Here is a 57065-nt window from a genome sequence, read left to right as displayed (position 1 = left end):
CGATGAGTTCGGCCGCAAGCGGCTCGCAACCGGCACGTCGGAGGCGCGGCGCGTCTATGAGGTGTCCAATGACGGCCATACCTCCACCGGTGGTATCGTGCGGGTGCGCAGCATCGATCCGCTGCTGGGCATCACCTCGCTGTCGCGCCAGCAGCGCGAAGCCGGTCTGCGCTACCGCGAGGATTTCCGCGCCAGCCAGCAGGCTGATATCAAGCCGATGCGCTGGAGCGAACGCGTCGACGGCGACAGGACAAGCGGCGGCATCACCGACAGCGTGCTCAATGCCGGACGGTCGCACGCCGCCGCGACCCGCGCTCTCGGCCATTGGGAGGTGGTCGACGTGGTCCGGAAGATCGTGTGCCTGGAGCAGTCGGTCAGAGGCGTGGCGGGAGAGATGAGCGAGGGCAGGGACGTGGCGGCAAAGCTGTTGAGAATCGGGCTCGATCTGCTGGCGATGCACTACGGGATGATGATGCGACGATAGGGTTGGGCCCCGAGGAGTTGCGGCGCGCACGACAAGTGCTCCGCTCCAGGGCATGGCGCTGTGCATGACATCCGGCCGGCGCGATGCCGGCCGGATTGGTTGTCAGGTCAACGCCTGCAGACGCGGACTCTCTCGATGACCCGATGGTGATGACGCCAGTGCTTGATCACCTCGGTGTGGCAGCGACGATGACCGTAGTAACGCGGACGGTAGCTCTCGTCATACATGCTGTAGCGGCGATAGTAGCCGTCATCGTCGGAATAATCGCGATAATGGTGACGATATCTGGGAACATAGTAATCGTCGTCATAGCCGTTGCCGATGCCAAGCGTGATGCTGGCGGCATTTGCCGGGGCAATCACGGCCACCGCCGAAGCGACGGCAATCACGGATGCGAGCAAGAGTTTCTTCATGGCAACCTCCTCTTTAAGGCTCATCTAATAAACGCTGCCCTCGCGGCCCTGTTCCCATAAAGCCGGTAAACCAATGTTTCGTGCCCGCGCGCGCTGTGAGGGGGCGGCGTCTTGGCAGCGCGCCTTTGAAGAAGGGACGCTAACCCCTTCTAAAACAGCGCTTTCTCCAGCGGCTTCTCCAGCGTCTCGGCGAAAGCGGTCGCCAGATGGTGGCGGTCGCGGAAGGCGATCTTGCCGCCGATGAAGACATGGCAGGTGGTCTGGTTGCAGAACTGGTCGGTCATATCGACATAGCGGGCGTTCGGAATGCTGCGCACGACGTCGCGCTCCACCGCGGCCATGGCGTCGTTGGCGGCATAGGCGCGCGTCTGATCACAGAGCGAGGGCGTGTCGCCGCGCCACAGCGCACGCGCCACGCAGGTGTCGACCTGCTCGTCGTTGAAGGGCACGTCGCGGATGAAGGCGACTTTCAGCCCGGCCTTGCTGAACGTCTCCAGTGTCGAACGCAGGCCAGCCTTCCACTCCGCGTCCTGACTGTCGGGCTCATCCTTGCCGGCGGCCATCTTGCGCGAACTGGTCAGGGCGATTTCCGAGATCACCACCAGGGCCGGCCTCAGCGCCAGGATCTCCTTGATCGACTGCTCGCGCCACTGGTCGCATTCGGCGTAGTCGCGCTTCAGCTTGCTCGACCATGTCGACAGCCGGGACGCCCGGCACGAGGATTTGAGCCAGGTAACCACCCGGTAATCGCGCTTTTCGGCCGCCTCGATCAGCGGCGTCGACCAGTGGTCGGCATGTGAATCGCCGAACAGCGCGATCGTGCCTTTCGCATCCTTGGCGCCAAACACGCAGGGCTTCGGAGTGACGGTCTCGTAGTCGAGCACGCAGCCGCCCCTGGCACGCGCGGTGGACGGACGCGCCGCACTTTGGGCGATGACGCGCTGCTCCGGATCGAGTTCGTGAACGGCAAACTTGGCATTGGCGTAGGCCGCGACCACGCCGGCGCCGGTCAGCAGCGCCGCGGGCACGAGCGCGCGGGCGGCGCTTGCCATCAGCCAGCCGTTGCGGCGCACGGGGTTTTCGATGACGTGATAGGTGAAGATGGAGAGCATCAGCGTCAGTGCCAGGCAGGCAAACCTGTCCAGCCCGGAAAGCTCCGCGGTGACCATTCCCGCATAGACGATGACCGGCCAGTGCCAGAGATAGAGCGAATAGGAGAGCCTGCCAATCGATTGCATGGGCGGCAGCGACAGGACAGCCGTGGGGCCGCCGGCCAGCTTGCCACCCGCTTGGCGCTCGCCTGCCCCGCTGACCAGCAGCAGCACCGTGCCGACGACCGGCAGCAGCGCCAGCAGGCCGGGGAAGGGCAGCGCCTCGTCCAGCAGCAGATAGGCGGGCACGATCAGCGCCAGGCCGAGCCAGCCTTGCGCGGCGCGCAGCCGCGGGTGGTACTGGAGGAAATTCGCCGGCACCATCGTAGCAAGCCCGCCGGCGGCGAACTCCCAGGCCCTCAGCGGCGAGAAATAGAAAGCCCAGGGCGGCGAAACGCTGGTCAGCCAGGCGCAGGCCACGAACGAAACCAGGCCGGTGACGCCGATGACCACGATAGCCGCGCGCCGTCCCGGCCGCAGCCATGCGGCGAGAACAAGCAGCGCCGGCCATGCGAGGTAGAACTGCTCCTCCACCGACAGCGACCAGAAATGGATGAACGGGTTGTTGGCGGCATCGGAGGCGAAATAGTCGAACGACCAGCGGATCAGCCACAGATTGATCATATAGGCCGAGGCAAACATCGCGCCCTTCGAATAGAGCGCCTGTTCCTCCGGCGACAGGATGAAGGCGCCGGCCAGCAGCGTGGCGAGGATGACGAACAGCGAGGCCGGCAGCAACCGCCGGGCGCGGCGGGCATAGAAGCGCCACAGGTTCAGCCGGCCGCTCTCGCCGATCTCCTGCAAAAGGTGTCTTGTGATGAGATAACCGGAGAGAACGAAGAAGATGTCGACCCCGGCAAAGCCGCCGGGCAGGGCGGCGAGGCCGAAATGATAGGCGACGACGCCTGCTACCGCCAGTGCGCGCATTCCCTCGATATCGGGTCGGAACGATGCTGCCACGACAAATCCTTCGTGCAAGCCCAACCCGCGACCATTGTTAGTCGGGGCGGATCGTATCGCAATGCAACAAATCTTTCGCAACGCAACATGGCAGGAAAAAGGACAGCGGCAGAAACGGAGATGACGGTGACGCGAGGCATGGATGACGCCTGCCGCCGGACGCCTCACATCTTATGTTTCCGGTAAATGGTGCCCGCCCTATTTACGACTAACATGTTAGCGTGATATCACTACCTGCGAACTGCTCTTTTGGAGGCTCGCTGGTGACATCGCGTTTTGGTCTTTCGGTTGCTCTGGCCACGCCTTTCGATGCGTCGGGGCAAATCCTCATTCCACCCATGGTGACGTGGGCCCGAAGCTGCCTGGCGCAGGGCTGCACCAGTGTGACGCTTTTCGGCACCACCGGGGAGGGCGCTTCGGTCGGCACCGAGGAGCGGCGGGCTGTCACCGAGGCGATGCTGGCGGCCGGCATCGCGCCGCATCAGCTTGTCGCAGGCGTGCTGGTCGATGCGGCCGAGGATGCAGCCGAGCAGGCTCGGCATGCCTTGCAGCGCGGCGCCCGCAACATCCTCCTTGCCCCTCCCAGCTATTTCAAGAATATCGGCGACGATGGCCTTTTCGGCTGGTTTTCCGCTGTCTTTGCCGCTCTCGGTCCGCTGGCCCGCGGCGTGCTGCTCTACAACATTCCCTCGGTCACCACGGTGCAGCTTTCGCTGGGGCTGATCGGCCGGCTGCGCCAGGCGTTTCCGGACGTGGTCGCCGGCGTCAAGGATTCCGGCGGCGACTGGACCTATAGCGAGGCGCTGCTCGGCGCCCATGGCGATCTGGTGATCCTGATCGGTGACGAGCGGCATCTGGCGCGGGCGGTCAGGATCGGTGGCCAGGGCGCGATTTCGGGCATGGCCAATTTCGCCGCCGGCGAGGTCCTCGCCATGGCGCAGATGGGGCAGGACGATGCGCGGGTCGAGCGTTTCGTGCTCGAGCTGCTCAAGCACCCGGTCATTCCGGCGGTCAAGGTGATGGTGGCGCGCAAAACCGGCGACGAGCGCTGGCTGGCGGTGCGGCCGCCGCTCGAGCCGATCGCGGCGCCGGGGCGCCAGCAGCTTGGCGCTGCCTACGACACTCTTTTCGCGGCCGCGGCGGCCTGACGGGAAGGGAAGCGCTGAAATGGCCAATGGCGGCGACCAGACAAATCTGCGGGAGCAGGCCTATGCCAGCTTCACGCGGCATTTGCTGGCACGCGACCTCAAGCCGGGCCAGTTCGTGTCGCAGCGCGAACTCGTCGCCTTCACCGGCCTGCCGCTTGGCGCCATCCGCGAGATCGTGCCGCGCCTGGAAGCCGAGGGGCTGCTGACGACGATCCCGCAGCGCGGCATGCAGATTGCGCATATCGACATCAGCCTGATCCGCGAGGCCTTCCAGTTCCGCCTGTTCATGGAGCGCGAGGCGGTGGCGCTGTTCACCGTCAGCGCCTCCGACGACGAACTCGCGCGCTTGCGCCGCGAGCATGAGGACATGCTTGCGCAGGCGCTGGCGCAGACCCCGACGCCGGAGATGGAGGCCAGGGCTCAGACCATCGACTGGGCCATGCACGATACTTTCATCGATGCGCTCGGCAACGAGATCATTGCCAAGGCCTATCTGGTCAATTCGGTGAAGATCCGCCTGATCCACCAGGAACGGTTCCGCATCGACGGGCGCGTGGTGCCGGTGATGCGCGAGCATCTGAGCGTGATCGAAGCCCTCGAAAGCCGCAATCCACAAAAGGCGGTAGAGGCGATCAGCCAGCATATCGACAATGCGCGCCGGCTGGCGCTCCATATCTGAGGAAGCAGGCCGCGCCGTGCCTGTCGCGGCGCAATCGACAACGACAGCAACCGGGAGGAAGAAATGCCGTCCAATCCATTCAACCCAACCAGAAGGCAGCTCCTTGCGGGCGCCGCCATGCTCGCCGGCGCCGGCCTTGCCGGTATCCGCCCGAGCCTTGCCGCCGGCGTCGACTGGAAGCGCTTCGCGGGCACGACGCTCGACGTCAATCTGGTGAAAAGCCCGCGCAGCGACACGCTGATCAAATATCTCGCCGAGTTCGAGGATCTGACGGGCATCAAGGTCAATGCCGAGGCGACGCCCGAGCAGCAGCAGCGCCAGAAGACGGTGATCGAGCTCAGCTCCGGCAAACCCAGCTTCGACGTCGTGCATCTGAGCTACCATGTGCAGAAGCGGCAGTTCGAGAAGGGCGGCTGGCTGGCCGACATATCGGGCTACCTTGCCGACCCGACGCTGACCGATCCGAGCCTGGTCGAAAAGGACTTTGCCGATGCCGGCATGCTGTTCGCCAAGGACGGCCAGGGCGTGCTGCGCTCGCTGCCGTTCTCGGTCGACTACTGGATAATCTACTGGAACAAGGAGCTGTTCGAGGCCAAGGGCCTCAAATACCCCGAAACCTTCGATCAGCTCGTTTCAGCCGCGGAGGCTCTGACCGACCCGTCGACCAACACCTACGGTTTCGTCGCGCGCGGCCTCAAGAACGCCAACACGCCGGTCTGGACCTCGCTGATGCTCGGCTACGACATGACGCCGCTCGACGACAAGGGCAAGCTGCGCACCACCGCGCCCGAGGCGGTGGAGGCGGCCGCCCTCTACCAGCGGCTGATGACCAAATCCGCGCCGCCCGGCGTCACCGGATTCAACTGGGCCGAAGCGCAATCCGCCTTCCTGCAAGGCAAGATCGGCATGTGGTTCGACGGCGTCGGTTTCGCGCCGCCGATGGAAAATCCGGAGAAGTCGAGGGTGGTCGGCAAGGTCGGCTACGGCGTCATGCCCAAGGGCCCCAAGGCGCATGCCTCGGGTACGTTCGGCGACGGGCTCGGCGTGACAACGGCCAGCGAGAAGAAGGAAGCCGCCTATCTCTTCTGCCAATGGGCGGTGTCGGCCGGCATGGGCGCGCGGCTGCTGCAGGCAGGTGCCGGCGTGCCGTTCCGCAAATCGGTGCTGGAAGACCCCAAGGTGCGCGAAGGCGTGACCATGCCGGCGAGTTGGCTCGATGCCGTGGTCGGCTCCGGCAATGTCAGCCGGCTGGCGCTGCCGGTCATCATCCCGGTCACCGAATTCCGCGACATCTACGGCGTGGCGCTCAGCAACCTGCTCGCCGGGGCCGACCCGGCGGAGGAACTGAAGAAGGCGACGGAACAGTTCCAGCCGGTCCTCGACAGGAGCGAGCAAGGCTGATGTCCGCAACTGCCCCAGAGCGCGCCGAGGCGACGACGAGTCGCGCCGGGGCGACGACGGATCGCGCCGGGGCGACGACCGATCGTACCGGGGTGACGAAACAGGCAAGCGAGGGGGGCCGGCCCGTCAAGCTGGCTCCCAGCTACTGGCCCTTCGTCGTCCCCGCGCTGGTCGTCGTCGGCGCCGTCATCGTCTTTCCCTGGGCCTTCACGCTGTGGATGAGCGTCAACCGCTGGACGCTTGGCCAGTCGCGAAGCTTCGCGGGGATGGAGAACTATCTGCGACTGGTCGGCGATGGGCGGTTCTGGGAATCGCTCGCGCACACTTTGTCCTACACTTTCCTTTCGGTGGCCGCGCCGATGCTGCTCGGCACGGTCGCGGCGCTGATCTTCGATGCCCGGTTCCCGCTGCGCGGCGTGCTGCGCGGTATTTTCGTGATGCCGATGATGGCCACGCCCGTCGCCGTGGCGCTGGTCTGGACGATGATGTTCCATCCGCAACTCGGCGTGCTCAACTACCTTCTGTCGCTGGTCGGCATTCCGGCGCAGGAATGGATATTCAACGCCAGGACGGTCATCCCCTCGCTGGTCGCTGTCGAGACCTGGCAGTGGACGCCGCTGGTGATGCTGATCGTGCTGGGCGGGCTGGCCTCGGTGCCGCGCGAACCCTTCGAGAGCGCCGAGATCGACGGCGCCAATGCTTGGCAGCAGTTCCGGTACCTGACCTTGCCGATGATCGCGCCGTTCCTGATGATCGCGGTGATCATCCGCACGATCGACGCGCTGAAGAGCTTCGACATCATCTATGCGATGACCCAGGGTGGACCGGGCACGGCCTCCGAGACCATCAACATCTATCTCTACAACATCGCCTTCTCCTATTACGACGTCGGCTACGGCTCGGCCATGGCGGTGGTGTTCTTCGTTCTTATCGTAGCGCTGTCCTTCGTCCTGCTGATGCTGCGCCAGCGCAGCCGCTGGACCGACGCGGAGGGCAAATAGATGCGTTCGCGACTGCTCAACCGGATCGGCCTGTTCTTCGCCGCCCTGGTCTTCGTCTCGCCGGCGATCCTGTTCTTCCTCTGGATGATCTCGCTGTCCCTGAAATTCGAGATCGACAACGGCGCCTCGCCGCCGGTCTTCATCCCCGAGCACGTGGCCTGGTCGAACTATGCCAAGGTGTTCGAGGAGAACAATTTCCTGCTCTACTTCTGGAACTCGGTGCTGGTGACCGGCACGGCGACGCTCTTGGCGCTGCTGATCGGCGTGCCTGCCGGCTACGGCATAGCGCGGCTCAAGGCCGAACGGTCGGCGGTCGTCATCATGATCGCGCGCATGACGCCGGGGCTGTCCTATCTCATCCCGCTGTTCCTGCTGTTCCAGTGGGCGGGCATATTGGGCACGCTGTGGCCGCAGATCATCATCCATCTCGTGGTCACGGTGCCGATCGTGGTCTGGGTGATGATCGGCTATTTCGAAACCACGCCGATGGAGCTGGAGGAGGCCGCCAGCATGGACGGCGCCTCCTCATGGCAGGTGTTCCGGCTGGTCGCGTTGCCCATCGCCCGGCCAGGCATCGTGGTGGCCTTCATCCTGTCCATCATCTTCTCCTGGAACAATTTCGTCTTTGGCGTGGTGCTGGCCAGCCGCGAGACGCGGACCTTGCCGGTCGCGGTCTACAACATGCTCTCCTACGAGCAGGTGAGCTGGGGGCCGTTGGCCGCCGCCGCACTGGTGGTGACGCTGCCGGTGCTGGTGCTGACCATGTTCGCGCAAAGGCAGATCGTCGCCGGGCTGACCGCCGGCGCGGTCAAGGGCGGCTGAAGCCGACGACACTCTTTCCAGGTGAGGACATGAAATGGCAGCGGTGACCATCAACAATGTGCAGAAGGCATTCGGAGCGACCAGGATCATTCACGACGTCAGCGTCGACATCGCCGATGGCGAGTTCGTGATCCTGGTCGGACCTTCGGGCTGCGGAAAGTCGACGCTGCTGCGCATGATCGCGGGGCTGGAGACGATCTCGGCCGGCAGGATCGCCATCGGCGAGCGGGTCGTCAACGATCTCAGGGCGCGAGACCGCAACATCGCCATGGTGTTCCAGAACTACGCGCTCTACCCGCATATGACGGTGGCCGACAATATGGGTTTCGCGCTCAAGATCAAGAAAGCCGATCCGGCCGATACCGCCGGCCGCGTCAACAGGGCGGCGAGTATCCTCGGCCTGGAAAAGCTGCTCGACCGCTTCCCGCGCCAGCTTTCGGGCGGCCAGCGCCAGCGTGTCGCCATGGGGCGCGCCATCGTGCGCGACCCGCAAGTCTTCCTGTTCGACGAACCGCTCTCCAACTTGGACGCCAAGCTGCGCGTGCAGATGCGAGGCGAGATCAAGGCGCTGCACCAGCGGCTGGGCACCACCACCATCTATGTCACGCATGACCAGATCGAGGCCATGACCATGGCCGACAAGATCGTGGTGCTGCATGACGGCCTGGTCGAGCAGGTCGGCGCGCCGCTCGACCTCTACGACCAGCCGGCCAATCTCTTCGTCGCCGGCTTCATCGGTTCGCCCGCCATGAATTTCATTCGCGGCCGCATCGAGGAAGGCGTCTTCCGCAGCGCAGGCGGGCTGACCTTGCCGCTGCCGGCGCCGCTTCATCCGGCACAGGTCCCGGGCGGAGAGCTGGTCTACGGCATCCGCCCCGAACACATCCGCGCCAGCAGCCAAGGCATACCCGGCAGCGTCACGCTGCTGGAAGCCACCGGTTCGGAGATCTTCGCCAAGGTCGACTGCGGCGGCGAGGAGATAGACTGCCTTTTCCGCGAGCGGCTGGCGCTCAAGCAGGGCCAGCTGGTGCGCATCGAGGTCGACCGCGCCTGCGCGCATCTGTTCGACGCCGAAACCGGCCGGCGCGTCGGCGCATGACAACAGCCCCGCGGGACGGGGCTGTCTTCAGGGTGCGGGCTATAAAAGCCTGCTCTTTGCCGGTCTATTTGCTGCCACCATTCGCCTTGACGCTGCTGCAGAACTCCGGATGGCTGTTGGCGGCGTTGGCGTCCTTGGCCTCGTCGTCGCAGGCCGTCATCATCATCTTCTGGTCTTCCGGAGTGAGCGCTTTCCATGCCTTCGTGAACTCGTCGCTGCTGCGCATCTTCTTCATGCTGGAGTCGGTGTAGAAGGGCTGCATCTTGGCCGGGTCGTCGAGTGCCGACGTGCCCTTGTTAGCGGCGGCGAGGGCCGAGCCCGCGAGCATCGAAAGCGTCATCGCGCCGACGCAGATCATCTTGATGTTCATGATAGGATCCTTCCCTGTTGCTCTTCGACCGTCGAAGCAACGATCTTCAAAGAAACGGAAGGTTTGGAGGAAAGTTCCGGTTCGCCATGCCAGCTGAGGCCCGGTCTGAACAAATATATTGTTCAACGGCGGCGAAACTTTCCGCTTTTTTCTTCGTTTGGCTGCATCGTTAGATTTGCAGCGGGGGCACATCGCACGGGATAGCGCCTTCCTCTTCACCCTAGCGCGGCTGGACCAGAGTCCGCGCCGCCTCCGCTCCCGCCGTCAGCATGCGATCGGACAATTCGGTTCCCTCCACCGCGCGGGACAGTTGAAGGGCGCCGATGAGCGCCGCGAAAACGCCCAATGCAACGCCCTCCGGATCAGGGATTCCAGGCGGCAACTGCGCCGATAGCTGGCGCACCAGAGTCATTAATCGTTCGGTGTAGAGCGCGCGGGTCTCGGATGGCTGACGCGCGATTTCGGGCAACAGCGCCGCCGAAGCACAGCCGGTCTCCGGATGATCCCGGTGCTCGGGCGACAAATACATGGCGAGGGCCAGATCCAGCCCTCCCGAGGCCAACGCCTCCTGCAATTGCTGCGACTGAGCCTCCAGTGCCGCGACCATGCTCTCGCGGACGAGTTCGGCCTTGGATTGAAAGTGTGGATAGAAGGCGCCGTTCGTCATGCCGGCGTCGCTCATGATGCTTGCCAGTCCGGACGCGGCGATGCCGTCACCGCGAAACCGTTCGGCGGCGACCTCCATTATCCGGCTGCGTGATGCGTCCTTCCGGCCTTTTTCGTAGCGCATGGCGCTCCTTCCGCTTCCCTATTGCATTACACCCGTAATGTGATATTACGATCATAATTCAATCATCGCCGAGAGGCAAGACCTCTCGAGTTCGGAGGCACCAGATGAACCGGAATTCAGGAAAGACGGCGATCGTGACCGGCGCCTCCTCCGGCATCGGCCGCGCCAGCGCGGAGGCTTTGGCGCGGGCGGGTTTCACCGTCTTCGGCACCAGCCGCAAAATATCAGGCCAGGGCTCGGACGGGATATCGATGCTGGTTTGTGACGTGACCGATGACGCGTCGGTCGCAGCTCTGGTTTCAGATGTCCTCGCCAGGACCGGCCGGATAGACCTTCTGGTCAACAATGCCGGCGTCGGGCTGCTGGGAGGCGCGGAGGAATCCTCGGTTTCCCAGTCCAAGGCCCTGTTCGATGTCAATCTGTTCGGCGTCATGCGGATGATCAACGCGGTGCTGCCGTCGATGCGGCGGCGCGGCGAGGGGCGCATCGTCAATATCGGCTCGATCCTGGGATTGGTCCCCGCGCCGTACTCGGCCCACTATTCCGCCGTCAAGCACGCGCTCGAAGGCTATTCGGAATCGCTCGACCACGAGGTTCGCGCTTTCAACATCCGGGTTTCGGTCATCGAACCTGCCTTCGTGCGCACCGTGTTCGACCAGAACGGGCTCGAGCCCGATTCCGTCATGAAGGAATACGATCAGGCCCGCGCCGGTATCGACGCATTGCTTCGCGACGTGATGCCGAAAGCAGACCCTCCGGAAGCGGTGGCGAATGTGGTACTCAGGGCCGCCACCGAGAAGCGTCAGCGCCGACGCTACACCGCCGGCAAGACAGCCCGCCTGGTCAGCACGCTGCGGCGGTTCGCGCCCGCCGCGACGTTCGACAAGACCTTGCGCAAGCAGTTCCGCCTGCCTGCCTGAACGGAACGTGCCAAGTCGGTGCCCGCACAAGCAGTTTCGCTGCGCCGAAAGCCCAGCCTGTCCGATATCGGGATTCATTTCAAGAAAGCGAATATGATGAAAGCCTTTGTCGTCGACAGATATCAGAAGAAGGGCGCCCTGCGGCTTGCAGAGATGCCTGAGCCGGAACCGCGCGACAACGATGTCCTGATCGAGGTCCACGCCGCTGGCGTAAACCTTCTCGATTCCAAGCTCCGGGATGGCGAGTTCAAACTCATATTGCCTTACCGCCCGCCATTCATCCTTGGCCATGACGTGGCTGGCATCGTCATTCGCGTCGGGTCGAAAGTACGCAAATTCAAGACCGGCGACGAAGTCTATGCGCGGGCGCGCGACGGCCGGATCGGGACTTTCGCCGAGTTCATCGCCGTCGAAGAAGCCGACGTGGCCCTGAAGCCCGACAGTCTCAGCATGGAGGAGGCGGCCTCCATTCCGCTGGTCGGCCTGACGGCCTGGCAAGTGCTCGTCGACAGGGCAGGGCTGAAGAAAGGGCAGAAGGTGTTCATCCAGGCCGGCTCCGGCGGTGTGGGGACATTCGCCATCCAACTGGCAAAACATCTCGGCGCCACCGTTGCGACGACGGCCAGCGCCGCGAGCGCCGATCTGGTGAGACGTCTCGGAGCCGATGTCGTCGTCGACTACAGGAAGGAGGACTTCGAGAAGGTCCTGCACGGCTACGACGTCGTCCTGAACAGCCAGGACCCCAAGACGCTCGAGAAATCCCTGCATGTGCTGAAGCCGGGCGGAAAGCTCATCTCCATCTCCGGTCCACCGGATCCCGAATTTGCCAGGGACAAAGGCCTCAACATTGTCCTGAAACTGGTCCTGCGCCTGCTGAGCCACGGCATACGCCGCAAGGCCAGACGCGCCGGGGTCGGATATTCGTTCCTGTTCATGTGGGCGCAGGGCGATCAACTGAGCAGGATCACGTCGCTCATCCAATCCGGCGTCATACGCCCTGTCATGGATCAGGTATTCCCATTCGAAAAGACCAACGAGGCGCTGGCCTATGTCGAGACAGGGCGCGCCAAGGGCAAGGTGGTCGTGAAGGTGAGATAGAAGGCGCCGGCGCCGCTCGGCCTGTTGTCAGTCTTGCGCCTTTTAGCCAGGGCGGTCTCAGCCGCTCTCGATCTCCTGGAGATAGAACGCCTTGCTGGGCTGCAAATGGTCGACGCAGAGCTGCGCCAGCACCCAATTGTCCCGGCGCTTCAGCGCCTCGATCATCATCGCGTGGTGCTGGCGGGAGATGTCGAGCTTTTCCCTGTCGGCCAGCGAATTGGCCCGCACCGGCAGGCTGAGGCGCATGTAATGCTCGATCGAGGCCACCAGATAGGCATTGCCGCAGGCCGAGAACATGGTGAGATGGAAACGGTCATTGGCCTCGTGGATGCCGCGCAGGTAGCCGCTCTCGACGTGGCCGTTATAGTTGCGGAGGATCTGCGTCAGCTCTTCGATCAGCGCGTCGCTCGCCGGCAGGCGGATCATCAGCGCCGCCTGGCGCTGCAGCATTTCGCGCACCTCGTAGATCTGCCGCACCTCGTCGGGCGACAGCCGCCGCACCATGGCGCCCTTGTTGCGCTCGCGCGTGACGACGCCTAGCCTTTCGAGCTGATAGAGCGCCTGTCGAATGGTATGGCGCGACACCGGGAAGCGGGCGAGCAGCACGTCCTCGACCAGGCGCGCGCCGGGCGCCAGTCTGCCGAAGATGATGTCTTCCTCCAGCGCGTGGACGACATCGGCTTCCTTGCCGCCATAATCGATCGTGTTGAGCATCGCGCTCCGTCGCGTTTTCAACAGCCTCATGGCGAGGGCCGCTCTTGCCGCCTTGCCATGGCGAAAAAAGAGAACCGGACCGCTTGGCCGGCCGGACCGATTGGCCTTGAGCCCGCCAGCTGCGCCATTACCGCCGACGGTCCCTGCCGCTTGCCGAGCCCCCAGATGGGCCGGGCGAGGGTCGTCGCTGGCCATGCTTTTGTCAAGCGACGCGAGGGACGTCGCCGCCCTGTCAGTTCCTGTCCACCGGCTTTGAGCGCATGCGCGAGACCGTTTCGCGCTCGGCGCGCTTGGAGCGCAGCGGCGGCAGGCCGCGGTCGATCAGGTCCATGTCCTCCAGCACCATGTCGCCCATGCGCTTGAAGGCGATGTCGAGCGCGCCGGCGCGGTGGGCCGAGCGCAGGAAGCCAGGCAAGGCGCGCACCGGGTGGTCCCGCGCCAGCGGCTCCTCGGGGAAGACGTCGCTGGCGGCGAGGATGTGGCCGCCCTTCACCGCCGCCATCAAAGCGGGGAAGTCGACCACGCCGGCGCGGCTGAGCAGGATGAAGGCCGCGCCTTTGCGCATCCTGGCGAAGGCGTCGGCGCCGAGGAAGCCCTGGTTCTCGCTGGTCACCGAGGCGACGACGAAGACGAAGTCGCTGGCGGACAGCACCTCGTCCATCGAGGCCGGCTCGACGCCATTGTCGATCAGGATCGACGGCGGCAGCCAGGGATCGAAGACTTTTGTCCTGGTGCGGAAACCCGACAGCAGCCGGTTCAGCGCGCGGCCGAGATCGCCGAAGCCGATGATGCCGACATCGGCGCCTGACAACAGCCGCGCCGTCCGGTTGCCGTCGCCGCCCCACAATTCCTCGCCCTTGCGGAAGGCGAGGTCGGCATCGACGATCCCGCGGGCGAGGTTGAGCGCCATGGCAAGGCCGAGCTCGGCCACCGGCTCGGCGAAGACCAGACCCGTTGTGACGACATGAATGCCGCGCGCGAACAGCGTTTCATAGGGCATGTTGTCGATGAGGTTGCTCTCGACATTGAAGACGCAGCGCAGCGCCTTCATCTTTCCCAGCGTTTCGGCCGCGATCGGCGGCTGGCCGACGATGTAGCGGGCCTCGGCCAACACATCGGCCGGCAGGTTCGCCACGCCGTCCGGCGTCGTCTCGACGATGCGGTATTTCGCCTTAAAGCGCGCCAGCTGCGGCGGCGTGAAGATGAGGTCGAGCGTGCGTGGTTCGGGCGCGCTGATGACCAGCGGCAAGGCGCTGTCGGACATGGCGAATTCCTCCCGGCGCGATCGTCTGGCGCCCTTCTGCACGCAATCTATCCCGGATTAAACGACTTACAACTGCATACAGAGGAGGAAAATTTCGCGACAAGAAAGGCGGGATTGCGGCTGGGGCGAGGGGCCGTTCTTGCACAAGGGCCCAAAAAAGGGAAAGGGAATGCGCTTCTGGCGCCGCAACCAACCACCGCTCCATACGTTGATCCATGCCGGACCGATTCCGGCTTACTCCAGAGCCTCACCCCGCCGGCCATGACTGGCGGGGGCTTTTTGCCGGAGGGCAGCAATCGACGTCATGCGCTGGCCGTCGATGAGCGCCTGCCGTTCCTTTGCTTCCAGCGCGGTGCAATCGCGGAACCGTCGATGAATTCAAGGCCGCCCGCCTCGTTGAGCGTGTGCAGCTTGCGTCCGCTCCATAGCGCGCCAGGGGTCAAGATGATCTCGACAACCTGGCTCATGCCGTCCAAATCGAGGTGAACAATGCGTGCGATGCCGAGCGCCGCGCCATAACTCCTGCGGCAGTCCTGCACGGGGCGCAGCAGGTCGTTGCCGCGTTTGACCATGCGGCCCGCCGGCCGCGCCGAGGCGATGTCGATCAGCACGGGGTTTTTGGGGTGCGGTGTCCACGGCCCGCGAAAGTCCGGCGCCGACCACAGATGCAGCGCGTCGGAAAAGGCGCCGCCGCCGTCCCTGACGGTGGCGAACAGCCACCATCGTCCGCCATGCTCGACCAAGGTGGCATCGCTGGCGACGATGTCTGACAGCAGCGTCGCTTCCTTGACCCAGCCGCCAGGGAAGGCGGTGGCGCGGTAGAGGTCGACCGTGCGGTTGGCGCAGCTCTCCGGCACCATCCAGACTTCGCCGTCGCGCTCGAAGACGAACGGATAGGACAGGTGATAGGGCAGGTCGAGCACCGGTTCCGGGCGGCCGATCGGCCCCGACGGGCCGAACGGCACGGCGGAGATGATGGCCCGGCCCAAACGGTGGATATAGTCCTCGACGAACAGGGTCACCTTGCCCTGATGCAGGATCGGGAACGGGTCGGCGTAGAAGCGGCTGCCGTCGTCGGGAAGCACCTGCCAGCCCGTTGCCGGATGCGCCCGCAGGTCGAGCAGGTCCTGCCCCTGCGTTTGCCGCCAGCCGACCTTCCAGTGCGGGGCGTTGTAGCAGAGATGGTAGATCTTCTGGACGACGCGCCGCGCCAGCGCCTTGCCGGCCCTGACGCCAAGCTTGGCGGCGGACGGCATGGCGGGCGCGGCATTGCCGTGCGCCGGCTCCGGCAGGACGGGGAGAGCGTGCCGCGCGGCGCCGGTCATCGCCGCCAGGATCAGGCTCGCGGTGCGCGCCAGCATATCCTGGAACGAGGCAAGCGCGATGCCGCCATATTCGGTGCCCAAGCGGCCTTCGGCGAGGTACGTACCGTTTTCCTCTATACGGCCAATCGGCGTTCGCCCATCGAGGATCAGCGCCAGCAGGGCTGCTTCGCCCGCGGCGCCATCATAGGTCACGCGCCAGACGCGGGTTCCTTCGCGCTGCACGTCGCCGCAGAGGTCGATCACCAGATCGGGCGCTGCCGGCGGCCGCGCTTGATAGGGCGCCAGCGCCGAAAGCGGCAGGCGTTTCGCCAGTCCGTTCGCGGACAGGCCATGGATGGCCGTTTCCAGCTGAAACAGCGCCGCGGCGCTGGGTGGTATGCCGCCCTCGGCCGGCCTGAGATCGACAGAGACCTCGACATGCGCCAGCGCCGCCAGGCGCTCCAGCAGCGTCAGGTGAAAGGCACGCGGGCATTCGCTGTCCAGGCGCAGGCTCACCTGCATGTCGCATCCTCATCGTTGTGATGTTCGGTATTGGGCCGGTGTTTGGACGCGGGAAACGGCCGGACGGATGAAGCTTTGCCCCATTCGATGTCGTTTCCCCGTTGCCCGCGCCGTTCCAACACCCGTGCCTCTCTAGGCAAACTCCGTGCCAAAAATCACAAGAGCTCTCAATATAATTAACAGTGTTTTAACAGTTGGAAGCATAGCTAAGACAAAGCCGCAATTTTATCTTTGCAGGCGCATGGAGTGTTGTCGGAGCGACCCTTGCAATCATCCCTGCTCTCGTTGCCGCAACAATACGCTCCGGAGGCGATGCAATACGCGCCCGGAGCGGTGCCGTCGGCGCCCTCCTACCCGGCCTCGACCGTCGAGCTGGGCGACGTGAAGCGCATACTGGTGCGCCGCCGTTTCCTCATCTTTGCCATCACCGCGCTGCTGACCCTCGGCGCATTGCTCTATGGGCTTATGACGCCGGCGCTCTACAGCTCGGCGGCGGAAATCATCATCGACCCGCAAGACCTGCAGGTGGTCAGCAACGACGTCAATCCGAGCCAGGTGCCGCCCGACGGCGGCATAACCCGTGTGGAAAGCCAGGTCAGCGTCGTCCAGTCGACGGGGGTGCTGCTCAGGGCCATCAAGGCGACCAACCTGACCGAGGATCCTGAATTCAACGGGCAGGGCATGCTGGGACGTTTACTCGGCGGATTGCTGGGTTCGGGGTCAGGCGAAGCCGACAAGACGGCCAAGACGCTCGATGCGTTGCGCGCACGCCTGGCGGTGCGGCGAGCGGACAAGGTGCTGGTCATCGAGGTGATCATCACCACGAAGAATGCCGAGAAGTCGGCGATGCTGGCCAATGCGATCGCGCAGGCCTATCTGGCGGATCAGGCGAGCTCACGCGCGCGGATGGCCAAGGACGCTTCGGACGCCATCGCCGCGCGGCTGGATGAGCAACGCAAGCGCGTCCAGCAGGCCGAGAATGCCGTCGAGGCCTACAGGTCCGCCAACAACATGGTGATGGCGGCGGGCAATCTGGTCAGCGACCAGGAACTGACCGAGCTGAATACGCAGCTTTCGGCGGCGCAAAGCCGCACTGCGGCGCTGAAGGCGCAGGTCGACCAGTTGCGCAGGTCGGGCGGGGCGCCGGACGCGACCTCGGAAGCGATGCGCTCCTCGGTGATTTCGAGCCTCAGGGCGCAGGAGGCGACGCTTGTCGACAAGGTATCGCAGTTCGGCACGGAACTTGGGCCACGCCATCCCTCGATGATCGCGGCGCAGCAGCAGCTGCGCGACACGCGTGCGCTGATCGGGCGCGAGCTCGGCCGCATCGGGGCGGCTGCCGAGACCGACTACGAGCGAGCGCTGGCCAACCAGCAGGCGCTGGAGGCCAAGGTCGCCGGCATGAAGACCAAGTCGCTCGATACGGACCAGGCTTCGGTCAAGCTGCGCGAGTTGCAGCGCGATCTCGAGGCCGTTCGCTCCGTCTATGCCAACTATCTGCAGCGTGTGCAGGAGACGCGCGAGCAGATCAACGTCGACAGCACCAATGCGCGGATCATCTCCAGCGCCATGCCGGCCCTGAAGAAGAGCTGGCCGCCGCTGTCGCTGCTTGTCCTGGGCGCGCTCTTCGGCGGCCTGGGGCTCGGCACCGGCCTGGCGCTGATCGCGGAATATTCCTCGCCCACGGTGCTTTCCAGCGCGCAGATGCAATCGGCCATCGACGCGCCGGTGCTTGGCGTGGTGCCGGCAAAATCGGGCAACACCCGTCGCTGGTGGCCTTTCGGCGGCACGGCCGCCGCGGCGAGCCAGAAGACGGACGCGGTTGTGGGGCTGGCGCTGAGGCGCATGTTCTCGTCGGGCCGGCGCCCGCCGGACTGGCCGCTGGTGCCGTCCATACTGGTGACGTCGCCGCCCGAGGACGCCGCGCATCGCGGCAGGGTGGCGCGCTTGCTGGCCAATGCCGCGGCCGCCCGGGGCGGCCGTATCCTGTTCATCGATACCAATGCCGGCGGCGGCCAGAAAGATCAGCAGCCGGGCGTGCTCGACGTGCTTCGCGGTCAGTACGGCATCGAGGCGTTGAGCCAGTATACGCCCGGCAGCAATGTCGCGCTTTTGGGGAGGGGCCGGTCAAAGGCCGTATTCCAGGAAGCGCAGGGCGTCTATTTTGCCCAGCAGATGTTGGCCCAGGCGGGCCGCAACTTCGAACTCGTCGTCATCGATGGCGGCGCGCTGGCCGACAACCTCAATGCCTCGCCGCTGGTAGCGATGGCCGACGAAATCCTGCTCGTCGCCACGCTGAACTCGACGCCGATGCGCGATGTCGCGGCGGCCTCGCAGGCCATTTCCGTCATGGGGCGGTTGCCGACCGGCGCCTTGCTGGTCGACGAGGCGGCCTGACATGGCCGCCGTCCGGCCCGCCAGCCCGGCAGCCGGCTGGGCCGCGCCGGGCCAAGCCGCCGCCGCATCCCCCACCGGCAGTTCCGTCGACTGGGTGACCCGCTTCGGCCTGGTCGTCACGGTGGCGGTGCTGTTCGCCGTTTCCGGCGGCATGCTATGGCTGGTGGGCTACAATTACGACGGCCTGCTCGGCAGTCCGGCCACCAAAATCCATCCGTCGACCTATCTCCTGGTGCTGGTGTTTGCCTGGCGTTCATGCACGTTCGGCAATCCGGTCGGCTATATGGCTGCCGTTGCCGACCGGCGGCCGGCCAGCGCGCTGATGGCGGTCATCTCGGTCGTGCTCCTGGTGGTGGTCGTCATCAGGCATCGCCCGGGCATGGCGGGCATGGTCGATACGTTCGTGACGGCGGCGCTGCTGGTGCTGATGCTGGCCGAGGACGACGAACGGACCTTCGCGCGGCTGCAGACGGTCGTTCACGCGGTGATGTCGGCGAATGCGCTGCTGGCGCTGTTCGAGTTCGCGACCAAGACGCTGGTGTTTCCCTATCGGCTCGACGGCGAGGTGTTCACCGACCTGCGCTCGACCGCGCTTCAGGGCCATCCGCTGGCCAATGCCACGATCACCGCGGTCTATGTGCTGGCGCTGCTCTCCGGCTCACGGTCGCTGTCGATGCCGCTGCGGCTTTCGCTGATCGGCCTGCAAACCGCGGCGCTGGTCGCGTTCGGCGGTCGTTCGGCGATGGTGATCACGCTCGCGCTCGGCGGCATCTATCTGCTTTTCAGGGGCGTGGCCTATCTGCGGCATGGACGCGTCAGCCTGCTGGGCGCGGCCCTTGCGGTCCTGCTCGCCACGCTGCTGCCGGTGGCGGTCGCCCTTCTCTTTTCCTATGGCTTCTTCGACGCGCTGCTGGAACGCTTCGTGTCCGACAGCGGCAGCGCCAATGCCCGCGTCGAAATGTTCGACCTCTTCAAGAATCTAGGGCTGGGCGACCTGATCGTGGGGCCTGATATCGATCTGATCGAAAGCATGCGCCGCATCAACGGCTTGGAACAAGGCATCGAGAACCCGATCATACGCATGGTGCTCTATCAGGGCGCCTTCTTTACCCTGCTGATGCTGTTCGGCTTCGTGCTGTTCATGCATGAGGTGGCACGCCGCTGCCATCCCGGCATCTGGCTGCCCATGCTGGGCTGGCTGATCCTGCTCAACACCTCCGAGACCCTCGCCTCCAAGACGACGCTGTTGACCAAATTCGTGGTGCTGGCGCTGGTGCTGTACCGGCCGGCGCGGGCCGTGGCGCGGCAAGAGGCGCAAGCAGTGCGCGCAATTGGAGACGACCGGCGAAGAGCGCAGCCTCTCCGCCGTTAGCGGCTGATCCCCTGTGTTTCGCAAAGACGGATCGCATGTGACATGGGGCTCAGCCATGACGCCGGGAAAGCGCTTCTTAGGACTTTCCACGCCCGAAAGCGGGCACGGTCGTCACCTGCCAATATAGGCAGCCAGTTCGTCGGGCGTCCCGTTTGGGAAGGCCTGTTTTAGAAAGTCCATGAACGCCGACACTCGCGCGCTGAGCAGCCGTCGAGAGGGGTAGAGCGTCCATAGAGCGATCTCGGGGCCGTCGATCTCCCCCCAACTTACCAGTGTGCCGTCAGCCAGGTCGTGGCTCACCAACGAAATGGGAAGACGTGCCGCACCGACGCCGGCCCGCACCGCGTCCCGGACCATGATGAGCGTCGACAAAGCGACGACCGGCTCGATCCTGATCGTTGACCGGCCGCCTTGTGTCTTCACGTGCAATGTCTGCAGATCGCCTGCCCCGCGCGCAACGCCAGGAGCGGCGAGTCCACCGGTCGGGCGAGGAAGGTCGGGGCGAGCCACCACGACCAGACGATCGCGCAGAAACGCCCGTCCGACCAGGCTTTCGTCGGGATCCGGATTGACCCGGATCACCAGGTCATAGCCTTCCTCGATCATGTCCACGGCCCGGTCCTCGGTCGTGACCTCCAGCCTCACCTCCGGATATTTGAGGGCAAACCCCGCGGCGATCCTTCCCATTGCGGTCTGAGAAAAATGCAAAGGCGCGCTGATCCGCAGCCTCCCCTTGGGTCTCTGACCGCCCGAGGCAATCGCCGAAGCGGTCTCGTCGAGTTCGGCGAGCAACGCTCCCGTCCGCTCGAAGAGCGCCCGTCCTTCTTCGGTGAGCTTGAGGTTACGCGCACCCCGTTCAAACAGGCGCAGATCAAGACTGCTTTCCAGTTCGCCAACGCGCCGGGACAGGGTTGCCTTGGGCCGGCCGGTGGCCCTTGCCGCTTTGCCGAAGCCGCCATGACGGGCAACGAGATTGAAATCGGCGAGGGCAAGGAGGTCCATGTGTGTTCCACCAGTGAGACGACGTGTCTAAAATTTCCGCCTGTTGGGCTGTTAGTGAGCCACACATATTGGAGCTGTCAAGCAATCCAACAGGAGAAATTTCATGACCATTCTCGTTACCGGCGCCACGGGCAATATTGGCCGCCAAGTCGTCGAACATCTCGTCAAGCGCGACGCAGATGTGCGTGCTCTCGTCCGCGATCCGTCGAAAGCCAACTTCCCGGCAGGCGTCTCCGTCGTGCAAGGCGACTTTCTCGATGTCGATTCGCTGCGGAAAGCCATGTCCGGAGTCTCTACTCTGTTCCTCTTGAACGCCGTGGTACCGGACGAATTCACCCAAGCTTTGGTCGCGCTCAACGTCGCCCGATCTGCCGGCATCGAGCGGATCGTCTATCTGTCGGTGGTCCACGCTGACGTCTATGTGAACGTACCCCATTTCGCGGGCAAGTTCGGCGTCGAGCGCATGATCGAGGAGATGGACTTCAAGGCTACGATCTTGCGCCCGGCCTACTTCATCCAGAACGATCTGATGATCGAAGACGTCATCACCGGCCACGGCACCTACCCAATGCCGATCGGCGCCAAGGGGCTCGCCATGATCGACGTGCGTGATATCGCCGAGATCGCCGCCCTCGAGTTGCTGCGCCGCGAACAGTCTTCCGAGCCGCTTGCGCTCCACCGAATCAACCTCGTCGGCCCGGAGACACTGACCGGGACGGATATCGCCGCAATCTGGTCAGAGGTGCTTGGCCGCCCGATCAACTACGGCGGCGACAATACCGAAGGCTTCGAGCAAAATCTCAAGCAGCTCTTGCCCGCCTGGATGGCCTACGACATGCGCCTGATGGGCGAGCGGTTCTTGACCAACGGGATGCTGCCTGAGGCCGGCGACGTCGAGCGCCTGACCGCCTTGCTCGGACGCCCACTGCGCCCATATCGCGACTTCGCCTCGGCGATCGCTGCCTCCGCTTGACGGAAGCAAGGACAAGCAACGGGGATAGGCCGTCTAGCCCGGCATCTCCAGCCCAAGCGCCTCGATCATCGCCGGGTCCAGGGCGCGCGTGGTGTCGTCCATCATGCCCATGCCGTCGAAGAGGGCCCAGAAGGCCCAGGCAAAGCCGAACGACTCTGCGCTTTGCCTGACGTCGGCGATGTAGCGGGCGCGGTCGGGATCGGGCGCGGCGACGTAGCGGGCGTCGGTGCGCAGCGCGCCGAACTCGCCCATGATGATGCGTTCGGGCGCGATGTCATGGCTATCCGCCCAATCGCGCGCCTGGCTAAGGTATCTGTCGATGAACCAGCGGCCGGGCTGGGCGTCAAAATAGACCTTCAGCACGCGCTCGGTTTCCGCGTAGGCGGCTTTCTTGTCCGCTTCGGAGGTTTCGGCGTCCTCGGCCATGCGCGCCCGCACCGAAGCTAGCGTCGCCTCGAGCGAACCGGCCGAGGCGGGCCACGGCACGTTGTTGAGCGAACGGTAGACGGGTTCGCTCATCCACGGCGCGCCCTGGTGGCTGAACAGGTAGGGCTCATAGAAGTGGAAGGTGAACAGGATCGGTTCGAAGCGCGAGAGCGGCGCCGGATCGAGCGCGGTCAGCCCGCTCACCATGGAGCCGCAGCCACCGGTCACGACCAGCGGCAGGGTAACGGACGATGCCCTGGCTTCGGTCAGGAGCGCGAACTGGACCTGCGACCAGACGTTGGACTCGCAGGATTGCTGCGGCTCGTTGACCGGCTCCAGCGCGACCTTGCCCGATGGAAACCGCGCCAGCCGGCCGGCAAGCTCGCCGATCAGCGTCCGATAGAGATCGAAGGCGGGCGCGGCAGTGCTGGAGACCATGCGGTCCGGATTCCAATAGTGGGTCGCGCTATTGGCCTGCACGTTGACGATGATGCCGAGGTCGGCGTCGAGGGCGGCGGTGACCGCCCGATCGAGCATCGCCAGCAAACGGCCGCGCGTGCCGGCATCGCCGGCCAGGAACGGGCCAGGATCGACCGGCAGGCGGATGAAATCGAGACCTGTCGCGCGCAGCCTGCGCAGATCGGCCGCCGTCGGCACCGGCCGCTGCTGGAATGGAGGCCAGTCGTAGTCGGTACGGGGTGCGGGGAATTCGCGCGTCAGCGAAAACCAGGGGAAGGCGTTGACGCCGCGCCGGAAGCGCCATTCGCCGGTGGCGGCCAGGCTGGACGACACGGGAGAAAGCGGCGCGAACAACGCGGCCGTGGACAGCGCCGCTCCGAGAACCCGCCGGCGCGACCACGTCGTCATGCGTGCGAGGGATGGTCGACCGGAACGGCCTCGCCGGCGACGACGCCGAGCAGCCGGAAGGCTTCATTCTCATAGGCCAGCAGCACGTCTTCCCAGCGGAAGGCTTCGCGGGCGCGCGCCCTGGCGCCCTCACCGCAACTCTCGACCAGGGCGTCGTCTTCGATGGCCCGATCGATCCGGCCGGCGCAAGTGCCGGTATCGGTGAAATAGAGGGCGGCGGCGCCCGCGGTCCACCTGTTGTAGGGATTGTCGTGGGCGATCACCATGTTGCCGGCCGCCAGCGCCTCGACCAATGACGGGTTGGTGCCGCCGACCGTGTGGCCATGCATATAGGCGCGCGCGTGGTACCGCAGCGCCTTCACGGTCGCCTGGTCATAGATGGCCCCGGGCAGAACCACCGAGCCGTTCGCGGCCTTGCGGATGGCGGCGTGATAGGGGATTTCATCCGAGAGCGTTCCAAGCACCACCAGCTTCATGTCGCGCTTTTTGCTGCAAAAGGCTTCGACGATCGGCAGGATGTTGTTGTCGGGCTCGATGCGCGCGATCGAGATCAGGTACTTTCCAGGTTCGAGCCCGAGCGCCCTGACCGGTGCCTCCGGCGCCGTCGTCACCGGATCGCCGCCATAGGGGATGGTGACGATCGCGCTGCGCGGCCGGCGTGTCGCCAGATGATCGGCGATGACAGGATGATCGGCGACGAGGCGATGCGAGGTCCAGGCGCCGATCCATTCGTTGAGCCAGAACCAGCTTCGCGCCGCCAGGCCCCATTTGGGGCGGCGCCATTCGATGCCGTCCATGTTGATCATGATCTTGCGCCGCATCAGCCTGAGCCAGGTCAGGAAAAGCGCGCCATTGTAACCCAGCACGAGGCACACGCCGGGCCGCCGCACGGCATCGCGCACGCATTGCCAGTCGAATTCCAGCGTCGCGCGCGGACCTTTCGAGGCGACCTGGATGTGGATGAGTTCGATGCCGCGCCAGGTTTCGCTGCGCGCCCTGTGCTCGACACGCTCGACTTCGTCCTGGCAGTAAACGCCGACCCTCCAGCCGCGTCCGGCGAGGAAAAGCGCCAGCTTCTCGGCGAAGGTTTCAAAACCGCCATGGGCCGCGGGTATGCCGCGCGTTCCCAGGATCAGGATGGAGGGCTTTGATGTCATGGCCGACGGGACTTTCCGGAATGTTCATTGCACCAGAACCCACCCTGCGACTTCCAGCCGGGCAAGAGTGGGAGCAACTGTCGCAGAACGTCGTAAAAAATTCTTACCAAACGCCGGAGTTGTTTCATTATCGGTCAACTTTCCGGGCGTATCTGTATCGAAACGAGGCGTTGCCGGGGTTCCTCGGCCTAACCGCCGGGGAAAGCGGACCGGGCATGATCCTTGCTCCTGGACTTCGGCAGCCATCCGCCTCGCGCGATGCTGGATGGGGTATGAACCTGGCGGGATATTAAGATGCGGATTGCCTGCGTTCATCAGGGCTACGAACTCTATGGCTCCGACCGAAGCTTCGCGGAAAGCGTCGCAGCCCTGCGCGCCGCGTTTCCGTCCGCCGACATCGAAGTCGTGCTGCCGCGCAGCGGGCCGATCGTGCAGATCCTCGAACCGCATGCCAGCCGGATCGTCTTCGAGCCGCTCTGGGTGTTGCGGCGCCAAGCCATCCTGCGCCTCGCGACCGTCGAGATGGCGCGCCTGCCGCTGGCCCTATGGCGGGCATGGCGACGTCTGAGGCAATGCGATCTGGTCTATGTCAACACCTCGATCGTGGCCGACTATGCGCTGGCCGCCCGCCTGCTGCCTCACAAGGCTGTCCTGCATATCCACGAGATCCCCGAAGGTTTCATGCGCACGATCCTGGTCGCCTTGATGCGCTGGAGCCATGCCGACCTGATCTTCAATTCACGCGCCACGCGCGCCGCTTTCGGCATTGCCGGACGTTCACGCACGCATGTGGTCTATAATGGCGTTGCGGGCCCGCCGGCGGCCGAGCCGATGCGCTATGACGGCAGCCGGCCGTTGCGGGTACTGCTGCTCGGCCGCATCAACAGGATCAAGGGCCAGGAAGTGCTGCTCGAGGCGGTCGCCTCGATGCCGCCGGAATTGCGCTCGCGCATCGAAGTGCGGCTGGTGGGCGGCGCTTTCGAAAGCACCGAGCGCGAACTGGCCTTGGCCGAGCTGGTGAACACCATGGGATTGGCCGATCGCGTCAGCGTGCTGCCGTTCATACCGGACCCCTCGCAACACTACCGCTGGGCCGACATCGTCACCGTTCCGTCGCGGCGCCCGGAATCGCTGGGCCGCGTCGCCATCGAGGCGATGGCCTATGGTCGGCCGCCACTGGTATCGGCGATCGGCGGGCTGGTCGAGGTGGTCAGCGACGGGGAGACCGGCTGGCATGTTCCGCCGAACAACGCCGCCGCCCTTGCCGCGAAATTGCAGGCGATCATCCTGCGGCCCGAGGCCTGGCGCGGTTTTATTGCCGCCGGCCGTGCGCGCTACGAGACAGTCTTCAGCGAACCGGTCGCAGCGGCCGCGATCGCGGCGATCGCCGCCGACAAGCTGAAAGTGACGATGGCGAGGCCGGGCAGGCCGGCAACCGCCCGCCAGGCGGAGACCCGGCCGTGAAATTCCCGGTCCATCTGCTGCGACGCCTCGTGCTGATGGTCGGCGGCGAGGCGATGCAGAGCGGCTTTCACTTTGCCCTCAACATCGCGCTGCTGCACATACTGTCGGCGCAAGGTTACGGTCTCTTCGCCATCGGCATGGTGATGGGCGGCGTCGGCCTGTCGTACATCCGCTCGCTCACTGCCGTCCCCGCCTCGATATGGATGGGCAAGAGCACCAACAGTGCCGGCGTCGATGCCCATGACGTGGCCTTCGGAACAGCGGCGCTTGTGGTGTCGCTGCTGATGGCGGGCAGCACGGCGATCCTGATGCATCTGCTGGGCGATCCGAGCGGCATCGCCGCCGGCTGCTTCGTCGGCGCATGGTCGCTGCGCAGCCACATGCGCACGGCACTGTTCGCTCGGCGCCAGCAGGTGATCGTCTCCATCAGCGACGCCGCTTTCACGATTACCGGCATCATCCTGACCGGACTGACCATGTGGTTGGCGAGGGACGCGCTGCAAACCGTGTTTTATGCGCTTGCGGCCGCAAATCTGCTCGGCATCGTCGTCCTGGTTCGGCTGGCGCGCCGCACACCTCGCATCAGCTTCCGCATGCCGACGCGCCGCCGCTATACAAGGCTCTGGCCGCAGCTGCGCTGGTCGGCGTTCAGCGCGACCACCACAAACATCCAGGGTCAATGCCTGGCCCTGCTGGTCGCGGGCATTGCCGGACCCGCCGCTTACGCACCGCTGGCGGCGGTCCTCGTGCTGTTTGCCCCACTGCGCATCATCAGCCTTGCTCTCTTCAACATGACGCAGCCGGAGCTGGCGAAGCTGATGCGCAACAACGAAACAGGTCGTGTCTGGGCGCAAGCGAAGATCTGGTCGCTGGTCATGGGGATCGGTGGCCTCGTCTATGGATGTGCCATCCTATTCGTCCTGCCGATGATAAAATCCCAGGCCCTCCAGGATGCCTCGGTCGGATTCATCGGACTTTTCGTGATCGCGAATTTCATCCCGGTCATGCTTTATGTCATGCCTCGCATCATCCTTGAGATCCTCGGCGATTTCCGGACCGTCGCCTTCATCACGACCGGTGGCGCAGTCGTCGGGCTGGCGCTGATCGCAATCCTGCTGGCAATCGCGCCTCCGCCGTGGTCGCTGTTGGGTTCCGCGGTCTCCGAAATCTTCGTCCTTGCGGCATCATGGTATTTCGCGCGTCACCGCATATGGAACATCGAGCACCCGGACCAACAGCGCGACCGATGGTTGGGCGGGTGGCGGCGGTCGGTCCCGTTCGCCCCGGTAAAACGGTAGCAGAGACCGGTGGCAGGCGAGGCAGTGAGGATGTAACGGACGCACGGCGGGAAGGCCCCTGTTTGTCGTCGGCGTGGTCTCACGAATGGCCCCGGCGTGGCACGACCGATCGGTGCAATTTCTGAGTGTCCATCAACGCACCGTTCATGCTTTGATGCTAGCGATCGACCTGAGCGCAAGTGCCCAACGTCTCACCGGGCCTCATGGCAGGTCGACGAGCTGGGCACGCGGGCAAAGGTTCGACTAGTTCGGCCATCGGCCGGTAGGCGAAAGCAACGAACATAATGGGCGCCAAAGGTCTGGTCCTGACCGAACTTTGCCGTGGTTTACGATGCGGGGGGTATCGCAAGCGCTGCCATTGGTCCGCAACCATGGCTTTCGTGCGCTCCAACGCACGGCTGCCCGAGGCGGTCCTGAGTTGGCGGGATTTACACTGCTTGCGTGGACGATGTTTATGGCCGGCCGGGAGGACAGGAGAAGCATGTGGCAAGCCACGGGAACGGCTCCCAACACGGATCTATCCGACGGGCTATTGTCCCCGACTGCCGCCAGCGCCGGTACAGCCGCGTGCTTCAAAGCCCGGCTGCACACCAGCCTCGACGCTGTAAAGCCGCTCTGGCTGCGATTTCAGGCCGATGGCGTGTGCACCGCGCATCAGCATTATGCTTGGGTCGAGGGGATCGCCAAACGGCTGATGCCCAAAGGCGCGGAACTGCTTGTCGTCGAGGTCAACGACGCCGCCACGGGCGCGCCGGTCATGCTTTTGCCGCTGATGCGGCGCCGGGCGCTGGGCCACTCCGTGATCGAATGGCTGAGCTGCGGCGTCTGCGATTATTCGGCACCGCTGCTGGCGGATGACAGGGCATGGACCAGGCAAGGCGCCGACGCCGCATGGGCGGCAGTCCGCGCCGTGCTGCCACCGGCGGATCGCATCCATATCTTGGGAATCCCGCAACAGATCCAACGAGTCGCCAATCCTTTGGCGCTGCTTTCGGCGGCGCACGATTCCCTCCAGATCACCTCCGGCCTTGTCCTGCACGGCGAACCGGAAACGCTCATCAAGCGCATCTGCAGGCCCTCCTTCGCCAAGAGCTTTCACAAGCATTGCCGCCGCCTCGAAAAGCTCGGTGGCCTGAGCCTGGTCGAGGCCGACACGCCGGCGCTTACGGAAACGCTCTTTGACACGCTCCTTGAACTGCGACTGAAGCGGTTTCGCGAGCTCGGCCGTTTCGACCTCTTGACGCAGGAACCCGTCGTCGACTTCTACCGAGTTGCCGCGCTGCATGGCCTTTCCGACGGCTCGGTGCGCATCTTCGGATTGCGCGGAGGGGAAGCCTGGCTCGCCGTCATCTATGTACTGGTCAGGAAAGGCACGCTGCATACCCTGTTGCTCGGGATCGACCAGAATGCCGTCGCCCCGCCGGGACTGACGATGTTCGGCAAGCTGATGATGTGGGGGCGCGGGCACGGGTTCGACTATTTCGACCTTTCGGTCGGCAGCCAGGGCTATAAGGAGCATATCGGCGCCACCAGTTCGGTCCTGGCCGAACTGTGCCAGTCGATGACGCTGCGGGGATGGGGCGCCACCGCCTATATTTCGCTGCGCTGCCGGATCGAGCTTTTCATTCGCTCCAAACCGCGGCTGCTCAAGGCCGGCCAAGGCCTGGTACGCGGCCTGCGCCGCTTGCGCTGACAGGCAACCGAGCCGATCCGCAATGAACCGTGAAACGCACAGCATCAATTTGCAGGACAGATCGAGGGGACGCATCGCAAGGGCGCTGCGGTTCGTCCGGCAGCAAGGAATCCTCGAACCGCTCCGGCTCGTGCGGCGGCATGGCCTTGGTGACAGCGGCCGCTTCGTCGCACGCAACATCCGCCATCTCGTTGCCGACCGGCTGGCGCGCCAGTGGGATCGCGACAATGGCGTCGACACGGCGGGTTCGATCCGGCTCGACGCGCTCGATGTCGTCGGACCGCACCGGGACCAGGGCAATGAATGCGTCTGCACGTCGCCCAGATCCTTCGCCTTCATCATGGACAGGCTGACGGACGATCTTGCAGACTACACCTTCATCGATATCGGTTCGGGCAAGTCGCGCACGCTCCTGCTGGCCTCGCACTACCCGTTCGCCGCGATTGTCGGTGTGGAGTTCGCGCGGGAGCTCGTCGCAATCGCCCGGCGCAACATCGAGCGATACAAGAGCCCGGCCCAGAAATGCCGCCAGATTGCAGTTATCGAAGCGGATGCCGCGACGTATGAGTTCCCGCCGACGCCGCTGCTGGTCTATTTCTACAATCCCTTTTCCAGGGACGTGTTCGAAATCGTGCTGGGCAATCTCATGTCGTCGCTGGAACGGCACCCGCGGCCCTGCCTCGTCGTTTACGGCAGTTCGAGCCACAGGGCCATCGAATGGGCGAAGCCCGCCATCCACGATGCCGGGTCTTTCCACCAACGCGTGACGCCGCCCATGCCGCGTTTCCTCGACGCGGTGCGGACCATCGATTACGCGATCTTCGACTACCGGCCGTCATAAAGAGCGATTTTGTCAGCGCCGGCGGCCGGCCGGGTTCAGCAGCCGTCTCGTCAGCACCCGCCATGCCGTCAGCGGCAGCTCGATCAGCCCCGGCAGCAGATCGTTTGAGGCGAACGCCGCCCAGGATCGAACCGTCGCGAAGGAGTTGACATAGGCCGCGATGCCAAGCCTGCCGCCCAGCATCAGCGTCACGGATGAAACAGCGTCGCGGGCCAGATACATCCATGCCGTTCCCGGGCGAGCGGTAGCGGCTGCGGTGGCCCGGCCGTTCACTGTCTCCCACAGCATCGCCCCCAGGTCGACGCCGGCAGGCGCGCAAAGTCCGAACCACGACCAGGGGCGCGGATTGACGTCGAGAAGCCTGAGCGTGCCGTCGCGACAATCGTGCTTGAATTCGACCTCGACCAGGCCGCTATGGCCGATCGACGACAGCAATGTGCGCGCGGCAGCGACGGCGCGGGGCTCGTCGACGATCTCGACGAAGGTGCTGGTATAGCCGAAGTCGACCGGATACTGCCGCGAGCGGCGCGCGGTGAACTCCGCGATCGGCTTGCCCTCGTTCCAGAGCGCGGCGTAAGAGAATTGGCTTTCTCCCCCGCCCGGCACGCGCTCCTGCACGACGACGTTTTGGCCGCCGATCTGTTCGGCCGCGTCGCGATAGGCGGCAAGAAATGAGGCCCTGTCGTCGGCCTGGACGACCTTGGCCCTGGCGATGCGGGTGTTGCCGCCGCCCATGTGAGGCTTGAGAACGACCGGAAAAACCATGTCCAGGGATGAGGCCTGCGCCATGGACGCGATGTCATAGGTCCTTGGAATGGACAGCCGCAACTCGGTTGCCCGCCTGTAGAGGAACGGCTTGTCGCAGACCCACTGCAACGCATCCCAGGAAGGCAGCAAGATCTTATAGATCGCCGACAGGGCGGCGAGGTTTTCCGAGACCAGGCGAACCTCTGGATCGGCGGCCGGGATCAGGAGGCATCCCTCCAGCCGGTGTTTACGCGCCGCTTCCAGCAGAAACGGCAGCGCCCGCTCATCGTTTGGGCCGGGCCAGCGGATGGTGGCTCCGACAAATCGCGACCAGCCCGGCAGCGGCGAATCATTGGTGATGTAGGTGAGGGGCACTTTTTGCGCGCCGAGGCTGCGCGCCAGGGCAAGCGTGCCGTGCGCGCCCCCAAGAAACACTGCGCCTGACGTCGCCAAGCCTACATCCTCACATGCTGTCCGGCACGGCCGGTTGCCCAGCTCTTCCGCTTTGACAGGCGAGAGCCCCGCCTGATCGCGCTGATACATGGCGGGGCCCGCGATGCTCAACGCGGCTTCGGGCCGGCGGGAACCGAGGCTTCGCCCAGTCTCACGGTGGAGCGCCGTGCGTTCTGCCCCTTGCTTCTGGCAGTGCGTATGAAACGGGTGACGGCCTGCGCCGCATACGGGGTGGCGGCGGTGAAACGCATTAACGGGCCAAAACTCGCGACCGCGCTGGCGCCGACAAAATGCAGGCCGGGAATGTTCGATTCCAGTCCCGTGGAAAGGACAGGCGATCCGTCACGGCAGGCTATCGCATCGAGGAAATCGGGGGCGAAGAGCCCGAGCTTGCCGATGTCTATGCGATAGCCGGTCGCGAGAAGGACGTGATCGTAAGCGGTCGAGCCGTTCTCGAACCGCAAGTCTATTCCGGAGTTGCTGGCGGAGGCGCCGACGATCACGCGGCCGGCCTTGACCTCGATGCCGCCGAAGTCCGGCAGCAGCCAGCCCGACGCGCCGGCCCTGAGGCCACGCGCATTGACCCAGCGTCGTGCCGCCGCCGGCAAACCATGCACGAGACCCGGCGCCTCGATCAGCCAGGACAACGGGAAGGGGCCGACGCGCGAGGGCGACGCCAGGAGTTCCTCGGCGGCGCCTAGCACATTGCGGCCCCGGCTGCTGGACGGCGCGCCCAGCCAATGGATGTCGCCTCGGCAGACGAGTTCGACATCGGCTCCCGCCTTTCTCAGCAGGACGGCGGATTCGCAGGCGCTTTGTCCGCGCCCGACGACGGCGACATGCTTGCCGGCAAAGGCTTCGAATCCGGTGTGCGCGCTGGTATGGCTGACCAATTCGGAGGGCAGGCCGGTGAAGGCGGCGGGCACCAGTTCCTGGTTCTTCAGGCCCATGGCGACGACGACGCGGCCGGCGCGCACCACATCGCCGTCGGCAAGGATCAGCCGGAATCCCGCATTGGTCCGTTCGACACGGCTCACCATGCGCGTGTCGAGATCCGGAACCGCCTGAGCCTGAACCCACATTCCATAGTCGACGAAATCTTGCCGCAGCAATGGCTCGCGCAATTGGACGCGCTGGCCGCTGGCGTAGGAATCGAGGGAGAGCGGGCCGTTCGGGTTGCCGATAAAGGTTGCGCGCCAGGGCGAGCGAAGCCGCATGCCCCGAGGCATGTTCTCGCGCCAAAAGCCCATCGGGCTGCCAAAGGCAAGCACGTCTACATCAGCTGCCCTGAGCGCCGTGGCGACGCCAAGTCCGAAAGGTCCGGCGCCGACAACAGCCACTTCACAGTCATTGCTTCGCACGGAAGCGGTCATGAACCTTGTTCTCCTGGATGGCCGCGCCATCCCCGCGCCGCTCTGACGCATTGGCGCCGCGGCCGGAGCCCGCCCTATTCCTAGGCGCGCCGAGGTTAACAATGCGGAAAGCAGAAGCGCCGAGCCGCCTCGGCGCATATGCCAAACAAGATGTCATATTGTTCCAGCCCACAGGTTCGCGGACATAATCGAGCCGATGCCGTCGGCTATGCTTGCGTCTTGCAGGGAAGCCGCCGCGGCGAGGAAATTGACACCCGCGCCGCTCTCCGCCATCCTTGGGGCCAGTCGCCGGACCGCGAAGAGCGGTCGAGTTCCGTGTCAGGGCGACCGAGGGCGAAGCGCATGTCCAGTGCCGTGAACAGCCAGAACTCCAAGCGTGCCGCGGTGCGCAAGGCGCTCGACCGCCACAAGGTCTACATCACCGCGCAGAGTTTTTCAGGCGGCACCTATAGGGCGCGCGTGCTGGTCGATGGCGAGGCCTACTGGGTCGACGAATTCCGCTTGAGCCAGCTGCGGCAGGGCCTGTCGCCCGCTGAGCTCGAACTGACGCCGGCGGCCGACGATTGAGCGTGGTGACTGGTTGGCAGCGACGTTTCGGCTAGTCACCCTGATACATGCCGCATCGGACCGTTCGAGCAGGCATGGCGCTCTGTTGTTGCAATTGGCTGGCTTGCGACGGTCGATGCCATGACGACGCCCTCCAAGCTCAAACCTTACCGCGCCAAGCGCGAATTCTCGAAGACGCCGGAACCGGCGGGTGGGTTGATCGCCGAGGAGGGCAACCGCTTCGTCGTCCACAAGCACCATGCCACGGCGGATCACTACGACCTGCGCCTTGAGGTCGGCGGCGTGCTGAAGAGCTGGGCGGTGCCGCGCGGACCTTCGCTCAATCCGGCCGACAAAAGGCTGGCGGTCGAGACCGAGGACCATCCGCTCGAATATATCGACTTCGAGGGCGTCATTCCCGAAGGCGAGTATGGCGGCGGGCCGATGATCGTCTGGGACACGGGCAGCTGGGCGCCGATGGAGGATGTCGAGAAGAGCTTGCGCACCGGCGCCTTCAAGTTCCGGCTGGCCGGGAAAAAGCTCAATGGCGGCTGGATGTTGACCAGGCTGAAGCCGAAGCCCGGCGAAGAGGAGGGCAAGAAGAATTGGCTTCTGTTTAAGGAGCGCGATCTCGCTTCCAATCCCACGCTCGACATCCTCGAAGAGCGGCCGGAGAGCGTGAAATCCGGCCGCCGTATCGAGGAGCTGGTGGCGCCGCCGCCGGCCAAGGCTGCGCCAAGGCCCGGCACGCTGAAGCCCGGCGCCTTGCCCGGCGCGGTCAAGGCCTCTCCCGCCGCCCGCATAGAGCCGCAGCTGGCGACACAGGTGCCGAAACCGCCGGGCGGTGACGATCCTGGCGACCGCACCGGCGAGTCCTGGCTGCATGAGATCAAGTTCGACGGCTACCGCACCATGGCGCATCTGACAGGTGGCGAGGTCAGGCTGATCACCCGCGGCGGCATCGACTGGACCAAGCGTTATGGCGATCTGCCGCATGCCTTCGCCAAGCTGCCGTGCCGGGAGGCCATCATCGACGGCGAGATCGTCGTGCTCGACGGCAAGGGCATTTCCCGCTTCGCGCTTCTGCAGGACGCGCTGGCGGAGGGCGCCGGCAGCAAGCTGCATTTCTACGCCTTCGATCTCCTGCATCTCGACGGCTGGGATTTGCGCAAGGCGCCGCTGGAAAGGCGCAAGGCGCTGCTGGCCGAACTGCTCGCCGGCCTGCGCGCCAACTCCGCGATCCAGTACAGCGATCACGTGGGCGGCGACGGGCAGGGGCTTTACGACCAGGCCTCGGAGCTTGGCCTGGAAGGCGTCGTCTCCAAGCGCGCAACCGCGACCTACCAGAGCGGCCGCACGAAGAGCTGGACCAAGACGAAGGCGCTGCAAACCGGCGATTTTGTCATCGCCGGCTACACCGTTTCGGATGCAGCCGAGGGGCTGGCGGCGCTTGGCCTTGCCGAATTCGAGGACGGCGAGCTTCACTATCGCGGCAAGGTCGGCACCGGCTTCGACGCCGAGACCGCGGCCGATCTTCTGGCCCGGCTGGAGCCGCTCACATCAGGCGCCATGGCGCCCGAAGGCGCGCCGCGCGAAATCATGCGCGAGATGCATTGGGTGAAGCCGCTGTTTTCAGCCCATATCCATTATGCCAACCGCACGGCGGACAATGCTCTGCGCCATGCGGTGTTTCGCGGCCTCAGGGATGTCGGCCTCTCGACGCCGGTTTCGGCCAAGCGCAAGCGGCTGATCGCGGAGGCTGACCTCGCCACGATCTGGGTAACCAACCCGACCAGGCGCCTGTTCGGCAAGACCGGGCCGACCAAACTCGACATCGCCGTCTACTACGCGCTGGTCGGCGATTTCATGCTGCCGCATATTCTCGGGCGCCCGGTATCGCTGGTGCGCTGCCCGACCGGCCTGCCGAAGGACTGCTTCTTCCAGCGCCACGCCTTCACCGGCATGCCGCCTTCGGTTGCCACCTTCGAGGCGACCAACTCCGAGGGTGAGACCAAATCCTACCTCTCGGTCGAGGGCGCAAAGGGCTATCTGGCGCTGGCGCAGTTCGGCGTGGTCGAGTTCCACACCTGGGGTACGCATCGCACCAGCCTCGACAGGCCCGACCAGATTGTCTTCGATCTCGATCCGGGCGAAGGGATCTCCTGGCGCGAAGTGGTGGAGGCCGCCGTGCACATCAAGGGCGAACTGGAGGAACTGGGGCTGGTGCCCTTTGCCAAAACCTCGGGCGGCAAGGGCATCCATATCACCGTGCCGGTGACGGCCAGGCAGAACTGGAAGACGCTGCACCAGGCGACCAGCGCTATTTCCGCGCATCTGGCGGCAAGCGCGCCGGACACCTTCACCACCACAATGGGCAAGGACAACCGCAAGAAGCGCATCTTCATCGACTATCACCGCAACGCGCGCGGCCACACCTCCGCCGCACCCTATTCGCTGCGCGCCCGCACCAACCTGCCGGCCTCGACACCGGTGAGCTGGGCGGATCTGGAGACGATCGACGCGCCGCAGGACCTGAACTATGCGTCGCTGCCGGGACTCTTGGAAACGTCGGGCGATCCGTGGGCTGAGATCGACGAGTTTGCTCGGGATTTGCCTACGTTCAAATAGATTGGTTTCCTCCCCGCTTCGCGAGGGCGAAGAAACCCAAGTCCATCGACGCTTTTGACAATTTGAATTATTCTCTACTCGCGGCCCTTCCGGCGTCCTAAAACATTTCGTCAGGATTTGCCGGTAAGGTGCGGGGTCGGTGTAGGATTTACGCAGCCTTGTTCGTCCTTCGGACGAAAGCGCTGCGAAAAGTTTCAGTGCATGGCCGCGTAGGAGTTCATCATGGCGCCCAGGGCAAGTTGGAAAGGTTACCTCAAGCTCAGTCTGGTGAGCTGTCCGGTGCGGCTATACCCCGCCACCAGCGCCAGCGAGCGCATCTCGTTCAACCAGTTGCACAAGAAGACCCACAACCGCATCAACATGAAGCCGGTCGATCCGGAACTCGGATTGGTCGAGCGTTCGGACCTGGTCAAGGGCTACGAGTACGAGGACAAGCAGTACATCATCATCGACGATAGCGACCTCGACGCGGTGCGCATCGAATCCAACCACACGATGAACATCGAGGCCTTCGTCGACGAGGACGAGGTCGACGTCATCTACCAGGACGCGCCCTATTACATGGCGCCGGACGGCGCGATGGCGGAGGAGACTTTCGCCGTGCTGCGCGAAGCGATGCGCAAATCCGGCAAGCTGGCGATCGCCCGGCTGGTCCTGTCCAGCCGCGAGCGCGTGGTGACGATCGGCGCGCGCGAAAACGGCATGTTCGTGTGTACGTTGAGGAACCCGAACGAAGTGCGCGGCACGGCTGAATATTTCGGCAACATCCCTGCGGGCAACCCGGATCCTGAAATGCTGCAACTGGCCGAAGCGCTGATCAAGCAGAAGGAAACCACCTTCGATCCGAAGAACTACGAGGATCGCTATGAGATCGCGCTGATGGCGATGATCCGCGAGAAGCTGAAGGGCCACAAGCCCATCATCGCGGCGGCACCCGAGCGCGGCAACGTCATCAATTTGATGGATGCGCTGAAGGCGAGCCTGTCGCAGTCGAAGCCGCCGGCCAAGTCGAAGAGCAAGGCCGACGAGACGCCCGCCAAGCCCGCCAAAAAGACGGCTGTGGGCGGCGCTGCTGAAAATCCGCTGAAAGCCAACCTGCTGAAGGCGGTCGGCAAGAGCAAGAAGTGACGGCACCAGCCGGCGCGATATTCGGCACGATCGGCGCGCTGGCGGCGTTTCCGCTCAGGCTGGCGGCGCGCGAGGTCGCGCGCCAGCATGGCGAACTCAGGCGCGGTGTTATCCGGCGCACCACGCATGTCGTGTTCGGTCGCGGTCTGCTGGTCAAGGCCGGGCTGGTCAAAGCCGGGCTCACGAAGACCGGCGATGTCGAGGTCGAACGCCGCGTCGCCGCCGAGCGCGGCGCCGGGCGCACATTGCTCAGCGAGAACGGTTTTCTGCGCCTGCTCGGACTGATGAAGGCGCCTGAGGCCTCCTCGCTGTCGCGGCAATCGCTGATCGATCAGTCGCAGCTATCCGGCGCCGACCTCGATCTCTTGTCGCTGTTCGATGCCTTCGAACATGACTCGGAACCCTATTCCTTCCGCGACCTGATCCTGGCGCGCAAATATGCCGGGCTGGTCGCCGGCGGCGCGACATGGGGCGCGATCGCGCGCTCGGTGCATCGTTCCGGCCCGGTGGCTTCGCTCACCGCCAAGTCGCTCGCGGTCGGCTCGGCATCCGGGCGGCCCGATGCGATCTATCTGGATGGCGGCGAGAGCGAGCTCGACGGGCAATTGCTGTTCGATCTCGGCGCCTCCGACGACGATCCGCTGGAAGAGCTGTTCGCCGAGGCCGAAGCGGCGGAGGAGGGCGGCGACCATGATGGTGCCGCCGCGCTCTACCGGCGCTGCCTTGCCATCGATCCAGGCGACGCGATCGCAGCCTTCAACCGCGCCAACTGCCTGCGCGCCGGCGGCCACCCGGCGGAAGCGGCCCATGACTATGCGCGCGCGATCAAGCTCGATCCGGCTTTCGTCGAGGCCTGGTTCAATCTCGCCGGGCTAATGAGCGAGGAGGGCAAGACGGCGTCGGCGCGAAGGCACTTGTGGAAGGCGATCGCGCTCGACGGCAATTACGCCGATCCGGTTTTCAATCTCGCCCGGCTCGAATTCGACGCCGGCAATCTGCTGGAAGCGCGGCGGCTGTGGGCGCGGTATCTGGAGCTCGACGCGGAGTCGGAGTGGGCTGGAGTTGCGGCCAAGGGCGTGCAGTTCGTGGACATGCAGCTGGCGCGGACGGCGGGCTAAGGCTCTTTTCCTTCTCCCCTGTGGGAGAAGGTGGATCGGTGCGCAGCGCCGAGACGGTTGAGGGGTGCGTCACGGAATGAGGCGTTTGCGTTCCCTGGAACACCCGTCATCCGACCGAGCTTCGCGAGACCACCCCCGGGGCGAGCCAACGGTCTCGCCGCCCTTCGGGTCCCACAAGGGGAGAAGGGGTCACCAACGCCGAGCCACGGGAGCCCTATTCCATGACCACCTTCCTCTTCGACGGCGACGACACAGCTCCCGTTACCATCCTGCTCGCGCATGGCGCCGGCGCGTCGATGGATTCTCCTTCGATGACCGCCACCGCCAAGGCGCTGGCGGCAGTAGGCTTTCAGGTCGCGCGGTTCGAGTTCCACTATATGGCGTCCCGCCGCTATGGCCACCGCAAGCCGCCGCCGCGCGCCGAGACAGTGAACCCGGAATACATCAAGGCGATCGCCGACCTCAGGGCGAGGGGCGTGACCGGGACGTTGATCATCGGCGGCAAATCGATGGGCGGTCGCGTCGCCTCGATGGTGGCGGACGAGATGTTTGCCAGGGGCGAAATCTCGGGCCTGCTTTGCCTCGGCTATCCCTTCCACCCGCCCGGCAAGCCCGAGCAGTTGCGGACCAAGCATCTGGCCGGGTTGACGATACCGACGCTGATCTTCCAGGGCACGCGCGACGAGTTCGGCACGCCCGACGAGATTGCCGGCTATGGGCCCTCCGACAGCATCGAGGTCGTATGGTTGGAGGATGGCGATCACGATCTGAAGCCGCGCAAGAGCATCTCGGGGTTTTCGACCGCCGATCATCTGAAGACGCTGGCCGAAACGGTGAAGGCTTGGACGGGCAAGCTCGTCTCTTGACCCGCCGATGAAAATCGCCTCCTTCAACATCAATAACGTCAACAGCCGACTGAAGAATCTGCTGACCTGGCTGGCGGCGGCAAGACCCGATGTCGTCTGCCTGCAGGAGTTGAAGGCGCGCGATATGCAGTTTCCGCGCACTGCCCTGGCCGATGCCGGCTACGGCGCGGTGTGGAAGGGGGAGCCGACCTGGAACGGCGTCGCCATACTGGCGCGGGGCGCCGAGCCGGTGCTGACGCGCGATGTGCTGCCCGGCGACGATGCCGACAGGCAGAGCCGCTACATCGAGGCGGCGGTGAACGGAATCGTCATCGGCTGCCTGTACGCGCCGAACGGCAACCCGCAGCCGGGGCCGAAATTTCAGTACAAACTCGCCTGGCACGCACGGTTGGCGGCGCATGCCGAACAGTTGCTCGACACCGGTCTGCCGGTGGTGCTGGCGGGCGACTACAACATCGTGCCCGAGCCGCGCGATATCTATGCCACGCGCTCCTACGACGATAACGCGCTGGTACAGCCGGAAAGCCGGGCAGCCTTTGCGGCGCTCATCGAGCAAGGCTGGACGGACGCACTGCGCAAGGTGTACCCCAAAGAGACGCTCTACACCTTCTGGGATTACCGGCGGAACCGCTGGCCGCGCGATGCGGGCTTGCGGCTCGACCATATCCTCCTGTCGAAGAAGCTCGCCCGCAAGCTCAAGGCTGCCGGCATCGACCGCGACGTGCGCGGTGAGGACGGCGCCAGCGACCACGCGCCGGTGTGGGTGGAGTTGCGGTGAGGGGCGGCGTTTGGCGAAGCAGAATGCCCGCTCTCTTTTTCTCCGCCCTTCGGCGACAGCGACCATACAGTATACGGCGCAGAGTAAAATACGGCTCCCTAGCAGTAGACAGTCATTCTGATGGAATTGCCGTGCTTTTGCGTCCGCAAAAGCTCCACTTTCGATTGGGCGAAACTCGTTGAAGAATCCGGAGCTTACCGCTAGCCTCGATCCGGGTGGTCGGAAGAGTGTACGTGGGGTGGAATGTTCGGGTCACTGGAAAAGCTCAAGCAACGGCTGTTGCGGCCGCCGCATGCCTATAGGCCGACGACAGAGTCATTCCCCGACATTGACGTCCAGCGCATTGCAACGGATATGCGGCTTGCGGAGAAAGGCGAGAAGCGGGGCAGGGAGAATCTGCCTCAAAGCGATGACCTACCTTACGATGCCGTTGAAAACGATATCATCGAATTGGTCGGAGCCGCCCAGAAACAATCCCACGATCATCTGGAGAACCAACTTGCGGGGTTCAGGCAGCGTCTCATCGACCTCGACTTTGAATCGCGCTTTGCCAATATAAAAGCGGCATCCACGGCTGGTCTCTCCGACTTGAAAGCCGAATTGCAGATGGGAATCGATGATCTGCATGGGCTGCGTCGCGATCTGAAGGAGGCAGAGTCCTGGCATCGTGATTTCAAGGATCAGAACGGGCTTCGCCGGCCCTGCAAGAAGACCACCGCCATCGGTACGACGTTGAAATGGCTCTTTGTGGTGGCGCTGGTGATGGCAGAGCTCGTCATCAATGGCGAACTGCTTGCAAAGCGAAACGAGCTCGGGCTGGTCGGCGGCATCGTCGAGGCGCTGATCTTCGCGATTCTCAATGTCGGCGTCGCGCTGATGTTCGCCCTCTATGGCGTGCGCGAGATCGCGCATCGCTCGATTTTCCGTAAGTTTGTCGGCATTCTCGCCATCGCGGCCTATATCGGCGCAGCGATTGCCATCAATCTTGGTCTGGCGCATTACCGCGAGGTTGCCGGAACGATCGCGACCAATGGCGACGAGGTGATGCGACGCTTGCTAAGCGCGCCATTCGCGCTGAACGAATTTCGCTCCTGGATACTCTTCTTCCTCGGTGTGATGTTTTCACTCTTTGCCCTGATCGATGGGCTCAGCATGCGTGACACTTATCCAGGCTACGCCACGGTTGATCACCGGCTTGACGAGGCGCGGGCAAATTATCGAAACAAGCGGCAAGGCCTGATCGGCGAGCTTTCCGATGTTCGCAGTGGTTATGAGGACGAACTCGCCGATGCGCGCGCCGACCTCAGCAAGCAGCGGACAGAACACGATGCGATCGTGGCCCATCGCTCTCGGTTGGTTGGGCTGTTCGACGCCCACCAAGCTCAGCTTGAACGTGCGGCAAACAGCCTGTTCCGAATCTACAGGGACGCCAATATCGCTGTACGCACGACACCCGCGCCGGAGCGCTTTTCGCGGCCATACCAACTCGGCCGCATCGGCGTCCAGTATTTCCGCGACGGGGAATGGAACAGCGACGAATTGCAAGCTTCCATCAAGGATGCGCAAGGCGACCTCGACAAGATGCTGGTCGCCTTGGGTGAACAGTTCGAGGCTGCGTTGAAGCAGTATCGCGAACTGGATGTGCTGGTGCCTGAAGCCCAATGAGCGGTCGACGGTCCCGGCGCTCGCCTTCCAACCTTGTCAACTGGGGCTGGATTATTCTATTCGCGCTCGGCCTCATTGCCGCCGCGATAGGCTTTACCTACGTCTATGTCTCGGCGCGCTCGCAACTCGTCGAACTTGACGATCGGCTTTGCCCGGTCGTCGGAGCTGCGTCGCAAACCATCATCCTGATCGATACCACGGATGCAATCGCTGACGTCACCAAACTGAACATCCAGACCCTGCTGCGCGATACCGCCTCCGGCATCCAGCGCGGTGGCTTGCTCGAGATCAGGGCCCTTACATCAGCGGTACCCTATACGAAAGAACTCTTCTCGCTGTGCAACCCCGGCAATGGCGGCGACCTCAGTGCTTTCACCGGCAATGCGGCGCTGGCGCGAGAGCGTTGGCAAGCGGGATTCGGCCAGCCGCTGCTGGTTGCGCTTGAAAAAGCGGTCGAGGCAAACAAGGCCGACAGCTCGCCGATCATGGCCGGCATTCAGTCGATAGCCGTCAGCCATCTGGTCGCCCAGAAAACGCGTGCGGTCCCCTCGCGGCTGATTGTCGTTTCGGACATGTTCGAGAATACCGAATTCTTCTCTCACTACCGCGGCGCCACAGATTTCGATGCCTTCAAAAAGTCGCCCGCGGCAAACCGCTTCGCTACGGATCTCGCTGGCAGCGATGTGTCGATCTGGCTCATACGCCGGGCGAAGTCGCCCGTCGACAGCGTCGCGTTGATGGCATTCTGGCAGCAGTGGATTGATTACAATCACGGCGTTTTCAGCTCTGCCAAGTCGTTGCAAGGAGTTGAAGGGTGAGGCGGCCGCGCGTGGCCAGCCGGCAGTTGGACGCTGCGGCGCCATTGGTCTTTATCGTTTTTACCGGCCTGGGCGCCGCCTACATAGTCGTGGCCAAATCGCTTTCCGTGTCGGCATTCGTCGTTACCTTCGTGCCGATCGCGCTGATGATGGGCTACGCGGCGATGATCATGATCGCGCGCGGGCTCCGGCTGCGCGACGACCAAACCGGGGACAACTTCTACTATATGGGCTTCATCTTCACGCTCACCAGCCTCGCCGTTTCGCTTTACCAGTATGGAGGCGGTGGCGCAGTCGACGAGATCGTGCGCAATTTCGGCATCGCGGTTGCCTCCACCATCGCCGGCATTGCATTTCGCATCGTCTTCAATCAGCTCCGACGCGACCCCATGGAAGTGGAACGCGTGTCACGTCTCGAGCTCGCAGAAGCATCCCGCAAGGTGCGCCGGGAACTCGATGGCATCCTGAGCGAGATGAACCATTTCCAACGCTCCAACCAGCAGATGCTGCAAGAGGGCTATCACGAGATACGAACGCAAGTGGAAACCTCGGCGAAATCCCTGGTCCAGTCTCTGGACCTGCTCGCCAAGGAAGCTTCCGAGCACATCAGGGCATCCTCGCTGGCGATGCAGAGCGGAATAGACACCAAGGAGCTGCGGGGCGGCATCGACCAGACAGCCAAGGCAGTTCACGATATCAACGCCATCCTGACCAGCGCCAGCACGCAGATTGCGACCGCGACACAGATGATGGCCGACAAGCTCGCTGGCATGTCGACACCCGACAAGGTCATCGAGGTTCGGCTGGAGCCGGTCGTGGCCGGTTTGCAGCGGGCGATCGAAACCGCCATGAGCGATTTCTCTTCCCGTCTTGGCGATGTGGCGGAGCTTCGGCGCGGGCTGGAACAGTCCACGGCGGAAGCGCTTCGGGCCAGCGATGTGCTCGACAAACTTGCGGCGACATTTGAGGGTTATGATCGAGCGCCGACGCGGCAGGGTCTATTCAGACGGCTCTGGCGTGGCGGCTAAAGCGCGTTGCATGGTCAGTGTGGGACGATGTCGATGAAGATGCCTTCCTCGCTTATCGCCGAAGGGGAACGCGGCCATCGCCGAGGCGTGGTGCTTGGGCTCACAATGGCCGAGCTTCTCCTCCTTCTGCTTTTCTGCCTCCTTCTGGTCTCGGCCAGCATCGCACAGCGAAAAGATGAGAGGATCGCCGAGCTGCAGGCCTCCGCGAACCTGGACATCACGGTGGGCCAGCTTGCCGACATGCGTGCCGAACTGGCGCGCCTGCAGGCGCTGTTTCCAAAAGCGGCGCTTCCTTTGCCGCCAGCCAACTGGACCGAGCTCGTTGCGGCCAAAGCGGTGATCGACGGGCTTACGGAAAAGGGCATCGATGCCGCGCCGACGTCAGATCCGACGCTGCGGAAATTGCTGCTCGAAATCAGCGAAGCCAAAGCCGCCGACCCCCGTCTGCTGGACCGACTTGAAAAGACGCTCTCGGCCTCCAACGACAGGAGCGCGGACGCTGAATCGTCGATGCAGTGGCCGCCGATGATAACGTTGAGCGACGACGGCTATACATTTGAACGTGGCAGCGCTGCTCTCACCGACGCGTTCCGGGCTCGTTTGCAGACCAAGGTCACGGACGACGTTCTGTCTTTGCTGACACGCTACAAAGTCGATGTCGTCGAGATCGTCGGTCACACGGATGAGCAGAAAATCAATCCGGCCAAGCCGTCCAACCTCGATGCGGTTGCGATCTCGGCGATGAACGGAGCCAGCGCTATCAGCGATTTGACCCCGGCCGACAATGCGGGGCTGGGGCTCTCGCGCGCTATCGCGGTAGCGAACGCGCTGATCCAGACGGGACGGCTGGGCAGTGTGAAGATCATTCCGTTGTCAGCGGCACAGCTCGTAATGCCGGGAGACATTATCGCCGACGGCAGCCACGTTGGCGATGTTCGGGAACGCCGGCGTATCGAGATTCGGGTACGACGGTCCTCGGACGGCGGCACCAATTAACGCGGTGATCGCGCGATTCAGCCTGCTTGGCGGTATCGACAACGACGCCCTTGTTTTGACCGCAGCGCTTTTTCGCAATCGCGTGGCCTGGATCGCAAAGCCTTCGTCGCTTCGCTCCCGCTGCACCGAGGGATCGACGAACGGCGCCCAACTACCCCAGCCACCACCATAGCGCCGCGATCACCGCGATAACGGCCGCCACGCTTAGCGCCAGCATGATGTAGGAGCCCTTGATGATGTCGGCGATGATCTTCTTGATGGCCTCGCGGTCGTTGAGATTGGGGAAGGGCTCGTTCGGTTGCGCCACGTCGAGGAAGTGGCAGAGCGGGGCCCAGCCTTCGCTGACCTTGAACACCAGCAGCTTTTCCGGCGGCACCGCCGCCTTCACTTCCTCGACATATGCGTTGTAGCGCTCCACGGCCTTGGCGCGGTTGCCCATGACGCCGGCTAGCGTGCGGCCCCAGATCAGCCTGCGTGACATGTCGCCGAATTTCCGGCCGAACGGCGTCAGCCATTCCAGGATCTTGAACTGCCAGACATTCTCGGTGAAGTAGATCGTGTCGATGGTGCTCTCGTACCAGGCTTCCGCGCCGCGCGGGTGCAAGGTGAGCAGCACCTTGGCGTCGGGATAGGCGGCCATCAGTTCGCGCCACACGCAGCAGCCTGGATTGTCGACCGTCGCCTTGTAATTGCCGAACACCCGGCTCCAGTCCTGCTGCGTGCCGGGCGGGCTGTTGGCCACCTTGCGCCAGAAATCGAGATGGCCCTTGTTGGCCTTGTTCAGGATCACTTCCTGCATGTGGTAGCAGGGCAGGCCGAGCCTGTTCAGCGCGACGAAGGTCGACCATGTACCGGTGCGCCCGAAGCCGGCCCCGATCAGCGTGAGCGTCATTTGTTCCCCCGACCAAACCAAGGCCGCGTGCTCGCGCCAAAAAAGGACGCCGCGGCAACCCTAGGCATGCCCTGCGCGACAAGGACGCCGCGCTGCAGGATCGATTTGCTCGCTTGCATCGATCTGCTGGCAACACGTTGCGCCCCGGCCGGCATTTGCGCAACAGATTTCTATGGGGCCTGTGTGAGAGGACCGCTGTTGACGTCGGACGATGATAGAAGAAGACGCATTGCCGTCTTGGACGGCGCGGAGCGGATCGGCGCGATATCCACGCCTCCAGGTGAGACGTTGCCGTCATCGACGCTTTCGCAAAATCAAACGGAGGGCGGGCAGCGCCGCTGCCCGCCCTCGCAGCTCACTCAGCCGCGAGCTTGTCCTGCGTGTTCGTATCGAAGTCGCTGGCGTCGTGACGTTCGTGCAGCTGCATCGCGGGTTCGCCGAATGCGCGGTTGACCATGCGGCCACGCTTGACCGCGGGGCGCTCGTCGATCGCCTTCGCCCACCGCTGCACGTTCTTGTAATCCTGCACCGAAAGGAACTCGCCGGAATCATTGTACATGCGGCCGAGCGCCAGTCCGCCATACCAGGGCCAGACCGCCATGTCGGCGATCGAGTAGCCGGCGCCGGAAAGATATTCGGTTTCGGCCAGGCGGCGGTCGAGCACGTCGAGCTGGCGCTTGGTTTCCATGGCAAAGCGGTCGATGGCGTATTCGATCTTGGTCGGCGCGTACGCATAGAAATGACCGAAGCCGCCGCCGAGATAAGGGGCAGAGCCCATCTGCCAGAACAGCCAGGACAGGGTCTCGGCGCGCGCCGGCTGGTCGGTCGGCAGGAACTCGCCGAACTTTTCGGCGAGATAGGTGAGGATCGAACCGGACTCGAAGACGCGGATGGGCGTGGCGCCGCTGCGGTCCATCAGTGCGGGGATCTTGGAGTTCGGATTGACCTCGACGAAGCCGCTGCCGAACTGGTCGCCATCGTTGATCCTGATCAGCCAGGCGTCGTATTCGGCGCCCTTGTGGCCAAGCGCCAGCAGTTCCTCCAGCATGATCGTCACCTTGACGCCGTTCGGCGTCGCCAGCGAATAGAGCTGCAACGGGTGCTTGCCCACCGGCAGCACCTTGTCATGCGTCGGGCCGGCGATCGGGCGGTTGATGCTGGCGAAGGCGCCGCCGCTCGGCTTGTTCCAGGTCCATACTTTCGGCGGAGTGTATTCGGTCATCGCGGGGCCTCGTATTGTGGGGAGAGACAGGTTGGAAGCGGGACTGGCAGTTGCACCTACAGCTAGGGCTGCAAACGGGAAAGTTCAACTTGCGTTGAACTATTGTCAATGACCATGCCTCTCATCTTCCCTTTGGGCTTCGAAAGGATGGAGGGATGCCCCCCAACCCCTTGCGCCTTGGTTCGCGTGCCATACCTATAGGAACGTGACCCCCAAGCCCGTCCAGGACAAGAGCATGCCCATCAATCCCAACAGACGCTCCGTCGTTGCGGTGCGCGCCACCATTCCAGACGATGCCTTCACTGCCGGGGCATTGGGCACGCTGCGCGAAGGCAGCGGCGTCGTTATCCGCGAGAATGGGTTGGTGCTGACCATCGGCTATCTCATTACCGAGGCGGAAGAGGTGTGGCTTACGACCCATGACGGCCGCGTCGTGCCGGCGCATGCGCTGGCCTACGACCAGGAATCGGGCTTTGGCCTGGTTCAGGCGCTGGCGCCGCTTGGCCTGCCGGCGGTGGCGCTGGGCGACGCCGGCAGGGCCAGGATCGGGGATAGCGTGGTGCTCGCCGACGGCGTCGGCCAGTCGGTTCAGGCCAGGATCGTCACCAAGCAGGAATTCGCCGGCTATTGGGAATATCTGCTCGAGGAAGCGATCTTCATCGCGCCGGCGCATCCTTCCTGGGGCGGCGCGGCGCTGTTCGATGCAAAGGGCGCGCTGCTCGGCGTCGGGTCGCTGCGCCTGCAGATGAGCCGCAACGGCGAGGTCGCCGATATCAACATGGTGGTGCCGATCGACCTGTTGCCGCCGATCCTCGACGATCTCCTGACGCGCGGCCAGGTGGCGCGGCCGCCACGGCCATGGCTCGGCGCCCTCTCGGCCGAAAGCGACGGCCGGGTGGTGGTGATGAGCGTGACCGAAGGCGGTCCGGCCGCCAAGGCGGGCCTGCGCGAGGGCGACGTCATCTCAGACATACGCGACGGCGCGGTCGACGGGCTGGCCGATTTCTATCGCAAGCTATGGGACAGCGGTTCGGCCGGCGCCGAGATCCCGATGCGGGTCCTGCGCGACGGCCGTGAAACCTGGCTGCGCGTCAAATCCGCCGATCGCGACAGTTTCCTGAAGAAGCCGCAGTTGCAGTGAGCGCGTTACCTTCTCGACAGCAGAGAAGGAAAGCCTTCAGCCCAGTCCAAAGAAAAGCCGCCGTCGCTTGCGCGAGGGCGGCTTTTTCCTGGGAGGACGTCAAGAAGAAGACGATCAAGAGATTCAAGATACCGTTCTATCTCCTTGTTCGGGCTTGAGAAGATCAAGCCGCGGCCTTGTGCTTCCTGACGTGGGTGTGCTTGCGTACAGGCTTCTTCACATGCCGGCTGGCGTGCTTGCGATGCGACCGCATTGATGGCAAACGAAATGCCAAGCAGGGCACTCATCCATCCGGTCGGACGTCGTTGCATTTTCAGGACCATCCCTTTGCGTTGCGCCGCGAGCGGTTCCGGCCGCCGCGGGGGTGGTTATCGCAGCACCGCTTTTCTCCAGTTTTTCCCGGACGTTGAATCTTGTTCTAAAGTGTGTCTGGAGGGCGCTTCTCCCTCCTCCGCTGTGGGAAGACGTAAGAGCGCTGCGCCCGCTGCGGCGCTTCTGCCTCTTTCCCCGCCGCTGTCATTCGCGTATGGGCCGGGGCAACTCCCGCACCCTCACATCAGCCTCCCGGACCACTCATGATCAGACTTGAAAACATCGGCAAGCAGAACGGCCGTCAGCTTGTCTTCATCGAGGCGTCAGCCGCCTTGCAGAAAGGCGAAAAGGTCGGGCTCGTCGGCCCCAACGGCGCCGGCAAGACAACACTGTTTCGCATGATCACCGGGCAGGAACAGCCCGACGAGGGCCAGGTGCAGGTCGATCGCGGCGTCACGATCGGCTATTTCAGCCAGGATGTCGGCGATATGGACGGCCGTAGCGCGGTGGCCGAAGTGATGAACGGCGCCGGGCCGGTGAGCGAAGTGGCGGCCGAGATGGCGGCGCTGGAGGCGGGTATGGCTGATCCCGACCAGGCGGACCGGATGGACGAGATCATCGAACGCTATGGCGAGGCGCAGCACCGCTTCGAGGAACTCGACGGCTATGCGCTCGACGGCCGGGCGCGGGAAGTGCTCGACGGTCTCGGTTTCTCGCAGGAGATGATGGACGGTGACGTGGGAAAACTCTCCGGCGGCTGGAAGATGCGCGTGGCGCTGGCGCGCATTCTGCTGATGCGGCCCGACGCCATGCTGCTCGACGAGCCGAGCAACCATCTCGACCTGGAAAGCCTGATCTGGCTCGAGCAGTTCCTGAAGAATTATGACGGCGCGCTCCTGATGACCTCGCATGACCGCGAGTTCATGAACCGTATCGTCAACAAGGTGGTGGAGATCGATGGCGGTTCGCTCACCGCCTATTCCGGCAATTACGAATTCTACCAGCAGCAGCGCGCGATCGCGGACAAGCAGCAGCAGGCGCAGTTCGAGCGCCAGCAGGCGATGCTGGCCAAGGAGATCGCCTTTATCGAACGGTTCAAGGCGCGCGCGTCGCATGCGGCCCAGGTGCAGAGCCGGGTGAAGAAGCTCGACAAGATCGATCGCGTCGAGCCGCCGAAGCGCCGCCAAACGGTGAATTTCGAGTTCCAGCCGGCGCCGCGCTGCGGCGAGGACGTCGTGACATTGAAGAACGTCCACAAGGCCTATGGCAGCCGTTCGATCTACGAAGGGCTCGACTTCCAGGTCCGCCGCCGCGAGCGCTGGTGCATCATGGGCGTCAATGGCGCGGGCAAATCGACGTTGTTGAAGTTGGTGGCCGGAGCCTCAGATCCCGACCAGGGTTCGGTGGCGCGCGGGCCTAGCGTGAAAATGGGCTATTTCGCCCAGCATGCCATGGAACTGCTCGACGGCGAGCGCACCGTGTTCCAGACGCTGGAGGACAATTTTCCGCAGGCCGGCCAGGCGCCGCTTCGGGCGCTTGCCGGCTGCTTCGGTTTTTCCGGCGACGAGATCGAGAAGAAGTGCCGGGTGCTTTCGGGCGGCGAAAAGGCGCGGCTGGTGATGGCGCTGATGCTGTTCGACCCGCCCAACCTCCTGGTGCTGGACGAGCCGACCAACCATCTCGACATCGTCACCAAGCAGATGCTGATCGAGGCGCTGTCGCAGTATGAGGGCACCATGTTGTTCGTCTCGCACGACCGCCATTTCCTCGCGGCGCTGTCCAATCGCGTGCTGGAACTGACGCCGGATGGCATCCACACCTATGGCGGCGGCTACACCGAATATGTCGAGCGCACCGGGCAGGAGGCACCGGGGCTGAGGGGATAAGCACAGAGGCTACTCTCCGGAAGCGGCCGTGGAACGCTACGCCGTCATTTCCGAAAAGAGCCAATCGCGAAAAGCCTTCACCTTGCGCCGGCGGACCGCGTCCGGAGGGTAGACCAGGTAGAAGCTGGAAACCGATTTCAGCGCGTGGCCGAAAGGGCGGACAAGCCTTCCGGTGGCGAGGTCGGCCGCCACGAGCATGGTCCGGCCAAGTACCACGCCTTCACCTTGCACGGCCGATTCGACGGCGAAAGTGGCGGAATCGAAGGTAATCCCGCTCCGCGGATCCACGCCTTCCACTCCCGCGCTGGACAGCCAGGCCGCCCAGCCGATCGGGAAACCATCATGGATCAGCGTGTGGTGCCTGAGATCGTCGGGCTTCTCCAGCGGCCAGGCGCCCTGCATGAGCCTCGGGCTACACACTGGAAACACCTCCTCGCCAGTGAGGAATTCCGATGTGAGACCCGGATAGTTTCCGGCGCCATAGCGGATGGCGACGTCGATGCCGTCGCCAAGGAAATTGGTCAACCTGCCCGTCGTCGAAATCCTGACGTCGATGTCGCCATGCGCGCGATGAAAGCGATAGAGCCGCGGCACCAGCCATTTTCCCGCGAAGCCGTCGGAGGTGGAGACGTTCAATGTCGAGCCCGAATGGGCGGCCGTCGCCGATTGGGTGGCGGCCGCGAGCTGGTCGAGCATCTCGTGGACCGCCCTCGCATAGGGCTCGCCCACGGCGGTGAGGCGCACCGAGCGCGTCGCGCGCTCGAACAAAAGCACGCCGAGCTGTTCCTCAAGGTGCTTGATCGCCCGGCTGACGGCGCCGTGCGTGACGTTGAGCTCGTCGGCTGCCCTGGAGAAATTCAAATGCCGCGCGGCGGCCTCGAAGGCCGGCAGCGCGTTGAGTGGGGGAAGTCTGCGGATCATGGCCAATCTGTGAGATTTGATCACAAATCCTTGCCAAAGTTTGGATTGTCTGTCCAGCGCATGCTGGACAGAATGCTCGCAGGATTTGTGATCAAACGTCACGAGAGCAGCATGGCTACCGTTCACCCCTTCCTCTGGTTCAATCTCAACGCCGAAGAGGCGCGCGACTTCTATCTGTCTGTGTTCAAGAATGGCCGGGCGCTTGAGGCGATCGAATTCACCGATTTCGTCGGCGGCACGAATAAAACGGTGCCGCACGCGATCTTCGACTTCGAGCTCGAGGGCCAGCGCTTCACCGCGCTCAATGCCGGCTCGATGCCGCCGTTCAATGAGCGGATCTCGCTCTACATCGAGACCAAGGACCAGGCCGAGACAGATTATTACTGGAACGCGCTGACGGCGGGCGGCGGCGCTGAAAAGCCTTGCGGCTGGCTGAGGGACAAATTCGGCGTCTACTGGCAGGTGATCCCCGAAGCGGCGCTGCGCCTGATGAACGACCCGGACCGCGACAAGGCGGGGCGGGCGCGGCAGGCGACGTACAAGATGAGCAAGATCATTGTCGCCGACATTGAGGCGGCCCACGCCGGCAAGGCGTAATCCAGCAGTCCATCCTGAAGACGGAGGTTCCCATGGCATCGCTCAAAGGCAAGAGAATTATTGTCGTCGGAGGCAGTTCCGGCATAGGGCTCGGCGTAGCGGCAGCCGCGCTGGAGCGCGGCGCGGAGCTGGTGATCGTCGGCCGCTCGGGCGAAAAGCTCAAGGCCGCGGAACGGGCGCTCGGCCCAGGCGGTCGCGTGCGAAGCCTTTCGGCTGATATGACGAAGGAAGCGGACATTGCCCGGATGTTCGACGAAACCGGTGCCTTCGACCACCTCGTCTCGACGGCCGGCACGCCGCCGCCCAACGACCCGATCGGCCAGACCGACATGGACTACGTGCGGCGCTTCGTCGACAACAAGCTGATCGGCGCCGTGATGCTCGCCAAACATGGCGTGCGCACGCTGAAAGCCGGAGGGTCGATGACCTTTACATCAGGCATCAACAAGGACCGCCCGCCGGTTCCCGGAGGCTCGGTTGTTTCCGCGATCGCCGGTTCATTCAGCTATTTCGCCCGGGCGCTGGCGCTGGAGCTGGCCCCGACGCGCGTCAATATCGTGTCGCCGGGATGGGTCGACACGCCGATGTGGGACGAACTCGTCGGTGAGGCCAAATCCGGTTTTTTCGCCGGCATAGCCGCCCGCCTGCCCGCGAGAAAGGTCGCTACGCCCGCCGACGTCGCCCCTGCCTATCTCTACCTCATGGAAAGCGAATTCACGACCGGCGAGACGATCCGCATCGATGGCGGACAGAACCTGATCTAGTTGGCATCGCAGGGTCGTCAAACGTCACGCTTCGATGCGCCGCCACCTGGGTTTGAACGATACCGTCCGCAGTCCGGCGTCGCGCACGCGATTGACTAATGCGTCGTTGACGAACACCGGGGACGCGCGCATCGGCAGCTTGAAAATTTCGGCGGTGCCGATCTTGTCCGCATCGAATTCGTATCGCTCGATCGCGAGAATGGCGCCGTCATCAAAATAGACGATTCCAGACCGCTCCTCGTCCAGCGCATCGATCACGGTGGTCACGTTGAAAAGCCAGACCTCTTCCCCGCGCAACGGGATCAGCTGGCCATAGGGCAGCAGATATGCCTTCAGCGCGTCGACGGCAGGCTTGCGCAAAAGCGGCGCATGCTCGCCAAGCCAAGGGAAGTCCGAATAGAGGGGGTCGCCCTCCGACACGCGGCGCATGACCGGTGGGTCCCAGTTCTCGAGGGGTGTTCCGTCAAGGGAGAAGAAGACCTCGTAGTAGGCCTCGTCGACCGGAAGCACCCATTCCTGGCCCTCGACAACCGCGAATTCGTAAATGGTCGTCATGGGCGGCGTTCCCAAGTTCAGTCCTGCTTCCGCTTCTGCGATCCCATCAAACGCTGGCCTGCCTTCAGAAGCATCAAAGCATATCATCTATGGATATTTTGTCGTGGCCGGGGGGCCCGGCTCGCCCGCGAGTTCGTTCGGCAGCGGCAAACTCGAGCACCGCAAATGTATCCTGCGGGCGAATATCTTGCGCTCCTTTTGCTCGTGCTCCTTGATGGCTGCCGCGAGACCCAATCCGTAAGGGCCAAGGAAGACACCGGTCCCCCAACCGGGATGCTCTTTTTCACGCGCATCATAGTTCGAGGCCTCGACCCGGGCCTGTTGGCATTCCGGCGATATCCATTTCGGGTCTTGCGTCGAAAGCGAGGCCCCATAATCCACCGGAGAGCTCACACATCCAGTTGCCACCGTGGCTAGCACCACCAACACCACAAGTTTCATCCCGGGTCTTCTCCGCGGCATTTTCGAGAGCACAGACCCTCCTTGCTACACGGGGAAGGCCGGCGCAAGGCGGTTGACCCGGCAGGCCATCCGGCCGATAGGTCCGCTAAAAACCTCGAGAACCCCATGACCACACAGCTCCACGATGAGACGACGGCCGAAGCTGAGCCCGTTTCCGATGCCGACGCCGCCTGGCAGGACGACATCCGCGCCGGCGTGCGCCATGTGCGCGACCTGGCCGTGCTGCCGCTGTCGCCGGGCGAACGCGCGGCGGCCCAGGAAGCAGCCTCCGGTCACAAGGTGCGCATCCCCAAATCCTATCTCGACCTGATCGACTGGGAAGACCCCGCCGATCCTATCCGGGCGCAGGTCATCCCGTCTCCCGACGAGCTGGTGACCGGCGAAGGCGAGCTCGACGACCCGATCGGCGACCACGCCTTCAGTCCGGTGCCCAGGCTGACGCATCGCCATGCCGACCGGGTGCTGCTGTTTCCCACCTATCAATGCGCGGTCTATTGCCGCTTCTGCTTCCGCAAGGAGTCCCTGACCTCGATCGGACGTGGCTATACGCGCGAAGCCCTGGAGCCGGCGCTCGCCTATATCGCTTCCCACCCCGAGATCCGCGAGGTGATCCTGACTGGCGGCGACCCGCTCTCGCTGCCCGACAAGGCGCTCAGCGAAATCCGCGCCCGCATCGAGGCGATCGCGCATGTGCGGCTGATGCGCATCCACACCCGCGTGCCGGTCGCGCTGCCTTCGCGCATCACGCCAGGGCTGATCACTGCCTTGCAAGGCCGGCTGATGATCACGGTCGTCACCCATTTCAACCATCCGCGCGAGATCACCGATGCGACCGAGGCGGCCTGCCGCGGCTTGCGGCAGGCGGGTTTCGTGCTGCTCAACCAGAGCGTCCTGCTCAAGGGCGTCAACGACACTGTCGAGGTGCAGGAAGAACTCTGCCGCGAGCTGATGTACCGCCTGGGGGTAAAGCCCTACTACCTCCACCATGGCGACCTCGCGCGCGGCATGGCGCACCGCCGCACCACGATCGCCGAAGGCCAGGCGCTGGTGGCCGCGCTGCGCGCGCGCCTGTCCGGCATCTGCAATCCCATCTACGTGCTCGACCTGCCCGACGGTGGCGGCAAGGTGCCGATCGGGCCGGGTTACGTGGAAGACCGCGACGGCGGCAACTGGCGCATTCGTGGGCAGGATGGAAAGGTGAGGGAATATACAGAAGTGGTGAGCCAGCTCTGAGTCCACATTCCCGGCGGCGTCCGTGCGATCAGGCGTTGTCGCGCCCCGGCATAAATGCATATTGTGAGCGGTTCGCGGTTGCGGAGCATGGGCGGTGGCAGCGGCAGGCAGCAGTCAAGGCGTTGTGTCCCAACGGCAATTCGTCGACACCGGGGTTCAGCACTGCGTGCTGGACACGGCAGGCCTGGCGCCTCGGCAAGCCCTTGCGTTGTGGCAGGAGAATATCGGCCTGCTCTACGACGTTCGCCTGCGCAACGCCGGCGATGACCGGTTTCATTTCCACGCCGATGCCTTTCACTTCGGCGAGATCGTTCTCACCTCGTATGGGTGCATCGCGCAAAGCTTCGACCGCTCGCGCGCCCGGATCAGCCGCGACGGCCTCGATCACATCACTGTGCAGGTCTGCCTGCGCGGAAGCCATGGACGGCGCGATGGCGCATCGGATGAAAAGGCCTCGTCGGGGGACCTGATCGTGGCCGACCTGGCACAGGCCCAGTCGACGGGTACGTCCGATTTCGACAGCCTCAACCTGACCATGCCGCGCCGCCTGCTGGCGCCATTCCTAAAGGCGCCGGACGAGCACAATATGCGCGTCATTTCCGGCAACGCGCCGTTGGCGGCGCTGTTGCGTGGGCATCTTGTGGGCCTCTACGGGGCCGCGCCCGCAATGAGCCGTCAGGACGCCGAGGCGGTGATCGGGCCGACGCTGGAACTCGCCGCCGCAGCCGTGAATTCGGCCGTGGCGGAGGAAAACGCCGCCTCGGTCCACCTGGCGCTGACCAGCGAGATCCGTCGCCACATCGACGCGCATATCCGCAGCCGGCACCTCACCGCCGAGGCCATCGCCGCCATGTTCGGCATTTCCATGCGCAAGCTCTATTACCTCTTCGAGCCTCATGGCGGTCTTTCCAGATATATCCAGGAGGAGAGGCTGCGCCGCTGCCGCGCCGAACTCGCCGATCCCGGCCGCCGGCACGAAAGCATTGCCGAGATCGCCGATCGCTATGGTTTCGGTCACCGCAAGAGCTTCGTGCGCGCCTTCCGCCGCTCTTTCGACATGACCCCGCGGGAGATGCGGGCACATGCCGCCCATGGGCGCAGCCAGTCCCTCGGCCATGGCGAGAACCGCACCATGTGGCACTGGATCCGCGAACTGCGATAGAGGCGGCGTGCCAGCCGAAAGGCAAATGAATCAATGGACAAGCGGTGTCCGATCAGCAGGCATGTGAAGAGCCTTCCCGTGCTTTCCGAGGCGATTTCCCCGATCGGTTGCACCAGCGGCCACATTCCCTGCGCCTCATGCCACATTTGCGCGGAGCCCTCACATAGGTCTTGAAATTCTGCCGCAGCCCGCGCGAAAAGCGGCCGAAGGCTCACACCACGTCGAGGGCACTGGAGGGGTTCATGGCACTGTCTAGAGCGGAGAGGCAGCAAACGGCGCCCGCCATCGGCGGCACCCCGTGAGGTTCTGAGCGGGGATCGAACGCAGGTGGCCGACCAGGACACCATCATAGTTCTGTCCACGGACGCGATCGCGGCCCGAGAGCGCGAAGCTGCCGTGCGCGAGTTCTATGGCCGCATCTGCATGCGGCTGGACCTTGCGCCGCTTGAACGCGGCGAGTTGCGGCTAAGCGCCTCCACCACCATCCTGCCAGGGGTGAGCGTGGCCCACGGGCAGGTCGCGCCCATGGCTTGGGAACGCACGCCCGCGCTCCAGCAGGACGCCAATGACGACCTGGTGGTGTCCTGGATCGCGGGCGGGTGGCGTTTCGATACGGCACGGCACGAGGCGGTTGAGACCTCGCCCGGTGCGCCCTGCATCATGCCGATGGACCGGAGCTGGCGAGCGAGGGCGCAGAACGGCGATTGGACGATCTGCGCGCGATTTGCCCGATCGACGCTCACTCCTCTCCTTCGCCATGTCGGCGATCTCAGGCCGGATGCCATCAATCCCGGCACGCCTGAAGCGCGGCTTCTGCTGGCCTATGTCGAGGCGGTGGCGGGTGGGGCGATCGGCCCCGGTCTGGCGCCGCTGGCCGCCCAGCACATTGCCGATCTGTTCGCCGCGGCGGTCGGCGCCAACCGCGAGGTTGACCAGGTGGTCGCCGGCCGCGGCGTTCGTACCGCCCGCATGAATGCCATCAAGCGTTATATCGAGGAGAACCTGCACCGAGCGCGCCTCTCGGCAGAGACGGCGGGCCGGGGGCTGGGGCTCAGCCCGCGCTACATCAGGCGCCTTTTCGCCGAAGAGGGGCAGGGGTTTTCCGACTATGTCATGCAAAGACGGCTGGAGCGGGTCCACCGGCAGCTCGCCAGCCCGCTTTTTTCAGCAAGGCCGATCGCCGACCTCGCTTTCGAGGCGGGGCTGGTCGAACCCTCGACCTTCTACCGGCAGTTCCGGTCCCGCTATGGCATGACCCCATCGGAGGTGCGCGCCGGCCGCGCGCCGTGAGACGCATGCGGCCGCTCACGCATGGCAAACCCGGTCACCTGTTCCGTCAGTGCCACTTGCCTGTGCCGCCAGTGCGATACGCCTTTATCCACGGTGCGGGCATGGTCGCGCCGGCGGACGCGGGTGCAACGGCATGCGCGGGAGCGGGGGCGAGCGGCCAGGCCTCCGTGACATCGGAAAGCTGGCCCTGGAGATAAAAATGCGTGCGGCGAGAAGCTTGATACTGGGCATTACGGTTTTCTGCGCAATTCTTCCGACCGAGGTCTTCGCGGCCTACAAATGCATGAATCCGGCAATCTGCAGGGCGGTCTGCGGCAGCGAAACATGCGGCAAGATCGCCGCGCGCGATCCCGACATGAAGGCGCTGGACCTGTCCAAAGGCGCGTCCGGGCAGATCGCCGCTTCCAGCAGCGGGTCTTCGTCCGGGACCAGCTCGAGAAAAACCTACACCTGTTCGAACCCGGCGATCTGCATCGCGGTCTGCGGCAAGAAGACCTGTCCGTAACCAGAACGGACTCGGCGTATCATCAGAGGCGCCGGCGCGCTGCGCCGGCGCCTTTCGTGCGTGCACGCGGTCGGCGTGCCGGAACGCGGCGGCATTCCCAGCCTGGTTCCTCTCGCTAATATTCGTGGGCGAGGACTTCAGTCCTGGCCGCCGAGCCCCTGATTTTTCTCCTTCAAAAGAATCTCATCGCGCCCGGGAATAAAGCGCGGGGCTGCAGGGTCTTCACTGTAGCGGGCCAATCTGACGGCCCGCGCCGAGGAAACGAAACAAGGACCTAGCCAAAATGACCAAGCTCGCTCTCAGCGTGGCTGCCATGATGCTTGCCTCGAGCGCTGCCTTCGCCGGCAGC

At 64.2% G+C, this 57065-nt stretch carries 53 protein-coding genes (2 of these 53 running past the window's edge); 35 read left to right on the top strand and 18 right to left on the bottom strand.

Annotated features, from left to right (window positions below; all coding sequences use genetic code 11):
* Positions 1-484: the 3' portion of a DUF6456 domain-containing protein gene (locus tag FJ426_RS08760; protein WP_140521422.1), read on the top strand. Its footprint begins 113 nt before the window's first position; 484 of the gene's 597 nt are visible here — the last part of the coding sequence; its start codon lies off the left edge, out of view; its stop codon occupies positions 482-484.
* Between the two features lie 107 nt (positions 485-591).
* Here FJ426_RS08760 and FJ426_RS08755 read toward each other — a convergent pair whose 3' ends face one another.
* Both FJ426_RS08755 and FJ426_RS08750 read right to left on the bottom strand, forming a co-directional pair.
* On the bottom strand, positions 592-897 hold the full coding sequence (locus FJ426_RS08755) for a hypothetical protein (RefSeq protein ID WP_140499110.1): 306 nt from the start codon (positions 895-897) through the stop codon (positions 592-594).
* Between the two features lie 149 nt (positions 898-1046).
* On the bottom strand, positions 1047-3008 hold the full coding sequence (locus tag FJ426_RS08750; protein ID WP_140516181.1) for an acyltransferase family protein: 1962 nt from the start codon (positions 3006-3008) through the stop codon (positions 1047-1049).
* Between the two features lie 263 nt (positions 3009-3271).
* On the opposite strand from FJ426_RS08750, the gene FJ426_RS08745 reads away from it, so the two are divergent.
* The 6 genes from FJ426_RS08745 (at position 3272) to ugpC (ending at position 9158) form a co-directional block, all read left to right on the top strand.
* Positions 3272-4156 (top strand): dihydrodipicolinate synthase family protein, encoded by an 885-nt coding sequence (locus tag FJ426_RS08745; protein ID WP_140516179.1) that lies wholly within the window; start codon positions 3272-3274, stop codon positions 4154-4156.
* Positions 4157-4175: 19 nt separating this feature from the next.
* A complete protein-coding gene (locus FJ426_RS08740; protein ID WP_140499104.1) occupies positions 4176-4835 on the top strand; it encodes a GntR family transcriptional regulator in 660 nt (219 codons plus the stop codon).
* A 63-nt stretch (positions 4836-4898) separates the two neighbouring features.
* Positions 4899-6236, top strand: coding sequence for a sugar ABC transporter substrate-binding protein (locus tag FJ426_RS08735; RefSeq protein ID WP_140516177.1), 1338 nt, complete (start codon positions 4899-4901; stop codon positions 6234-6236).
* Positions 6236-7237: a sugar ABC transporter permease gene (locus tag FJ426_RS08730; RefSeq protein WP_224519032.1), complete on the top strand. Its 1002-nt coding sequence runs from the start codon at positions 6236-6238 to the stop codon at positions 7235-7237. Before FJ426_RS08735 ends, FJ426_RS08730 begins: the two co-directional genes overlap by 1 nt.
* Entirely contained in the window at positions 7238-8059 is an 822-nt protein-coding gene (locus FJ426_RS08725) for a carbohydrate ABC transporter permease (protein WP_140499101.1), read from the top strand.
* A gap of 34 nt (positions 8060-8093) precedes the next feature.
* Entirely contained in the window at positions 8094-9158 is a 1065-nt protein-coding gene (gene ugpC, locus FJ426_RS08720; RefSeq protein WP_140516175.1) for a sn-glycerol-3-phosphate ABC transporter ATP-binding protein UgpC, read from the top strand.
* 64 nt (positions 9159-9222) lie between these two features.
* Here the strand turns inward: ugpC and FJ426_RS08715 are convergent, their stop codons facing one another.
* Together FJ426_RS08715 and FJ426_RS08710 are read right to left on the bottom strand one after the other, a co-directional pair.
* The gene (locus tag FJ426_RS08715) at positions 9223-9528 is read right to left on the bottom strand and encodes a hypothetical protein (RefSeq protein WP_140499097.1); all 306 of its coding nucleotides are present in this window, start codon (positions 9526-9528) and stop codon (positions 9223-9225) included.
* Positions 9529-9748: 220 nt separating this feature from the next.
* Complete coding sequence (locus FJ426_RS08710) at positions 9749-10318, bottom strand: TetR/AcrR family transcriptional regulator (protein WP_140559838.1); 570 nt, start codon at positions 10316-10318, stop codon at positions 9749-9751.
* Positions 10319-10422: 104 nt separating this feature from the next.
* Between FJ426_RS08710 and FJ426_RS08705 the strand changes: the two genes are divergently transcribed.
* Positions 10423-11238 carry an oxidoreductase gene (locus tag FJ426_RS08705; RefSeq protein WP_140516171.1) on the top strand — a complete coding sequence of 272 codons (816 nt, stop codon included), beginning with the start codon at positions 10423-10425 and terminating at the stop codon, positions 11236-11238.
* Between the two features lie 96 nt (positions 11239-11334).
* Positions 11335-12336 (top strand): NADP-dependent oxidoreductase, encoded by a 1002-nt coding sequence (locus FJ426_RS08700; RefSeq protein WP_140559950.1) that lies wholly within the window; start codon positions 11335-11337, stop codon positions 12334-12336.
* A gap of 57 nt (positions 12337-12393) precedes the next feature.
* Here the strand turns inward: FJ426_RS08700 and FJ426_RS08695 are convergent, their stop codons facing one another.
* From FJ426_RS08695 to FJ426_RS08685, 3 genes are all read right to left on the bottom strand, one after another.
* A complete protein-coding gene (locus FJ426_RS08695; protein ID WP_140825168.1) occupies positions 12394-13050 on the bottom strand; it encodes a GntR family transcriptional regulator in 657 nt (218 codons plus the stop codon).
* Positions 13051-13282: 232 nt separating this feature from the next.
* The gene (locus FJ426_RS08690; RefSeq protein ID WP_140825167.1) at positions 13283-14314 is read right to left on the bottom strand and encodes a hydroxyacid dehydrogenase; all 1032 of its coding nucleotides are present in this window, start codon (positions 14312-14314) and stop codon (positions 13283-13285) included.
* A 302-nt stretch (positions 14315-14616) separates the two neighbouring features.
* The gene (locus tag FJ426_RS08685; protein ID WP_140825166.1) at positions 14617-16140 is read right to left on the bottom strand and encodes a formyl transferase; all 1524 of its coding nucleotides are present in this window, start codon (positions 16138-16140) and stop codon (positions 14617-14619) included.
* Between the two features lie 264 nt (positions 16141-16404).
* On the opposite strand from FJ426_RS08685, the gene FJ426_RS08680 reads away from it, so the two are divergent.
* Together FJ426_RS08680 and FJ426_RS08675 are read left to right on the top strand one after the other, a co-directional pair.
* Positions 16405-18537, top strand: coding sequence for an exopolysaccharide transport family protein (locus FJ426_RS08680; protein ID WP_140825165.1), 2133 nt, complete (start codon positions 16405-16407; stop codon positions 18535-18537).
* A gap of 1 nt (position 18538) precedes the next feature.
* Positions 18539-19909, top strand: coding sequence for a VpsF family polysaccharide biosynthesis protein (locus FJ426_RS08675; protein WP_210241332.1), 1371 nt, complete (start codon positions 18539-18541; stop codon positions 19907-19909).
* A gap of 111 nt (positions 19910-20020) precedes the next feature.
* Here FJ426_RS08675 and FJ426_RS08670 read toward each other — a convergent pair whose 3' ends face one another.
* Positions 20021-20911, bottom strand: a complete 891-nt coding sequence (locus tag FJ426_RS08670; RefSeq protein ID WP_140521434.1) for a LysR family transcriptional regulator — start codon at positions 20909-20911, stop codon at positions 20021-20023.
* A gap of 103 nt (positions 20912-21014) precedes the next feature.
* Here FJ426_RS08670 and FJ426_RS08665 point away from each other — a divergent pair, with 103 nt between their 5' ends.
* Positions 21015-21884 carry an NmrA/HSCARG family protein gene (locus FJ426_RS08665; protein WP_140825164.1) on the top strand — a complete coding sequence of 290 codons (870 nt, stop codon included), beginning with the start codon at positions 21015-21017 and terminating at the stop codon, positions 21882-21884.
* Positions 21885-21917: 33 nt separating this feature from the next.
* Here FJ426_RS08665 and FJ426_RS08660 read toward each other — a convergent pair whose 3' ends face one another.
* Entirely contained in the window at positions 21918-23177 is a 1260-nt protein-coding gene (locus FJ426_RS08660) for a cellulase family glycosylhydrolase (protein ID WP_140516157.1), read from the bottom strand.
* Positions 23174-24334 (bottom strand): DUF1972 domain-containing protein, encoded by a 1161-nt coding sequence (locus tag FJ426_RS08655; RefSeq protein ID WP_140825163.1) that lies wholly within the window; start codon positions 24332-24334, stop codon positions 23174-23176. The genes FJ426_RS08660 and FJ426_RS08655 overlap by 4 nt, the downstream gene beginning before the upstream one ends.
* A 294-nt stretch (positions 24335-24628) precedes the next feature.
* Between FJ426_RS08655 and FJ426_RS08650 the strand changes: the two genes are divergently transcribed.
* The 4 genes from FJ426_RS08650 (at position 24629) to FJ426_RS08635 (ending at position 29630) form a co-directional block, all read left to right on the top strand.
* Positions 24629-25798, top strand: coding sequence for a glycosyltransferase (locus FJ426_RS08650; protein WP_140674337.1), 1170 nt, complete (start codon positions 24629-24631; stop codon positions 25796-25798).
* Positions 25795-27096 carry a hypothetical protein gene (locus FJ426_RS08645; RefSeq protein WP_181176933.1) on the top strand — a complete coding sequence of 434 codons (1302 nt, stop codon included), beginning with the start codon at positions 25795-25797 and terminating at the stop codon, positions 27094-27096. The genes FJ426_RS08650 and FJ426_RS08645 overlap by 4 nt, the downstream gene beginning before the upstream one ends.
* A 481-nt stretch (positions 27097-27577) precedes the next feature.
* Positions 27578-28789 (top strand): GNAT family N-acetyltransferase, encoded by a 1212-nt coding sequence (locus tag FJ426_RS08640; RefSeq protein WP_140825162.1) that lies wholly within the window; start codon positions 27578-27580, stop codon positions 28787-28789.
* A gap of 22 nt (positions 28790-28811) precedes the next feature.
* Entirely contained in the window at positions 28812-29630 is an 819-nt protein-coding gene (locus tag FJ426_RS08635) for a class I SAM-dependent methyltransferase (protein ID WP_140825161.1), read from the top strand.
* A 12-nt stretch (positions 29631-29642) separates the two neighbouring features.
* On the opposite strand, the gene FJ426_RS08630 is transcribed toward FJ426_RS08635, so the two are convergent.
* Together FJ426_RS08630 and FJ426_RS08625 are read right to left on the bottom strand one after the other, a co-directional pair.
* Positions 29643-30830: an ATP-grasp domain-containing protein gene (locus FJ426_RS08630; protein ID WP_140559830.1), complete on the bottom strand. Its 1188-nt coding sequence runs from the start codon at positions 30828-30830 to the stop codon at positions 29643-29645.
* A gap of 107 nt (positions 30831-30937) precedes the next feature.
* Positions 30938-32203: an NAD(P)-binding domain-containing protein gene (locus tag FJ426_RS08625; protein WP_140559829.1), complete on the bottom strand. Its 1266-nt coding sequence runs from the start codon at positions 32201-32203 to the stop codon at positions 30938-30940.
* Between the two features lie 342 nt (positions 32204-32545).
* Between FJ426_RS08625 and FJ426_RS08620 the strand changes: the two genes are divergently transcribed.
* From FJ426_RS08620 to FJ426_RS08575, 10 genes are all read left to right on the top strand, one after another.
* Positions 32546-32770, top strand: coding sequence for a hypothetical protein (locus FJ426_RS08620; RefSeq protein WP_140499061.1), 225 nt, complete (start codon positions 32546-32548; stop codon positions 32768-32770).
* 120 nt (positions 32771-32890) lie between these two features.
* Positions 32891-35377, top strand: a complete 2487-nt coding sequence (ligD, locus tag FJ426_RS08615) for a DNA ligase D (protein ID WP_140559828.1) — start codon at positions 32891-32893, stop codon at positions 35375-35377.
* A 222-nt stretch (positions 35378-35599) separates the two neighbouring features.
* Positions 35600-36505 carry a Ku protein gene (locus FJ426_RS08610; protein ID WP_140556386.1) on the top strand — a complete coding sequence of 302 codons (906 nt, stop codon included), beginning with the start codon at positions 35600-35602 and terminating at the stop codon, positions 36503-36505.
* A complete protein-coding gene (locus tag FJ426_RS08605) occupies positions 36502-37623 on the top strand; it encodes a tetratricopeptide repeat protein (RefSeq protein WP_140685666.1) in 1122 nt (373 codons plus the stop codon). Before FJ426_RS08610 ends, FJ426_RS08605 begins: the two co-directional genes overlap by 4 nt.
* Positions 37624-37844: 221 nt before the next feature.
* Entirely contained in the window at positions 37845-38489 is a 645-nt protein-coding gene (locus tag FJ426_RS08600) for an alpha/beta family hydrolase (protein WP_140825160.1), read from the top strand.
* A gap of 7 nt (positions 38490-38496) precedes the next feature.
* Positions 38497-39267, top strand: a complete 771-nt coding sequence (locus FJ426_RS08595) for an exodeoxyribonuclease III (RefSeq protein ID WP_140499052.1) — start codon at positions 38497-38499, stop codon at positions 39265-39267.
* Between the two features lie 243 nt (positions 39268-39510).
* Positions 39511-40932: a hypothetical protein gene (locus FJ426_RS08590; protein WP_140499050.1), complete on the top strand. Its 1422-nt coding sequence runs from the start codon at positions 39511-39513 to the stop codon at positions 40930-40932.
* The gene (locus FJ426_RS08585; protein WP_140499048.1) at positions 40929-41750 is read left to right on the top strand and encodes a hypothetical protein; all 822 of its coding nucleotides are present in this window, start codon (positions 40929-40931) and stop codon (positions 41748-41750) included. Before FJ426_RS08590 ends, FJ426_RS08585 begins: the two co-directional genes overlap by 4 nt.
* Positions 41747-42778: a hypothetical protein gene (locus tag FJ426_RS08580; protein WP_140499046.1), complete on the top strand. Its 1032-nt coding sequence runs from the start codon at positions 41747-41749 to the stop codon at positions 42776-42778. The genes FJ426_RS08585 and FJ426_RS08580 overlap by 4 nt, the downstream gene beginning before the upstream one ends.
* A gap of 33 nt (positions 42779-42811) precedes the next feature.
* The gene (locus FJ426_RS08575) at positions 42812-43774 is read left to right on the top strand and encodes a hypothetical protein (RefSeq protein WP_181167220.1); all 963 of its coding nucleotides are present in this window, start codon (positions 42812-42814) and stop codon (positions 43772-43774) included.
* Positions 43775-43925: 151 nt separating this feature from the next.
* On the opposite strand, the gene FJ426_RS08570 is transcribed toward FJ426_RS08575, so the two are convergent.
* Together FJ426_RS08570 and yghU are read right to left on the bottom strand one after the other, a co-directional pair.
* A complete protein-coding gene (locus tag FJ426_RS08570) occupies positions 43926-44666 on the bottom strand; it encodes a sulfotransferase family protein (protein ID WP_140499042.1) in 741 nt (246 codons plus the stop codon).
* A 355-nt stretch (positions 44667-45021) separates the two neighbouring features.
* Positions 45022-45888, bottom strand: a complete 867-nt coding sequence (yghU, locus tag FJ426_RS08565; protein ID WP_140499040.1) for a glutathione-dependent disulfide-bond oxidoreductase — start codon at positions 45886-45888, stop codon at positions 45022-45024.
* A gap of 235 nt (positions 45889-46123) precedes the next feature.
* On the opposite strand from yghU, the gene FJ426_RS08560 reads away from it, so the two are divergent.
* Complete coding sequence (locus FJ426_RS08560) at positions 46124-47029, top strand: S1C family serine protease (RefSeq protein ID WP_140825159.1); 906 nt, start codon at positions 46124-46126, stop codon at positions 47027-47029.
* Between the two features lie 5 nt (positions 47030-47034).
* On the opposite strand, the gene FJ426_RS08555 is transcribed toward FJ426_RS08560, so the two are convergent.
* Positions 47035-47316 carry a hypothetical protein gene (locus tag FJ426_RS08555; RefSeq protein ID WP_140582494.1) on the bottom strand — a complete coding sequence of 94 codons (282 nt, stop codon included), beginning with the start codon at positions 47314-47316 and terminating at the stop codon, positions 47035-47037.
* 288 nt (positions 47317-47604) lie between these two features.
* Between FJ426_RS08555 and FJ426_RS08550 the strand changes: the two genes are divergently transcribed.
* On the top strand, positions 47605-49227 hold the full coding sequence (locus FJ426_RS08550) for an ABC-F family ATP-binding cassette domain-containing protein (RefSeq protein ID WP_140565326.1): 1623 nt from the start codon (positions 47605-47607) through the stop codon (positions 49225-49227).
* Between the two features lie 36 nt (positions 49228-49263).
* Here FJ426_RS08550 and gcvA read toward each other — a convergent pair whose 3' ends face one another.
* A complete protein-coding gene (gene gcvA / locus FJ426_RS08545; protein WP_140499030.1) occupies positions 49264-50148 on the bottom strand; it encodes a transcriptional regulator GcvA in 885 nt (294 codons plus the stop codon).
* Positions 50149-50259: 111 nt separating this feature from the next.
* Here gcvA and FJ426_RS08540 point away from each other — a divergent pair, with 111 nt between their 5' ends.
* On the top strand, positions 50260-50745 hold the full coding sequence (locus FJ426_RS08540; RefSeq protein WP_140582491.1) for a VOC family protein: 486 nt from the start codon (positions 50260-50262) through the stop codon (positions 50743-50745).
* 32 nt (positions 50746-50777) lie between these two features.
* Positions 50778-51509 carry an SDR family oxidoreductase gene (locus FJ426_RS08535; RefSeq protein WP_140582489.1) on the top strand — a complete coding sequence of 244 codons (732 nt, stop codon included), beginning with the start codon at positions 50778-50780 and terminating at the stop codon, positions 51507-51509.
* A 24-nt stretch (positions 51510-51533) separates the two neighbouring features.
* On the opposite strand, the gene FJ426_RS08530 is transcribed toward FJ426_RS08535, so the two are convergent.
* The gene (locus tag FJ426_RS08530; protein WP_246675521.1) at positions 51534-52079 is read right to left on the bottom strand and encodes a DUF1629 domain-containing protein; all 546 of its coding nucleotides are present in this window, start codon (positions 52077-52079) and stop codon (positions 51534-51536) included.
* A gap of 72 nt (positions 52080-52151) precedes the next feature.
* Positions 52152-52505, bottom strand: a complete 354-nt coding sequence (locus tag FJ426_RS08525) for a hypothetical protein (protein WP_140499023.1) — start codon at positions 52503-52505, stop codon at positions 52152-52154.
* A 126-nt stretch (positions 52506-52631) separates the two neighbouring features.
* Between FJ426_RS08525 and FJ426_RS08520 the strand changes: the two genes are divergently transcribed.
* The 5 genes from FJ426_RS08520 to FJ426_RS08500 form a co-directional block, all read left to right on the top strand.
* On the top strand, positions 52632-53759 hold the full coding sequence (locus tag FJ426_RS08520) for a KamA family radical SAM protein (RefSeq protein WP_140499021.1): 1128 nt from the start codon (positions 52632-52634) through the stop codon (positions 53757-53759).
* Positions 53760-53883: 124 nt separating this feature from the next.
* On the top strand, positions 53884-54921 hold the full coding sequence (locus FJ426_RS08515) for a helix-turn-helix domain-containing protein (protein WP_181167667.1): 1038 nt from the start codon (positions 53884-53886) through the stop codon (positions 54919-54921).
* A gap of 327 nt (positions 54922-55248) precedes the next feature.
* On the top strand, positions 55249-56211 hold the full coding sequence (locus FJ426_RS08510) for an AraC family transcriptional regulator (RefSeq protein ID WP_140559818.1): 963 nt from the start codon (positions 55249-55251) through the stop codon (positions 56209-56211).
* A gap of 199 nt (positions 56212-56410) precedes the next feature.
* The gene (locus tag FJ426_RS08505; RefSeq protein WP_140499015.1) at positions 56411-56716 is read left to right on the top strand and encodes a hypothetical protein; all 306 of its coding nucleotides are present in this window, start codon (positions 56411-56413) and stop codon (positions 56714-56716) included.
* A 283-nt stretch (positions 56717-56999) separates the two neighbouring features.
* On the top strand, positions 57000-57065 hold the beginning of the coding sequence (locus FJ426_RS08500) for a DUF680 domain-containing protein (protein ID WP_140499012.1). The gene runs 180 nt beyond the window's last position; 66 of the gene's 246 nt are visible here — the first part of the coding sequence; its start codon is at positions 57000-57002; its stop codon lies beyond the right edge, outside the window.

The sequence above is a fragment of the Mesorhizobium sp. B2-6-4 genome (assembly GCF_006441495.1).
Lineage (GTDB): Bacteria > Pseudomonadota > Alphaproteobacteria > Rhizobiales > Rhizobiaceae > Mesorhizobium.
This window is presented reverse-complemented; position numbering and strand designations above follow the sequence as displayed.

Coding starts and splice junctions, on each gene's coding strand:
- FJ426_RS08670 (WP_140521434.1), bottom strand. CDS start 20,911: ATGGACCTCCTTGCCCTCGCCGATTTCAATCTCGTTGCCCGTCATGGC.
- FJ426_RS08550 (WP_140565326.1), top strand. CDS start 47,605: ATGATCAGACTTGAAAACATCGGCAAGCAGAACGGCCGTCAGCTTGTC.
- FJ426_RS08635 (WP_140825161.1), top strand. CDS start 28,812: ATGAACCGTGAAACGCACAGCATCAATTTGCAGGACAGATCGAGGGGA.
- FJ426_RS08715 (WP_140499097.1), bottom strand. CDS start 9,528: ATGAACATCAAGATGATCTGCGTCGGCGCGATGACGCTTTCGATGCTC.
- FJ426_RS08730 (WP_224519032.1), top strand. CDS start 6,236: ATGTCCGCAACTGCCCCAGAGCGCGCCGAGGCGACGACGAGTCGCGCC.
- FJ426_RS08540 (WP_140582491.1), top strand. CDS start 50,260: ATGGCTACCGTTCACCCCTTCCTCTGGTTCAATCTCAACGCCGAAGAG.
- FJ426_RS08685 (WP_140825166.1), bottom strand. CDS start 16,140: ATGCAGGTGAGCCTGCGCCTGGACAGCGAATGCCCGCGTGCCTTTCAC.
- FJ426_RS08695 (WP_140825168.1), bottom strand. CDS start 13,050: ATGCTCAACACGATCGATTATGGCGGCAAGGAAGCCGATGTCGTCCAC.
- FJ426_RS08610 (WP_140556386.1), top strand. CDS start 35,600: ATGGCGCCCAGGGCAAGTTGGAAAGGTTACCTCAAGCTCAGTCTGGTG.
- FJ426_RS08570 (WP_140499042.1), bottom strand. CDS start 44,666: ATGACGCTCACGCTGATCGGGGCCGGCTTCGGGCGCACCGGTACATGG.
- FJ426_RS08755 (WP_140499110.1), bottom strand. CDS start 897: ATGAAGAAACTCTTGCTCGCATCCGTGATTGCCGTCGCTTCGGCGGTG.
- FJ426_RS08665 (WP_140825164.1), top strand. CDS start 21,015: ATGACCATTCTCGTTACCGGCGCCACGGGCAATATTGGCCGCCAAGTC.
- FJ426_RS08620 (WP_140499061.1), top strand. CDS start 32,546: ATGTCCAGTGCCGTGAACAGCCAGAACTCCAAGCGTGCCGCGGTGCGC.
- FJ426_RS08675 (WP_210241332.1), top strand. CDS start 18,539: ATGGCCGCCGTCCGGCCCGCCAGCCCGGCAGCCGGCTGGGCCGCGCCG.
- FJ426_RS08525 (WP_140499023.1), bottom strand. CDS start 52,505: ATGAAACTTGTGGTGTTGGTGGTGCTAGCCACGGTGGCAACTGGATGT.
- FJ426_RS08690 (WP_140825167.1), bottom strand. CDS start 14,314: ATGTCCGACAGCGCCTTGCCGCTGGTCATCAGCGCGCCCGAACCACGC.
- FJ426_RS08705 (WP_140516171.1), top strand. CDS start 10,423: ATGAACCGGAATTCAGGAAAGACGGCGATCGTGACCGGCGCCTCCTCC.
- FJ426_RS08725 (WP_140499101.1), top strand. CDS start 7,238: ATGCGTTCGCGACTGCTCAACCGGATCGGCCTGTTCTTCGCCGCCCTG.
- ugpC (WP_140516175.1), top strand. CDS start 8,094: ATGGCAGCGGTGACCATCAACAATGTGCAGAAGGCATTCGGAGCGACC.
- FJ426_RS08590 (WP_140499050.1), top strand. CDS start 39,511: ATGTTCGGGTCACTGGAAAAGCTCAAGCAACGGCTGTTGCGGCCGCCG.
- FJ426_RS08740 (WP_140499104.1), top strand. CDS start 4,176: ATGGCCAATGGCGGCGACCAGACAAATCTGCGGGAGCAGGCCTATGCC.
- FJ426_RS08575 (WP_181167220.1), top strand. CDS start 42,812: ATGAAGATGCCTTCCTCGCTTATCGCCGAAGGGGAACGCGGCCATCGC.
- yghU (WP_140499040.1), bottom strand. CDS start 45,888: ATGACCGAATACACTCCGCCGAAAGTATGGACCTGGAACAAGCCGAGC.
- FJ426_RS08555 (WP_140582494.1), bottom strand. CDS start 47,316: ATGAGTGCCCTGCTTGGCATTTCGTTTGCCATCAATGCGGTCGCATCG.
- ligD (WP_140559828.1), top strand. CDS start 32,891: ATGACGACGCCCTCCAAGCTCAAACCTTACCGCGCCAAGCGCGAATTC.
- FJ426_RS08650 (WP_140674337.1), top strand. CDS start 24,629: ATGCGGATTGCCTGCGTTCATCAGGGCTACGAACTCTATGGCTCCGAC.
- FJ426_RS08735 (WP_140516177.1), top strand. CDS start 4,899: ATGCCGTCCAATCCATTCAACCCAACCAGAAGGCAGCTCCTTGCGGGC.
- FJ426_RS08505 (WP_140499015.1), top strand. CDS start 56,411: ATGCGTGCGGCGAGAAGCTTGATACTGGGCATTACGGTTTTCTGCGCA.
- FJ426_RS08600 (WP_140825160.1), top strand. CDS start 37,845: ATGACCACCTTCCTCTTCGACGGCGACGACACAGCTCCCGTTACCATC.
- FJ426_RS08585 (WP_140499048.1), top strand. CDS start 40,929: ATGAGCGGTCGACGGTCCCGGCGCTCGCCTTCCAACCTTGTCAACTGG.
- FJ426_RS08655 (WP_140825163.1), bottom strand. CDS start 24,334: ATGACATCAAAGCCCTCCATCCTGATCCTGGGAACGCGCGGCATACCC.
- FJ426_RS08710 (WP_140559838.1), bottom strand. CDS start 10,318: ATGCGCTACGAAAAAGGCCGGAAGGACGCATCACGCAGCCGGATAATG.
- FJ426_RS08535 (WP_140582489.1), top strand. CDS start 50,778: ATGGCATCGCTCAAAGGCAAGAGAATTATTGTCGTCGGAGGCAGTTCC.
- FJ426_RS08660 (WP_140516157.1), bottom strand. CDS start 23,177: ATGACGACGTGGTCGCGCCGGCGGGTTCTCGGAGCGGCGCTGTCCACG.
- FJ426_RS08640 (WP_140825162.1), top strand. CDS start 27,578: ATGTGGCAAGCCACGGGAACGGCTCCCAACACGGATCTATCCGACGGG.
- FJ426_RS08700 (WP_140559950.1), top strand. CDS start 11,335: ATGAAAGCCTTTGTCGTCGACAGATATCAGAAGAAGGGCGCCCTGCGG.
- FJ426_RS08625 (WP_140559829.1), bottom strand. CDS start 32,203: ATGACCGCTTCCGTGCGAAGCAATGACTGTGAAGTGGCTGTTGTCGGC.
- FJ426_RS08560 (WP_140825159.1), top strand. CDS start 46,124: ATGCCCATCAATCCCAACAGACGCTCCGTCGTTGCGGTGCGCGCCACC.
- FJ426_RS08595 (WP_140499052.1), top strand. CDS start 38,497: ATGAAAATCGCCTCCTTCAACATCAATAACGTCAACAGCCGACTGAAG.
- gcvA (WP_140499030.1), bottom strand. CDS start 50,148: ATGATCCGCAGACTTCCCCCACTCAACGCGCTGCCGGCCTTCGAGGCC.
- FJ426_RS08520 (WP_140499021.1), top strand. CDS start 52,632: ATGACCACACAGCTCCACGATGAGACGACGGCCGAAGCTGAGCCCGTT.